The organism is Streptomyces sp. cmx-18-6 (assembly GCF_046548915.1).
GTDB lineage: Bacteria > Actinomycetota > Actinomycetes > Streptomycetales > Streptomycetaceae > Streptomyces.
On sequence record NZ_JAEBEP010000010.1, the window covers coordinates 1 to 57056 of the forward strand.

General features: G+C 72.3%; 48 protein-coding genes and 2 pseudogenes (1 of these 50 running past the window's edge). 30 read left to right on the forward strand and 20 right to left on the reverse strand.

Annotation, left to right across the window (positions count from 1 at the left end):
* Both ACLJPL_RS22890 and ACLJPL_RS22895 read left to right on the forward strand, forming a co-directional pair.
* Positions 1-196: integrase core domain-containing protein (locus ACLJPL_RS22890; RefSeq protein ID WP_411082769.1), on the forward strand; the 196-nt coding region annotated here is incomplete at its 5' end.
* Positions 197-310: 114 nt separating this feature from the next.
* Positions 311-745: a DUF2267 domain-containing protein gene (locus ACLJPL_RS22895; RefSeq protein WP_411082770.1), complete on the forward strand. Its 435-nt coding sequence runs from the start codon at positions 311-313 to the stop codon at positions 743-745.
* 82 nt (positions 746-827) lie between these two features.
* On the opposite strand, the gene ACLJPL_RS22900 is transcribed toward ACLJPL_RS22895, so the two are convergent.
* From ACLJPL_RS22900 to ACLJPL_RS22910, 3 genes are all read right to left on the reverse strand, one after another.
* Complete coding sequence (locus tag ACLJPL_RS22900) at positions 828-2297, reverse strand: SulP family inorganic anion transporter (RefSeq protein ID WP_411082771.1); 1470 nt, start codon at positions 2295-2297, stop codon at positions 828-830.
* A gap of 631 nt (positions 2298-2928) precedes the next feature.
* The gene (locus ACLJPL_RS22905) at positions 2929-3576 is read right to left on the reverse strand and encodes a class I SAM-dependent methyltransferase (protein WP_411082772.1); all 648 of its coding nucleotides are present in this window, start codon (positions 3574-3576) and stop codon (positions 2929-2931) included.
* A 129-nt stretch (positions 3577-3705) separates the two neighbouring features.
* A complete protein-coding gene (locus ACLJPL_RS22910; RefSeq protein ID WP_411082773.1) occupies positions 3706-5595 on the reverse strand; it encodes an ABC transporter ATP-binding protein in 1890 nt (629 codons plus the stop codon).
* A gap of 247 nt (positions 5596-5842) precedes the next feature.
* Here ACLJPL_RS22910 and ACLJPL_RS22915 point away from each other — a divergent pair, with 247 nt between their 5' ends.
* From ACLJPL_RS22915 to ACLJPL_RS22925, 3 genes are all read left to right on the forward strand, one after another.
* The gene (locus ACLJPL_RS22915; RefSeq protein WP_411082774.1) at positions 5843-6472 is read left to right on the forward strand and encodes a DUF6629 family protein; all 630 of its coding nucleotides are present in this window, start codon (positions 5843-5845) and stop codon (positions 6470-6472) included.
* A gap of 209 nt (positions 6473-6681) precedes the next feature.
* Positions 6682-7476 carry an SDR family NAD(P)-dependent oxidoreductase gene (locus ACLJPL_RS22920; RefSeq protein WP_411082775.1) on the forward strand — a complete coding sequence of 265 codons (795 nt, stop codon included), beginning with the start codon at positions 6682-6684 and terminating at the stop codon, positions 7474-7476.
* Positions 7477-7606: 130 nt separating this feature from the next.
* Positions 7607-8320, forward strand: coding sequence for a ribonuclease H (locus tag ACLJPL_RS22925; protein WP_411082776.1), 714 nt, complete (start codon positions 7607-7609; stop codon positions 8318-8320).
* Positions 8321-8405: 85 nt separating this feature from the next.
* Here the strand turns inward: ACLJPL_RS22925 and ACLJPL_RS22930 are convergent, their stop codons facing one another.
* Complete coding sequence (locus tag ACLJPL_RS22930; protein ID WP_411082777.1) at positions 8406-8816, reverse strand: ATP-binding protein; 411 nt, start codon at positions 8814-8816, stop codon at positions 8406-8408.
* 168 nt (positions 8817-8984) lie between these two features.
* Here ACLJPL_RS22930 and ACLJPL_RS22935 point away from each other — a divergent pair, with 168 nt between their 5' ends.
* From ACLJPL_RS22935 to ACLJPL_RS22950, 4 genes are all read left to right on the forward strand, one after another.
* A complete protein-coding gene (locus ACLJPL_RS22935) occupies positions 8985-9818 on the forward strand; it encodes a Scr1 family TA system antitoxin-like transcriptional regulator (protein WP_411082778.1) in 834 nt (277 codons plus the stop codon).
* Between the two features lie 85 nt (positions 9819-9903).
* Positions 9904-11028 (forward strand): PP2C family protein-serine/threonine phosphatase, encoded by a 1125-nt coding sequence (locus ACLJPL_RS22940; protein WP_411082779.1) that lies wholly within the window; start codon positions 9904-9906, stop codon positions 11026-11028.
* 81 nt (positions 11029-11109) lie between these two features.
* Complete coding sequence (locus tag ACLJPL_RS22945; protein ID WP_411082780.1) at positions 11110-11367, forward strand: WhiB family transcriptional regulator; 258 nt, start codon at positions 11110-11112, stop codon at positions 11365-11367.
* A 100-nt stretch (positions 11368-11467) separates the two neighbouring features.
* On the forward strand, positions 11468-11821 hold the full coding sequence (locus tag ACLJPL_RS22950; protein WP_411082781.1) for a YkvA family protein: 354 nt from the start codon (positions 11468-11470) through the stop codon (positions 11819-11821).
* A gap of 87 nt (positions 11822-11908) precedes the next feature.
* Here ACLJPL_RS22950 and ACLJPL_RS22955 read toward each other — a convergent pair whose 3' ends face one another.
* Complete coding sequence (locus ACLJPL_RS22955; protein ID WP_411082782.1) at positions 11909-13288, reverse strand: DUF6777 domain-containing protein; 1380 nt, start codon at positions 13286-13288, stop codon at positions 11909-11911.
* Between the two features lie 179 nt (positions 13289-13467).
* Here ACLJPL_RS22955 and ACLJPL_RS22960 point away from each other — a divergent pair, with 179 nt between their 5' ends.
* Positions 13468-14793, forward strand: a complete 1326-nt coding sequence (locus ACLJPL_RS22960) for a streptophobe family protein (RefSeq protein WP_411082783.1) — start codon at positions 13468-13470, stop codon at positions 14791-14793.
* Here ACLJPL_RS22960 and ACLJPL_RS22965 read toward each other — a convergent pair.
* The 5 genes from ACLJPL_RS22965 to ACLJPL_RS22985 form a co-directional block, all read right to left on the reverse strand.
* Entirely contained in the window at positions 14790-15809 is a 1020-nt protein-coding gene (locus tag ACLJPL_RS22965; RefSeq protein WP_411082784.1) for a serine/threonine-protein kinase, read from the reverse strand. The two genes, ACLJPL_RS22960 and ACLJPL_RS22965, sit on opposite strands and share 4 nt — an antisense overlap.
* Positions 15810-15815: 6 nt before the next feature.
* Positions 15816-16742, reverse strand: coding sequence for a hypothetical protein (locus tag ACLJPL_RS22970; protein WP_411082785.1), 927 nt, complete (start codon positions 16740-16742; stop codon positions 15816-15818).
* 9 nt (positions 16743-16751) lie between these two features.
* Positions 16752-19115: an FHA domain-containing protein gene (locus ACLJPL_RS22975; protein ID WP_411082786.1), complete on the reverse strand. Its 2364-nt coding sequence runs from the start codon at positions 19113-19115 to the stop codon at positions 16752-16754.
* A gap of 142 nt (positions 19116-19257) precedes the next feature.
* Positions 19258-19674, reverse strand: coding sequence for an ATP-binding protein (locus ACLJPL_RS22980; protein WP_411082787.1), 417 nt, complete (start codon positions 19672-19674; stop codon positions 19258-19260).
* Positions 19675-19985: 311 nt separating this feature from the next.
* On the reverse strand, positions 19986-20663 hold the full coding sequence (locus ACLJPL_RS22985) for a hypothetical protein (RefSeq protein ID WP_411082788.1): 678 nt from the start codon (positions 20661-20663) through the stop codon (positions 19986-19988).
* A 174-nt stretch (positions 20664-20837) separates the two neighbouring features.
* On the opposite strand from ACLJPL_RS22985, the gene ACLJPL_RS22990 reads away from it, so the two are divergent.
* A complete protein-coding gene (locus tag ACLJPL_RS22990; RefSeq protein ID WP_411082789.1) occupies positions 20838-21122 on the forward strand; it encodes a hypothetical protein in 285 nt (94 codons plus the stop codon).
* Between the two features lie 148 nt (positions 21123-21270).
* On the opposite strand, the gene ACLJPL_RS22995 is transcribed toward ACLJPL_RS22990, so the two are convergent.
* On the reverse strand, positions 21271-21852 hold the full coding sequence (locus tag ACLJPL_RS22995; RefSeq protein ID WP_411082790.1) for a hypothetical protein: 582 nt from the start codon (positions 21850-21852) through the stop codon (positions 21271-21273).
* Between the two features lie 205 nt (positions 21853-22057).
* Positions 22058-24409, reverse strand: a complete 2352-nt coding sequence (locus ACLJPL_RS23000; protein ID WP_411082791.1) for an AbfB domain-containing protein — start codon at positions 24407-24409, stop codon at positions 22058-22060.
* A gap of 622 nt (positions 24410-25031) precedes the next feature.
* On the opposite strand from ACLJPL_RS23000, the gene ACLJPL_RS23005 reads away from it, so the two are divergent.
* From ACLJPL_RS23005 to ACLJPL_RS23035, 7 genes and pseudogenes are all read left to right on the forward strand, one after another.
* Positions 25032-26117: an ABC transporter substrate-binding protein gene (locus ACLJPL_RS23005; protein WP_411082792.1), complete on the forward strand. Its 1086-nt coding sequence runs from the start codon at positions 25032-25034 to the stop codon at positions 26115-26117.
* Between the two features lie 119 nt (positions 26118-26236).
* The gene (locus ACLJPL_RS23010; RefSeq protein WP_411082793.1) at positions 26237-27883 is read left to right on the forward strand and encodes a sugar ABC transporter ATP-binding protein; all 1647 of its coding nucleotides are present in this window, start codon (positions 26237-26239) and stop codon (positions 27881-27883) included.
* Positions 27880-28854, forward strand: coding sequence for an ABC transporter permease (locus ACLJPL_RS23015; protein ID WP_411082794.1), 975 nt, complete (start codon positions 27880-27882; stop codon positions 28852-28854). Before ACLJPL_RS23010 ends, ACLJPL_RS23015 begins: the two co-directional genes overlap by 4 nt.
* Positions 28851-29897, forward strand: a complete 1047-nt coding sequence (locus tag ACLJPL_RS23020; protein ID WP_411082795.1) for an ABC transporter permease — start codon at positions 28851-28853, stop codon at positions 29895-29897. Before ACLJPL_RS23015 ends, ACLJPL_RS23020 begins: the two co-directional genes overlap by 4 nt.
* Before the next feature lie 124 nt (positions 29898-30021).
* Complete coding sequence (locus ACLJPL_RS23025) at positions 30022-31050, forward strand: LacI family DNA-binding transcriptional regulator (protein WP_411082796.1); 1029 nt, start codon at positions 30022-30024, stop codon at positions 31048-31050.
* A 154-nt stretch (positions 31051-31204) separates the two neighbouring features.
* Positions 31205-32323: an aldose epimerase family protein gene (locus ACLJPL_RS23030; RefSeq protein WP_411082797.1), complete on the forward strand. Its 1119-nt coding sequence runs from the start codon at positions 31205-31207 to the stop codon at positions 32321-32323.
* 12 nt (positions 32324-32335) lie between these two features.
* Positions 32336-32666: pseudogene (locus tag ACLJPL_RS23035) on the forward strand (GTP-binding protein); the annotation flags it as partial.
* Positions 32667-32730: 64 nt separating this feature from the next.
* Here ACLJPL_RS23035 and ACLJPL_RS23040 read toward each other — a convergent pair.
* Entirely contained in the window at positions 32731-35649 is a 2919-nt protein-coding gene (locus ACLJPL_RS23040; protein ID WP_411082798.1) for a BTAD domain-containing putative transcriptional regulator, read from the reverse strand.
* 97 nt (positions 35650-35746) lie between these two features.
* On the opposite strand from ACLJPL_RS23040, the gene ACLJPL_RS23045 reads away from it, so the two are divergent.
* Positions 35747-37345, forward strand: coding sequence for an MFS transporter (locus tag ACLJPL_RS23045; protein ID WP_411082799.1), 1599 nt, complete (start codon positions 35747-35749; stop codon positions 37343-37345).
* 72 nt (positions 37346-37417) lie between these two features.
* Positions 37418-37835 (forward strand): annotated as a pseudogene (locus tag ACLJPL_RS23050) (acyl-CoA thioesterase).
* Here ACLJPL_RS23050 and ACLJPL_RS23055 read toward each other — a convergent pair.
* From ACLJPL_RS23055 to ACLJPL_RS23070, 4 genes are read right to left on the reverse strand one after another with little or no spacing between them, the layout of a single operon-like run.
* A complete protein-coding gene (locus ACLJPL_RS23055) occupies positions 37825-38757 on the reverse strand; it encodes a class I SAM-dependent methyltransferase (protein ID WP_411082800.1) in 933 nt (310 codons plus the stop codon). The pseudogene ACLJPL_RS23050 and the gene ACLJPL_RS23055 overlap by 11 nt on opposite strands.
* Complete coding sequence (locus tag ACLJPL_RS23060) at positions 38706-39371, reverse strand: cysteine hydrolase family protein (RefSeq protein ID WP_411082801.1); 666 nt, start codon at positions 39369-39371, stop codon at positions 38706-38708. Before ACLJPL_RS23060 ends, ACLJPL_RS23055 begins: the two co-directional genes overlap by 52 nt.
* The gene (locus ACLJPL_RS23065) at positions 39368-40468 is read right to left on the reverse strand and encodes an isocitrate/isopropylmalate family dehydrogenase (RefSeq protein ID WP_411082802.1); all 1101 of its coding nucleotides are present in this window, start codon (positions 40466-40468) and stop codon (positions 39368-39370) included. The genes ACLJPL_RS23060 and ACLJPL_RS23065 overlap by 4 nt, the downstream gene beginning before the upstream one ends.
* 56 nt (positions 40469-40524) lie before the next feature.
* Positions 40525-41058 carry an EF-hand domain-containing protein gene (locus tag ACLJPL_RS23070; RefSeq protein WP_411082803.1) on the reverse strand — a complete coding sequence of 178 codons (534 nt, stop codon included), beginning with the start codon at positions 41056-41058 and terminating at the stop codon, positions 40525-40527.
* A gap of 547 nt (positions 41059-41605) precedes the next feature.
* Here ACLJPL_RS23070 and ACLJPL_RS23075 point away from each other — a divergent pair.
* The 7 genes from ACLJPL_RS23075 (at position 41606) to ACLJPL_RS23105 (ending at position 52622) form a co-directional block, all read left to right on the forward strand.
* Positions 41606-42841 carry a cytochrome P450 gene (locus ACLJPL_RS23075; RefSeq protein WP_411082804.1) on the forward strand — a complete coding sequence of 412 codons (1236 nt, stop codon included), beginning with the start codon at positions 41606-41608 and terminating at the stop codon, positions 42839-42841.
* Positions 42842-42860: 19 nt separating this feature from the next.
* A complete protein-coding gene (locus ACLJPL_RS23080; protein ID WP_411083014.1) occupies positions 42861-43994 on the forward strand; it encodes a type III polyketide synthase in 1134 nt (377 codons plus the stop codon).
* 100 nt (positions 43995-44094) lie between these two features.
* Positions 44095-45288 carry a S8 family peptidase gene (locus tag ACLJPL_RS23085; RefSeq protein ID WP_411082805.1) on the forward strand — a complete coding sequence of 398 codons (1194 nt, stop codon included), beginning with the start codon at positions 44095-44097 and terminating at the stop codon, positions 45286-45288.
* A gap of 230 nt (positions 45289-45518) precedes the next feature.
* Positions 45519-49808 carry a discoidin domain-containing protein gene (locus tag ACLJPL_RS23090; RefSeq protein WP_411082806.1) on the forward strand — a complete coding sequence of 1430 codons (4290 nt, stop codon included), beginning with the start codon at positions 45519-45521 and terminating at the stop codon, positions 49806-49808.
* Positions 49809-49928: 120 nt separating this feature from the next.
* Entirely contained in the window at positions 49929-50936 is a 1008-nt protein-coding gene (locus ACLJPL_RS23095; protein WP_411082807.1) for a LacI family DNA-binding transcriptional regulator, read from the forward strand.
* Positions 50937-51124: 188 nt separating this feature from the next.
* Positions 51125-51442 (forward strand): cupin, encoded by a 318-nt coding sequence (locus ACLJPL_RS23100; protein ID WP_411082808.1) that lies wholly within the window; start codon positions 51125-51127, stop codon positions 51440-51442.
* Between the two features lie 175 nt (positions 51443-51617).
* On the forward strand, positions 51618-52622 hold the full coding sequence (locus ACLJPL_RS23105) for a YihY/virulence factor BrkB family protein (protein ID WP_411082809.1): 1005 nt from the start codon (positions 51618-51620) through the stop codon (positions 52620-52622).
* Here the strand turns inward: ACLJPL_RS23105 and ACLJPL_RS23110 are convergent.
* A complete protein-coding gene (locus ACLJPL_RS23110) occupies positions 52606-53616 on the reverse strand; it encodes a zinc-binding dehydrogenase (RefSeq protein WP_411082810.1) in 1011 nt (336 codons plus the stop codon). The genes ACLJPL_RS23105 and ACLJPL_RS23110 overlap by 17 nt on opposite strands.
* Positions 53617-53671: 55 nt before the next feature.
* Positions 53672-54541 (reverse strand): M12 family metallo-peptidase, encoded by an 870-nt coding sequence (locus ACLJPL_RS23115; protein WP_411082811.1) that lies wholly within the window; start codon positions 54539-54541, stop codon positions 53672-53674.
* A gap of 225 nt (positions 54542-54766) precedes the next feature.
* Here ACLJPL_RS23115 and ACLJPL_RS23120 point away from each other — a divergent pair, with 225 nt between their 5' ends.
* On the forward strand, positions 54767-55627 hold the full coding sequence (locus ACLJPL_RS23120) for an ABC transporter substrate-binding protein (RefSeq protein ID WP_411082812.1): 861 nt from the start codon (positions 54767-54769) through the stop codon (positions 55625-55627).
* Between the two features lie 4 nt (positions 55628-55631).
* On the opposite strand, the gene ACLJPL_RS23125 is transcribed toward ACLJPL_RS23120, so the two are convergent.
* Positions 55632-56057, reverse strand: a complete 426-nt coding sequence (locus ACLJPL_RS23125) for a nuclear transport factor 2 family protein (RefSeq protein WP_411082813.1) — start codon at positions 56055-56057, stop codon at positions 55632-55634.
* A gap of 126 nt (positions 56058-56183) precedes the next feature.
* On the opposite strand from ACLJPL_RS23125, the gene ACLJPL_RS23130 reads away from it, so the two are divergent.
* The gene (locus tag ACLJPL_RS23130) at positions 56184-56741 is read left to right on the forward strand and encodes a PadR family transcriptional regulator (RefSeq protein ID WP_411082814.1); all 558 of its coding nucleotides are present in this window, start codon (positions 56184-56186) and stop codon (positions 56739-56741) included.
* A gap of 79 nt (positions 56742-56820) precedes the next feature.
* Positions 56821-57056 carry the 5' portion of an ArsR/SmtB family transcription factor gene (locus ACLJPL_RS23135; protein ID WP_411082815.1) on the forward strand. It continues 421 nt past the right edge of the window, so only the first 236 of its 657 coding nucleotides appear in the window; its start codon is at positions 56821-56823; the stop codon falls past the right edge of the window.

Sequence of the window (57056 nt, forward strand, 5' to 3'; positions counted from 1 at the left end):
CAACGGCAAAGTCGAACGCTTCAACCGCACCCTCGCCGACGAATGGGCCTACCAGCGGCCCTACACCTCCAACACCGAGCGCACGGCAGCCCTGGCAGACTTCCTCCACACCTACAACCACCACCGCAGCCACACCGCACTCGGAGGCCAGCCCCCGATCAGCCGAGTCAACAACCCTGCGGGTCAATACACCTAGGGCGTGTCCGGCGGATCAGGGCCGAATACCCCCCAGGGGGTGTAAGGCGGCGGTTTCGGAGAAGAAGCCAGAGACGACTGACACCGCAGGATGACGAGAAGGGCTGCCGCCGCCATGATTCCTGAGCCTCGGACCATCGCCGTCCCGAAGGCCATGACGTTCGACCGGCTGCTGGAGAAGATCAGGTACGAGGGCGCCTACCCCACCCGGGAACGTGCCGAAGAGGCCCTGCGCGCCGTACTGGGCGGCCTCGGACGGCAGATCGCCGGCGAGGAGCGGGTCGCGTTCGCCGCCGCGCTCCCCGAAGAAGCCGCCCTGATCTTCACCGCCGAGGCCCCCGGCATCGCCCCGTCCCCGGCCGCCGCCTTCGTCGACGACCTGGCCGCCCGCACCGGCGGCACCGCGGCCACCGCGCGCTGGGACGCGGGCACGGTGCTCGGTGCGACCGGATCCCAGATGGACCCGGCCCTCGTCACCCGCGTCATCGACGGCCTGCCGACCGGCTACGCCCTGCTCTTCGGCCGCGCGCAGCTCACCACGGCGGCCTAGGGCGTGTCCGGCGGATCTTGACCGGATAGGCCGGACACACCCTAGAAGGCGTGGTCGGGCGCACCAGCCCCTGAGAGCCTCCCTACCGGCGGATCGTCACCGGTTCGATCTCGCCGTTGTTGTGCCGGCGCGCCCAGTTCTCCAGGGCCACCCGGCAGGCGTGGTCGAGGTGGCGCAGGCCGGTCAGGTCCAGCTCCATGGGCTGGTCCTGCGGCAGCTTCTCCAACTGCTCCAGGATGCGCGGCAGTCGCAGGAAGGTCGCGTTCCCGGTGAGCGTCACCACGACCCGGCCGCCGGTGAGCCGGCGGGTGGAGAGCTGCACGTGGGAGGTCTCCCAGGCCGACTTGACGACGGCCAGCAACAGCCCCAGCACCACGCCCTCGAAGAGGTTGGTCACCACGATGGCCAGCGCGGTGACCGCCAACAGCACCGCCTCACCGCGGTGTTCGCGCCACAGCGGGCCGAACTCCTTGACGGGCACCAGCTTGCAGCCGGCGTGCACCAGGATCCCCGCGAGCGAGGCGAGCGGGATGATGCCGATGGCGGAGGGCAGCAGCGCGGCGAAGAGCAGCAGCCACACCCCGTGGGCGACCCGGGAGAGCGCGGTGGTGGCCCCGGCCTGGACATTGGCCGCGCTGCGGACGATGACCGCCGTCATCGGCAGTGCGCCGAGCGCCCCGCAGATCGTGTTGCCGACGCCCTGCGCGACCAGTTCCTTGTCGTAGTCCGTACGGGGCCCGTCGTGCATCCGGTCGATGGCCGCCGCGCTGAACAGGCTCTCGGCCGAAGCGATCAGGGCGAAGGCGAGGACGGTGCCGATGACGGCCACGTTCGCCAGGTTGCCGAATTCGGCGGCCCCCGGCAGATCGATGGCGTGCAGCAGCCCGTTCACGTCGGCGACCAGGGGCCGCAGCCCGGTCAGGGCGGCGACGGCGGTGGCCAGGCCGACCGCGGCGAGGGGCGCGGGGACGATGCGGACGCGGGCGGGCAGCTTCGGCCAGAGCAGCAGGACGGCGACCGTTCCGGCGCCGAGGCCGAAGGCGGTCAGGGCCTCGTTGTTCGTGGCGATCTCGACGGCCAGGCCGGGAAGCCCGGCGAGCTTGGCCAGCGCGGTGCCCGGCTGTTCGGTGTCGGCCATCGCGTACACCTGGCCCAGCACGATGACCAGGCCGATGCCGGCGAGCATGCCCTGCACCACGGAGACGGAGATGGCGCGGAACCAGCGGCCGAAGCGCGCGAGGCCCATCACCACCTGGAGCAGACCGGCGGCCAGGACGATCGGCCCGAGCGTGGCGAGGCCGAACTCCGTGACCGCCTCGTAGACCAGGACGGTGAGACCCGCGGCGGGGCCGCTGACCTGGAGTTTGCTGCCCGGCAGCATGCCGACGACGATGCCGCCGACGATGCCGGTGACCAGGCCGAGTTCGGCCGGTACACCGGAGGCGACGGCGACGCCGACGCAGAGGGGGAGGGCGACCAGGAAGACGACGAGTGACGCCAGCAGGTCACGGCGTACGACGTGGGGGTTCTTGAGTTCCTTCACGGTGATCACGGGTGACGATTCCCTTGTGTGTACGGTTCGCGCCCGGCCTCGGCCGGGTGCGAAAGGGTGGGGGGCGGGAAGCCGTCAGAGGCGGCCGGACGACGGGCCGCTCTCCGGCCGGTGAACGTTGATGGTGCCGGGGCGCGCCCCGTGGCAGCTCACGGGAGGGGTTTTCGTGGTCCGGCCGCGCGCGATGCGTTCGGTTTTCTTTGCGTTCGCGGCGACGCGTTCGGTGAAAGTCCGAACGTGTTCGACAAGGGGCTGCATGGTGGCCTGCCTCCTGCATCCGGCGGGTGCCGGGGAGCGGTGTGGTCGGGTCATATTGACGAATGCTTTGTTTAAATCCGTATGAATGTTCGGAAGGGGATCCTGCGTCTCACCTCGCACTTTGCCGAATAGTGAGCCCGTCCGGCCTTGCTGGAGCCGCTCCGGGGAGTACGACTACAGCTGAGCATATAGACCAGAACTTTGCTGTCGCATTACCTTCTCGTGAAGGAACGCGAATGCGCCATTCTTGTCATTCATTCGGCTTGTTCTTTGTGATTGCCAATGGGGTGTTCGAGCCCTGCGGGGCAGCAGGGCCAGGACGTGCCGAAGTGCCCCGCCGGCAGGCTGCCGGGGGGGCGGAGAGGGAGGGCCGTCAGACGCGGCGGCAGCGCAGGAACAGATGCGGCTCCGGCTCGCCCGCCGGATGGTCCGGGGTGAACAGCGTGCTCTGCCGCTCCTCCACGACGGTCCCCGCCCCGGCCGCCAGCGCGGTGAACTCGGCCGCCCCGAAGCTCGACACCCGTACCGGCTGCCCCATGAACACGGCGTCGACGTCCGCGACGTCCACCGGCACGGTCGCCACCACCAGACGGCCGCCGGGCCTGACCGCCCGCACGAGCCGGCCCAGCAGCTCCTTCTGGTCGTCACGGGAGAGTTGCAGCAGCGAGAAGTACGCGCACACGGCGTCGAACTCCCCGTCCGCCAGAGGCAGATCCCGGATGTCGGCGCAGAGGAACTCGGCATCCGGCACCTGCCGGGCGGCGAGCGCGGTCATCACCGGGGAGACGTCGACGCCCACCACCCGGTGCCCCGCCCCGGCCAGCGCCTGCGCGGTCGGGCGACCCGTCCCGCTGCCCACGTCCAGCACCCGGCTGCCCGGCGACAGGCGCTCCAGCAGCCCGTCCAGCGAGGCGCGATGGGCCGCCGAACCGGCGAAGGCCCGCTCATAATCGGCCCCCAGGGCGTCGAACACTGTTGCGGCGGGGAGTCCCGCGGGCTGTCCGAAGTCGGCGTGGCTCATCGGCGGGTCCTCCCGTGGTCGGCGGCCGTACGGGGCGGGGGGAAGCGCCCCGGCCGCTGTGAGCGTCCCCGGGCGGGCGGCCGAGTATGCGGAGCCGCCGCCGAGTGCCTCCCCCGATGTCGCGTCCCGTCAGCCGACCGGCTGGGCCTCGCTCGCGGACGGCCGCTCGAACTGGGTGCGGTACAGCTCCTCGTACCGCCCGCCCGCCGCGAGCAGTTCGGTGTGCGTGCCGCGCTCGACGATCCGGCCCGCCTCGACGACCAGGATCTGATCGGCCGCCCGTACGGTGGAGAGCCGGTGGGCGATCACCACGGCGGTCCGCCCCTCCAGCGCTTCGGCCAGGGCCTCCTGCACCGCGGCCTCGGAGGTCGAGTCGAGGTGCGCGGTCGCCTCGTCGAGGATGACGACGCGCTGACGGGCCAGCAGCAGCCGGGCGATGGTGAGGCGCTGGCGCTCGCCGCCGGAGAGCCGGTAGCCGCGCTCGCCGACCACCGTGTCCAGCCCTTCCGGCAGCGAGGCGACCAGGCCCTCCAGCCGGGAGCGGCGCAGGGCGTCCCAGATGTCGTCCTCGGTCGCGTCCGGCCGGGCCAGCAGCAGATTGGCGCGTACGGACTCGTGGAACAGGTGCCCGTCCTGGGTGACCATCCCCAGCGTGTCGCGGATCGAGTCGGCGCTCAGATCCCGTACGTCGACGCCGTTCAGCCGTACGGAACCGGCGTCCGCGTCGTACAGCCGGGGCAGGAGCTGCGCGATCGTCGACTTGCCCGCACCCGAGGACCCCACCAGGGCGATCATCTGACCGGGCTCGGCGCGGAACGACACCTCGTGCAGGACCGGGGAGCCGCCCCGGTCGTCCAGCGTCGCGACCTCTTCCAGCGAGGCCAGGGAGACCTTCTCGGCGGACGGGTAGCCGAAGGAGACCTGGTCGAACTCCACCGACACCTGGCCCTCCGGCACCTCACGGGCGTCCGGCTTCTGCTCGATCAGCGGCTTCAGGTCCAGGATCTCGAAGACCCGCTCGAAGCTGACGAGCGCGCTCATCACCTCGACCCGGGCCCCGGCCAGCGCGGTCAGCGGGGCGTACAGCCGGGTCAGCAGCAGGGCCAGCGCCACCACCGCTCCCGGCTCCAGCGTGCCGCGCAGCGCGTAGTAGCCGCCGAGCCCGTAGACCAGCGCGAGCGCCAGGGCGGAGACCAGGGTGAGGGCGGTGATGAACGCTGACTGGGCCATGGCGGAACGGACCCCGATGTCGCGCACCCGGCGGGCCCGCTCGGCGAACTCGGCCGACTCCCGCGACGGACGCCCGAACAGCTTGACCAGGGTCGCGCCGGGGGCGGAGAACCGCTCGGTCATCTGGGTGCCCATCGAGGCGTTGTGGTTGGCCGCCTCCCGCTGGAGCCCCGCCATCCTGGCCCCCATCCGGCGGGCCGGAACGACGAACACCGGGAGCAGGACCAGCGAGAGCAGCGTGATCTGCCACGAGATCGTGAGCATCACGGCGAGCGTCAGCAGCAGGGTGACCACGTTGGAGACGACCCCGGAGAGCGTGTTGCTGAACGCCCGCTGCGCGCCGATCACGTCGTTGTTGAGCCGGCTGACCAGAGCGCCGGTCCGGGTGCGGGTGAAGAAGGCGACCGGCATCCGCTGCACATGGTCGAAGACCGCGGTCCGCAGATCGAGGATCAGCCCCTCACCGAGATTGGCCGACAGCCACCGGGTGAGGAGGCCGAGCCCGGCCTCGGCGACCGCGATGAGGGCGATCAGCACGGCGAGCCGGGTGACCGTCCCGGAGTCCGCTCCGCGCACGATGGCGTCGACCACGCGCCCGGCCAGGACCGGGGTGGCCACCGCGAGCAGGGCGGTCACGACGCTCAGCAGGAGAAACCGGTTGATGCGCTGCCGATGGGGCCGAGCGAAGATCATGATCCGGCGTAGGGTCGCCTTCGAGAAGGGGCGGCGGTCCTGCTGGGCGTTCATCGCGCTGTGCAGCGACGTCCATGCCGTGACTTCCATGTCCATGGGGTGCTCCGAACTCTGCTGACCTGCTGATGGGGTTCTGGCCGTCCGGTGACGACGGCCTGTACGGGCCCCGCGGCCGGTGCGGCCCCGGGGATACCGAGAACGCTAGAACCTGGAGTTTGGTTGAGGTCAACAGGGCGCGCGGGACGGCTCCCCGCCGCTGCGCCGCCGCACCCCACGGCCCCCGGAGCCGTAGCGTGGCCCGGACGACGATCCGCCCGCCCGAACCGGACCCCGGGGTGACGCCATGTGCTGGAGCGCGACCGCCGACCTGGTGGCCGGTTCGGGGATCGCCGCGATCGGCGTGGTGACCCTCGCGCGCACCCGCCGGATCCGCGACCTCCCGCTGGCCGCGCTGCCGCTCCTGCTCGGCGCGCACCAGATCGTCGAGTCGGTGGTGTGGAACGCGGACGGCGGCACCGGACCCGCCACGCTCGCCTGGGCGGTGATCGCCCTGCCGCTGCTGGCGCTCTGGGTGCCGCTGGGCGTGTTCTGCGCCGCGCCGGAGGGGGCGCGCGCCCGGCTCGCGGGTCCGCTCGCAGCCGGAGCGGTCACGGCCGGGTTCCTCGCGTACGCCCTGGCCGCCCGGCCCGTGACGGCAGAGGTCCGGGGCCGCACCCTCGGGTACGCGGTCGACCTCCCGCACGCCCCACTGCTGGTCGGGGGCTATCTTCTGGCCACGATCGGGGCCCTGCTGCTCTCCGGCGACCGCGTCCTGCGGCTTCTCGGGGTCCTGGTGACGGTGGGCGCGGTGGTCTGCGTCGCGCTGTGGCGGATGGAGTTCATCTCCACCTGGTGCGCGTTCGCGGCGGTCTGCTCGGTGGTCCTGCTCGGCTGGGTCCACCGCCCCGCTCCCGCGGCCGCCCCGAGCGGGTGAGGCGGGCCGGCCGGGGTGTCCGGCAGTCCGCGCACCCCGATCGCGTGCTCCGGCGGGCGTCGGGGACCCGGCGGTGCGAGCCTGGGGGCCGGAGCGGGCCCGTGGGGCGAGCCCGACGACGTAACGGATCCCGCGAAGCGGGCCGAACGACGTGACCGTGACGGGCAGTGGGATCGGCAGAGGCAACGACGGACAAGGGGAGAAGCGGCGTGCGCATCGATCTGACGGGCAAGAACGCGGTGGTGACCGGCTCCTCGCAGGGCATCGGCCTCGCCATCGCCACCCGACTGGCCGCGGCCGGAGCGGAAGTCGTCCTGACCGGTCGCGGCCAGGAACGCCTGGACGCGGCGGCGCGGTCGCTGCGCGCGGAGGTGGACCGGGCGGCCGTCACGACGGTGGCCTGCGACCTGGCTACGGAGGAGGGGGCGCAACGGCTGTACGCGGCCGTCCCCGAGGCCGACGTCCTGATCAACAACCTCGGCGTCTTCGGGTCCCGCCCGCCGCTGGAGATCACCGACGAGGAGTGGCGGACGTACTTCGACACGAACGTCCTCAGCGCCGTGCGGCTGATCCGCCACTACCTGCCGGGGATGACCGGGCAGGGCTGGGGCCGGGTGCTGAACATCGCCAGCGACTCCGCGATCGTGATCCCCGCCGAGATGATCCACTACGGCATGTCCAAGACCGCGCTGCTCGCCGTCTCGCGCGGCTTCGCGAAGGAGGCGGCCGGAACGGGCGTGACGGTGAACTCCGTGATCGCCGGACCCACGCACACCGGCGGGGTGGAGGACTTCGTCTACGAACTGGTCGACAAGGACCTGCCCTGGGAGGAGGCGCAGCGCGAGTTCATGCGGCTGCACCGCCCGCAGTCCCTGCTCCAGCGGCTCATCGAGCCCGAGGAGATCGCCGACCTGGTGGTCTACCTCAGCTCCGCGCAGGCTTCGGCGACGACCGGGGCGGCGGTCCGGGTCGACGGCGGGTACATCGACTCGATCGTGCCCTGAGGGGCGACTGAGAGGCGATCGTGTCCTGAGGGGTGACCGTGCCCTGAGGGGTGCGCGCGGGGCGGACGGAGCGGCCGGAGGGGAGCCCGGGCCGGTCGGGGCGGTCATGCGGGGCTGGCATGATCGGGGAATGAACGAGAGCATCATCGCCGCGTGTGACGGGGCGTCCAAGGGAAATCCGGGACCGGCGGCCTGGGCCTGGGTCGTGGCCGACGCGCAGGGCAACCCCGTGCGCTGGGAGGCGGGCCCGCTCGGCGCCGCGACGAACAACATCGCCGAGCTGACCGCCCTGGCACAGCTGCTGGAGTCCACCGACCCGGCGGTGCCCGTCGAGGTGCGGATGGACTCGCAGTACGCCATGAACGCCGTGACCAAGTGGCTGCCCGGCTGGAAGCGCAACGGCTGGAAGACCTCGGCGGGCAAGCCGGTCGCCAACCGCGAGCTGGTCACCCGCATCGACGCCCTGCTCACGGCCCGCTCGGTGACCTTCCGCTATGTGCCCGCCCACCAGGTCGACGGCGACCCGCTGAACGCGCTCGCCGACCAGGCGGCGAGCGAGGCGGCGGTGGCCCAGCGCCCCGCCGGTACGGCGCACGGCGCGACGGTCCTGCCCGTGCCCGCCCCGGCCCGGTCGACGAAGGGCCGTACGGACGCGGGCGGCGGCGCGGGAGGCGCGCAGGGCAAGAGCGCTTCGGGCGCGTCCCGGACCGGGCGGTCCGGCGGCACCATCAAGGCGCGGTTCGCGGGGCGGTGCCACTGCGGAAAGCCGTACGCGGCCAAGGAGCCGATCGCGAAGAACCCGAACGGCTGGGGTCACCCGGAGTGCCGTACGGTCCCGGCCTGATCACACGGGAAGCCTCTGATCACGCGGGGGAGTCTTTTGCCCCGCTCGCCGAGGAAGTCCCGCACCCCGATCGCGCGGCGGAGCCTCAGACGTCGGCCCAGACGAGCATGCCCGCCAGCGCGGCGCGCGCTCCCCAGCGCTCGGCGAGCGCTTCCACGAGGAGAAGGCCCCGGCCGTCCTCCGCCAGACAGTCGAGCGAGTCGTCGCCGTCCGGGCCGTCCGCCGCCGGAGCGGCGGCGACGGTCGGGCCGGCCCAGTCGCGTGGGGTCGCCGGGGCCGGGATGCGCGCCCGGCCGCGGTTCCAGACGCAGATCCGCACCCCGTCAGCCGAACGGAGGAGCCGACAGCGGATCCGGCGGGTACTGGTGTGCTGTACGGCGTTGGTGACCAGTTCCGTCACTATCAGTGCCGCCGCCTCGATGCGTTCCGCCGGTTCTCCCCACGCCCGCATCGCCTCCTGCACGCGATGACGGGCTTCCGGGACGCCCCCGGGCAACCGGGGGACCCACCAGCTGTGTGCACCTCTGACGCCCCCACCGGCGGGAGCGCGTTCTGCGCAACTGACTATTTCCGACATGTATGTACTCTCGGCGCAAAGTGCATACTTTGCAAGCGACAGAATGTCCAAGGCTCCGCCCCGGGGCTCGACGAATGAGGTACGCGCATGCGACCCCGCTCCGGTCCCACCGTGGAGCACCGCGTCCTGGCGGCCCGCCTGCGGCTGCTGCGGGAACGCGCCGGAGTCAGCCTCAGGACCGCCGCCGACGCGCTGGACGCGCACCCCGCCACCGTACGGCGGATCGAGCGGGCCGAGACCGGGCTCGACGCCCTCCAGGTCGCCGGGCTGCTGCGCTGTTACGAGGCTCCGCCGACCGTGGCGGAGTCGATCCTGGCCGGACTCGGCGCCGCGAACCTGCCCGGCTGGTGGCACGGCTGGCGGGACGCGATGGAGAGCTGGCAGCAGGACGTCATCGGGGTGGAGTCGTCGGCCAGCCTCGTGCGCACCTGGCACCCCGCCCTCGTACCCGAGCTGCTGCGCACCCCCGCCTACGCCGCCGGCCTGTATCGGATGCGGTACCCCGAGGACAGCCCCGCCAGGCTGGAGCGCCGCGTCGAGCTGCTGGGGGAGCGGCGGCGTCGGCTGGGCGAGCGCGGCACGGCCCTGTGGGCCCTGCTCCCGGCCGCCGCGCTGCATACCCGGGTCGGGGACCCGGAGACCATGGCCGGGCAGCGCGAGGCCCTCGCGGAGGTGATGGAGCAGCAGCACGTCACCGTCCAGGTGGTGCCGCTGGACCACCCGCCGCACGCCCTCACCGCCGTGCCGCCCCTGCACCTGCTGCGCGTGCCCGCCCCGGAGATCGGCGACCAGGCGGTCCTGGAGACCCCCGGCGTACGCGTCGATCTCGTCGACGACCCGGAGGCCGTGATGGCCCACCGCATCCGGCTGGACGCCGCGTGCGCCGCCGCACCGCCCCCCGGCACCCCGCTGCCGCTCTGACCGCCCGGGGCCGGGGCCGTACGACCGGGGCCCTGGGGCGCGCCGCCGGGATGCGGCGCGTGTCCCCGCCGTACAGCGTGGGGGAGTGGTGCTACAGCGCAGGGCTCAGTGGATCCCGGCCGGGGTCATCGTGCTGGCCGTCGTCATCGACCTGGCCACCCCGACGGACGTCACCTCCGCGCCCCTGCTGATGGCCGCGCCCGTCGCCGCCGCACCGCTGCTGCCCCTGCCCGGGATCATCGCGATCGGCGCCCTCGCGATGGCCGTCCACGCGGTCCTCGCCTGGGTCGACGGCACCTTCGGCTGGCAGCGGGGCGTGGCCAACCAGCTCACCCTTCTGGCCGTAACCGTGCTCGCCGTCCTCATCAACCGCGCCCTGGAGGGCCAGAACGCCCGGACCCGGCGCGCCCGCCAGGTCGCCGCCGTGGCCCAGACCGCCGTCCTGCCCAGACCGCCGTCCCGGCTGGGGGAGCTGCGGATCGCCGCCCGATACGTCCCCGCCGAGGACGAGGCGATGATCGGCGGCGACCTCTACGTCGTGCAGGAGACCCCGCACGGCGTGCGGGTGATGGTCGGGGACGTCCGGGGCAAGGGGCTGGGCGCGGTCAGCGCGGTCTGCGCGGACATCGGGGCCTTCCGGTACGCCGCCGACGAGGCGGAGGACCTGACCGGCCTGGTGACCTCGCTGGAACGGGCCCTGCTGCGCGAGGGCGGCCGGCGCGGTGGCCAGGAGCAGGACGAGGGGTTCACCACGGCGCTGATCGTGGAGTTCGCCGCGGGCCTCGACACCGTACGGATCGTCAACCGGGGCCATCCGCCGCCGGTGCTCCTGGACGCCCGGGGCGCGGCCACCGTCCTCGAACCGTCGCAGGAGTCGCCCCCGCTCGGCATGGCCGCCCTGGGGGCCTGGCCGTTCCCGGTCGACGCGTTCCCCTTCCCGCCCGGCTCCACGCTGCTGTGCTACACGGACGGCGTCACCGAGGCCCGCGATGAAGCCGGCCTCTTCTACGACGCGGCCGTCCGGCTGCCCCGCCTCCTGCGCCACCGCACGGCCGTGGGCGACCCGCCCACCCCCGCGCAGATCCTCCACCTGCTCATCGAGGACGTCGGACGCCACACCGGCGGCCGCATCCAGGACGACCAGGCCCTCCTGGCCCTGCACCGCCCCGATCCGGGACGGAGCCCGTTTCCCGGCCGCCCACGTGTTTGAGGCGTCGATCGTCGGTCACCCGGACGAGTACACCCGTACGGCACGCGCCTACGGCACGCATCGACACCGGGAGTGAGCAGCATGGAGAACTGGCGCACGCACGCGGCCTGCCGCGAGGAGGACCCGGACCTGTTCTTCCCCATCGGAAGCTCGGGCCCCGCGATCGTCCAGGCCGAGCAGGCCAAGGCGGTCTGCCGGACCTGCCCGGTCCAGGCGGAGTGCCTGGAGTGGGCCCTGGAGAACGGCCAGGACTCCGGAGTCTGGGGAGGACTCGCCGAGGACGAACGACGCGCGCTGAAGCGCCGCAGCCGCAGGCGGGCCAAGAACACCGCGGGCTGACCCCCGGGACCGGCTCCCGGGGCGCGTTCCCCGCACGGTGAATCGGTGACACCGCCCCCGCGCCGTCGTCAGCGGCGACCGAGCGGGTACACGATGAGCCATGGACACCACCGCTTGGCTCGTCGTCGCCGCCATCGCCGCGCTGATCATGTTCGCCCTGGCCGCCGTACTGCTGGTACGCGTGGTCAAGGCCAGGAAGCTCCTGGTGGACGCCGGAATCCCGCTGCGCGACAAGGCGCTCGTCTGGGCGGCCGTCATCTACACCGTGTCTCCCGTGGACCTGTTGCCCGACCCCGTCTACCTCGACGACATCGGATTCCTGCTGCTGGCGCTGCGCTCGCTGCACACCGCCGCCGCGTCGGCCGGACTGGGGAAGGCGAAGAGGACCGCCGCGCCGGTGGAGATCCCGAAGCCCGAGAGGGCGGCGAAGCCCCGGCCGGACGTGGTGGGCTAGCCCTTCCGCGGCCCCGCCGCCGGTGCTCCGGTCAGCGGCTCAGGTTCCGGGCTCCTCACGCTCCGGCCTCCTCACGTGCCGGGCTCCTCATGTGCCGGGCTCCGAGGCGCCCGGATTCTGGGGCAGAGGCGCCGACTGGGTGTCCGGCTGCTGTTCCTCCGGCGGCGCCGGCTGGGTGTCGGGGTCGGGCTTGGGCGGGTCGTCCGGCTGCGCGGGCTCGCTGTCGGGCCGGGGCGTGGGCGGAGTGTCCTGCCCAGGAGGCGTGTCACGGTCGCCCGGAGGCGTGGTGCCGTCCCTCGGGGACGGGCTGTCGCGAGGGGGCGGCACCTCACCCGGCGTCGGGGGACAGGAGCGGTTCGGGTCGTCGCCGGAGCCCGGGCAGGAGTCGGGCGGAGCGGTCTTCTCGTCCTTGCCGCCGGTGTCTCCCGCCGGACGGGTGAACCAGTCACCGCTGTCCGGATCGACCATCTTGAACTCGTCCACCGGCTTCGACGACGGCTTCACCACGACGACGTCCGACGCCCGGTAGCCCGGCCATGCCTTGCCCGTCTGTTTCGGGGTGCCCTCCTGGGCCACGGGCGGCAGCAGCGGATTGCCGCAGGCGCAGCGCACCCGGGGCACCCCGCGGTCGTCGACGAGCACCGCCGTACCGGCCTGGAGCACCGCTTGATAGGGCGTCGCCTTACCGTCCCGGAAGCCGTGGTTGGTCACGCGGGTGTCCATCCGCAGCTGTACGGGGGTGAGCGCGCGGAGATAGTCGGGGACGGCGGACGGCTCGATGTCCTGGACCGAGGCGAACGCCCGGTTCTTGTCCGGAGCCGCCCGCAGGACCTTGATCTGCTTCTCCACATCGCAGCTGGCGACCTTGCGGGTGCCCCCGTAGAGACCCGGCGCCGCTCCGTCCACCCCGCGCGTCACCTGCGACCCCGTGGCCGAGGCGCTCGGGACCGCGGACGGGGAGGCGGATTCCGGATCGGCATCGCTCTCGCGCGCCGTGGACTCGGTGAACGGATCCGGGCCGGACTCGCCGGCCGGCTGGAGGAACACCTCGCCGCCCGCCTTCGAACCGCCGTCGTCGGGTCGGGTCAGGAACACCACCAGCCCCACGGCCACGACCACGGCCGTCACGATCGCGGCGATCCGGGGGACGGAACGCCACCACGGCCGCCCGGGACCGGGATCCGGGGCGGCGCCGGAGCCGCTGCCGGAACCGGGGCCGCTTCCCGAGCCGCCTTCCGAACCGCCCGAACCGGAACCGGAGCCACTTCCGGAGCCGCCGGAGTCGCCCGGTCCGCCCCGGCCGCCGCTGGAACCGCCCGAGCCGCCGTGGTCACCGCCGCTCGGCGGCCCGGGCGGTGCGCCGGGCACGGTGGGGGGCGGGGGTGTCGGGCCGGACTGGGAGGGGCCCGAGAGCGGACCGGATGGCGGTCCTGTGGGGCGGCCGGAGGACGGCGGTTGTTCACTCACGGGCTCTGCTCCCCGAAGTTGGGACCCGCCCCGGACTCCCGCTCCCACACAGGGGGCATCCAGGGCGATCCGGGCCTTATCGCCCTCATTGTGTGTCCCGCCCGGGGGCTCCCCGCAAGCGGAGGGAGAGGCCGTTTCCCCGGGAAGCGGAGTGCCGGGCCACTGCTTAGCGTGGCAGCGTGAACGTCCGGGCGAGCAACGACAAGACCGGCGCGACGCGCGCACCGCACGGCTGGCGCGACGCCCTCGTGGCGGTACTGGCCGCGGCCCTGGCCATGCTGGTGACGGCCGCCCTTGGCCTCTGGGCCGCCGGAGCGGCCGGGCTGCCCGGCGGGGCCTTCCCCCGTGTGGTCGCCGCGGTCGTCGTGATGGCGGCGGGCGGTTCCGTGGGGCTGTCGGGCGACGCCGGTTCCCTCGTGGGCGCGCGGGCGGGGCTCTCGGTGCTCCCGCTGTCGGTGACCCTGGCGGGCGCGCTCCTCCTCGCCCACGGCTTCCTCCGCCCGCTGCGCCACCGGGCCGTCGCGGGAGGCCGTGAACTGGCGGGCTGGGCGGGCCGCGTCGCCGTCCTCTGGCTCGTGGTCCTGGTCGTCCTCTCGCTTCTGGCCCGGCACACGTTCACCCTCCCGGCCGAAAGCCTCACGGGTGACGGAACGGGTGACGGAACGGGCGACGGAACCGGTGACGGTTCCGGGGACGCCCTCGGGGACGTGGTGGGCGACTCGGCGCGGATCGGATTCCGGGCCGAGATCCCGTCGACCCTGCTCCTCGGCCTGCTCTGGCTGGCCGGCGTCCTCTTCCTGGCGCTCCTCGTCTCGCGCCGCGCGCCGCTCCCGCCCCGGTTGGTGCGCTTCCAGGAGACCGTACGCCCGGCCGCCTCCGCCATGGTGGCGCTGCTCCTCGTCTCCGTCGCCCTGGGCGTCGTCGCCGGACTCGTCGTGATGGTGGTCCGCGGACACCCCGCCCAGACCCTCGCGGTGATCCTCCTCGGGCTGCCCAACCTGGTCTGGCTCGCGTTCACCGTGGGCCTCGGCGCCTCCTGGGAGGGCAAGGTGCAGGGCCCCTTCGGCCTGCCGATGCCCCAGGTCCTCGACTCGGTCCTCCGTACGCCCGACCTCTCCACCGTCAACCTGCGCACCCTCGCCGCCCAGGACGGGCGCGTCTGGTGGCTGCTCGTCGTCGCCGCCCTCCTGGTGCTCGGCGCGGCCTTCCTCATGGCGGTCCGCTCGCCCGCCCGGACGCGGCCCTGGCAGCACGCCCTGCATCTGGCGGTCGCGCTCACCCTGACGGTGCTGCTCATCGGCCTGACCGCCGCGCTCTCCGCCCGCTACGGCCTCTCCCTGCTGGGCATCGGCGACCTCGGCGGCGGCCTCGACGGGGAGGTGTCGCTGCGCCCCCGGCTGTGGACCGCCCTCGGCATCGCCTTCCTGTGGGGTCTGGTCGCCGGGTTCCTCGGCGGGATCGCCGCCTCCCGGGTGCGCCGGCGGGGTGAGGCGGCGCCGGACTAGGCGATGCCCGGGAACACCGGGCGGGCCCAGCGCGGCGGCCCGGGCGGCGGCTCGGGCGTCGCGGTCCAGGAACCGGCCCGCGCGTCCACCCGGGTCGGAGCGTGGTCCCCGGCCGCGATCCCGGACGCCGCCGCCCGCAGCGCCGCCACGAACCGCAGGCAGGTCTCATAACGGTCGTCCGGCGACTTGGCCAGCGCCTTCGCCAGTACGCCGTCGACCGCACCCGGCAGGCCGGGCCGCTGCCCGCTCGGCGGAGGCGGCGGGTCGTACTGATGGGCCCACAACAGGGCCATGTCGTCGTCCCGCTGGAAGGGCGGAGCGCCGGTCAGGGTCTCCTGCACGACGCACGCCAGGCTGTACACATCGCACCGCCCGTCCACCGGCTTCCCCGAGATCTGCTCGGGCGCCACATAGTCGAGCGTCCCGACGAACTGGCCGACCGTGGTGAACCCCGTCAGCGACAGCGACTTCTTCGTCAGCCCGAAGTCCGTCAGATACACGTGCTCCGGATGGTCGCTGTCGGTCCCCGCCGCCACCAGGATGTTGCCCGGCTTCACATCGCGGTGCACCAGGTCGTGGTCGTGGGCCGCGTCCAGCGCCGACGCCACCTGCCCGCCGATCCGGACGGCGGCGGTGAGGTCGAGCGGACCGCGCCGGTCGATCAGCACCCGGAGATCGGCGCCCGCGACGTAACGCATCGCGATGTAGAGGAGCCCGTCCGTCTCACCGGCCTCGAACACCGGCACGATATGGGGGTGGTCGATCGCGGCCGCCACCCGCGACTCATGGGTGAACCGCTGGCGGAAGGTATCGTTGCGGGCCAGCTCCGGGGCGAGCAGCTTCAGCGCGACGGTCCGGTCCAGCCGCAGATCCCTGGCCCGGTAGACGACCGCCATGCCGCCCCGGCCGATCTCGGCCTCCACCAGATAACCGGCGATCCGCTTCCCGACGAGCTCGTCGTCCCGGCCGGCAGGCAACCCGGCGTCGTGCGACGGGGGAGGCGGGGGAGGAGCCATGGCCCGTCACCGCCCCGCGTCCCCGGAGGCCCCGCCACCGGCGGAGTCGTCGGGTGTGACTACGCGGGTGGGTTCGGGGTCTTCGGGTGTGACTACGCGGGTGGGCTCGGGTCCTTCGGGTGCGACCACGCGGGTGGGTTCGGGTTGGTCGGGTGTGACCACGCGGGTGGGCTCGGGTCCTTCGGGTGTGACCACGCGGGTGGGCTCGGGTTGGTCGGCGGGTACGACGCGCGTGGGTTCGGGACCGCCGGACGTGGCCAACCGGGTCGGTTCCGGCTCATCCGGGGCGACCCTGCGCGTGGGCTCCGCTCCGGCTGCTCCCGGGCTCGAGGCTCCCGTTGATCCCGCCCCCGTAACTCCCGCCCCCCTGGCACCCACCCCCATAGCTCCCGCCCCCGTAACTCCCGCCCCCGACACCCCCGGCTTCGAAGCCCCCGCCCTCGACGCTCCCGGCCCCGCCTCCGCCGCGTACGTACTGAGCTGCGTCCCGTCGCAGAAGACCCACCGTTCGTGCTCGGCGTCGTACAGCCACACCGACTCCCCGTCCACGACCATGCCCACCCGCAGCCCCCGCGTCCGCTGCTGGAAGCTCTCCCCGTCGCTGCGCCCCTCCGCCAGGTCCTGGGCCGCGCGCCGGTACTGGTTGAGGGCCTCCTCCGCCCGCGCCAGCAGGGGCCGCGGGTCCGCCGTGCGGGCGAGCGGCTGACCGGCTGCCGGAGGGGTCCGCGGTACGGAGACGAGGAGCCGCCCGTCGACCCAGGCCGCCCAGCCGTTGGAGCAGGCGACATGGGCCCAGTCGCCCCGCCGGTCCAGCAGCTGCACCGGGAGCAGGGCGTCCAGGGCGTCGGTGGGCCGGGTGACCTCGGGGGCCTCCCACGCGGGCAGCCCGTCCGGCGGGACGACATGGGTGGGGAGGAAATCGGGCGTCGCCATGGCACCGCCTCACTTCCGCATGACGGCGGGCTCATGCCGCCGCAGCAGTTTCGCGACGACGAATCCGAAGAGGGCGGAGAGCACGACGAGCATGCCCATGTTGAGCAGCCAGATCCCGGCGGAGTGCCCGAACAGCGGGTCGGACGTCAGGTCGCCCGGGACGATGCGGGCCAGATCGATCGTGCCGGCCATCGCGCCCAGCGCCCACCGCGACGGGATCAGCCAGGACAACTGCTCCAGTCCGGGGACCCCGTTCAGCTTGAGCAGCGCGCCGCAGAACACCACTTGGACGATGGCGAGGAGGACGAGCAGGGGCATCGTCACCTCCTCCTTGCGCACCAGGGCGGAGACCAGCAGGCCGAGCATCATCGCGGTGAACGACAACAGCGCCACGGCCAGGGTGATCTCCACGAGTGGTGGCAGGAACACCCCTTCGCCGCCTGGCGCGTTGAGGTCGACGCCGACGAGTCCCACCAGCGTCAGCACGATGGCCTGGAGGACCGTGATGGTCCCGAGGACCACGATCTTCGACATCAGGTACGCGGATCGGGAAAGGCCGACCGCCCTCTCCCGCTGGTAGATCACCCGTTCCTTGACCAGCTCCCGTACGGCGTTGGCCGCTCCGGTCAGCACTCCGCCCACGCACAGGATGAGCAGCGCGTTCATCGCCGTCTCCTGGGTGAGCCTGCTGCCGGCCAGGGCGCGGGCCATCGCCCCCATGACGAAGGGCAGGGCGATCATGATGATCAGGAACGTACGGTCGGCGCCGAGCGCGGAGGCGTACCGGCGCACCAGGGTATGGAGTTGCGCCCCCCAGTTACGGGTCTTCGGCGGCGGGGCGACGGACGCGCCGGGCGCGGCCGGGGGCAGCTGGGGCTGCGCGGAGGCGCTCACGACGTACTGCCGGTGGAAGGGGGAGTCCGCGTAGGTGGCCGCCCAGTCCCGGTCCCGGTCGTTCTCGAACGCCTCGAACGCCTCCGGCCACTCCTCGAAGCCGAAGAACGCGAGGGCGTCCGCCGGCGGGCCGTAGTAGGCGATGCGCCCGCCGGGCGCGAGGACGAGCAGCCGGTCGCAGACCTCCAGGCTCAGCACGCTGTGCGTGACGACGATGACCGTACGGCCGTCGTCGGCGAGGCCGCGCAGCATGTGCATGACGGAGCGGTCCATCCCGGGGTCGAGCCCCGAGGTCGGTTCGTCCAGGAAGAGCAGGGAGGGTTTCGTCAGCAGCTCCAGGGCCACGCTCACCCGCTTGCGCTGTCCGCCGGAGAGGCTGTGGATCGGCTGGTCGACGCGTTGCTCCAGGCCCAGTTCGTGGATGACTTCCGAGACCCGGGCCTGCCGCTCCTCTTTCGCGGTGTCCTGCGGGAAGCGGAGCTCGGCGGCGTAACCGAGGGCTTTGCGGACCGTCAGCTGGGAGTGGAGGATGTCGTCCTGCGGTACGAGCCCGATGCGCTGGCGCAGCTCGGCGAAGTCCCGGTAGAGGTCACGGCCGTCGTAGAGGACGGTGCCGCTGTCCGCCGGGCGCAGTCCGGTGAGCGCGTTCAGCAGTGTCGACTTTCCGGCGCCGCTGGGCCCGACGACGCCGAGGAGGCACTTTTCGCCCACGGGGAAGGAGACCCCGTCCAGCAGCGTCTTGCCGCCCTTGCCCGCCTTGCCGACCGTGACCTCCAGATCCTGGACGTCGAGCGACACCTCACCGGTGTCCACGAACTCCTGGAGTACGTCCCCGACCAGGCTGAACGCCGAGTGGCCGATGCCGACGATGTCACCCGCGCCGACGAGCGCCCGGGTGACGGGCTGGCCGTTGAGGAAGGTGCCGTTGTGACTGCCGAGGTCGACGATCTCGTGCCGGCCGTCTGCGAGCGCCCGCAGTTCGGCGTGGTGCCGGGAGACCACGAGGTCGTCGATGACGAGGTCGTTGTCGCCGTCGCGGCCGATGCGCACGGTCTTCGCGGGCAGTGGCCGTACGGTGGTCGGCCGGCGGAAGGTGCCGGTCGCGGCGGGCATCGAGACGGCCGATGGGCGGTCGGCGGCGCTGGGGCGGGCCGGGGGCTCCCGTCCGAGCAGGACGGCGCGGGGGCCGTCGCTCGGGTTGCCGAAGTGGATGACGCTGCCCGCGCCGACGCCCGACTCATGGATCCGGTGGCCGCCGAAGTACGTGCCGTTGGTGCTGTCCTCGTCCTGGAGCGTCCAGTGACCGGCTTCGGGGTGGAGCACCGCGTGGTGCCAGGAGACCCGGGCGTCGTCGATGACGATGTCGCTCTCGGGGTCGCGCCCGACATGGTAGTCCCGGCTCGGGCTCATCACCGTGGAGCCGAGATCGGTCTCCAGGACGAGCTCGGGCGCAGTCGGCGCTGCGGGCCGCTCTCCCATGTCTGAATTCTATCGAGACGTCACGATCGCCGCCCGTTGCCGGTCCGTCCCGGTGCGACGACCCGGTGTCGCCGCCGTTCGCAGGGTGACCGTCCGGCGAGAGGCGGGCCTCGGAACGGCGTGGGGACCGGGCCCCGGGGCGTCAGCGCGGCACGGTGGCGAGGATGACCTTTCCGCCGTCCGCCGCATCGCGGACCGTGACCTCCTGGGCCAGCCGCTGGACCATCGGCCACCCGAAACCGCCGTTGCGGCCCGTCAGATCGGGCGTCCGGTCCTGGGGCCGGGCCGGGCTCGGGTCGGTGATCCGGACCTGGACGCTCGTGCGGTCGGCGGTCAGCCAGAGGGCGGTGACGGCCCCCGCGTGCCGGACGGCGTTGGTGACCAGCTCCGACACCAGGAGCAGCAGGTTCTGCACCACGTGCGCGGTCGGCTTCGGATTGAGCATCGCTACGAAGGTGCTCACCGCGTCCCGTGCGTCGGCGGCCTTCTCCGGGCGGCACACGAAGTCCGTGCGGGTCGCTCCGTCCGGCGAAAGTGTCATCAGCATGCGGTCATTCATGGCGGTCACCCCGTCGCGTTGAGCTTTCTGGCTGACCGGTCGCGTACCCCCGCTGCGGCGTTTCATGAGAGCACCGTGAGGGAGCGTGCGAAGTACCCACGGACGGCTCAGCCCTCGCACCTAGGGCGTGTCCGGCGGGGACCGGGGCGGGTCGCCGTCCGTGGGCCGACGGCCTGAGCCGGTTCGCGGCGACGATGCCGGCCCTCCCGGGGTGAGCGAGCTGGTCGGGGGCGGGGGCCTCCGGGCGCTCCGGAGCACGGTGGGCCGGCGCCTCCTGGCGGGGGTCCACATGAACACCGGCATGTGAGACGTCAGCTGGAGCGCTGAATCAGTTGCCGGAGGACCTGAATGAAGTCCGGATCGTCGAGACGGGAGTCGGTGACACGGTCGCGCACATCGGTGAGGAGCCATTCCGCCAGCTCCGCGGTGGCGTGATACTCGCTGTGGAACCCCAGGCTCAGGTCGGTGATCTCGTACGCGAACAGCACGTCGACCACCAGGTCCTCCAGGTGCGCGTCGGCAGCCGGGGTCCGGGTGGCGGTCCATACGTCCAGCCAGGGGCGCAGGCTGTCGGTGGCGACAGTGATGAGGCCGAGAGCGTCCCTGACGGACACCGGGCTCGGGTGGGTGTGCAAGGTGGCCTGCCACCACGCGGTCCAGACGTTGCGAAGGGCGTCGGCCAGAGGCGCGTCCCAGGTGCTCCAGCCCGCCTCTACCAGGCGGGTGGCGATCAGCTCCTCGGAGACGCCGAACTGGCCGGTGACAAGGGGGCGGATGATGCGCGGGACGAGACGGCGATAGAGACGCGGGAAGTCGTCCCAGTGGCTGGGCACCTCTCCGGCGACCGCGGACACCAAGTCGTCGGGTATGAGGTGCAGCGGCCTGGAGAGCTCGACGAGTTCCTCCTCGCCGTAGCAGTACGTGCAACCACCGATCGGGAACGGCTCTTCAGAGGCGAAGACGCGGTCCAGTGCGTCGAGGGCTGTCATGAGCTGCTGATGGTGTGACATGGCGACCCGCCGGGGGACTCCGTCCGGGTGACCGGCGAAGATTGCAGGCTATCAGGCTGGGCCGGAGCGGATGCCGCGGACTGAACCGTCACCACCCGGCCGCAGCTCGAGATTCTCATTGAGCTTCTTCTGGACGGCCATCGATCGGGCGACGTGGCTGTCGCGCCGGACGCGGCGGGCGCGGTCGACCTGGGGGCCATCAGCCGCCCCGTGCGCTCGGCGTCGTACCGGGTGGACGTGGCGCAGGCCCGCTGCCGGACCGGCGACGACGCGGGCGCGCCGGAGCTGCTTCTGGAAGTGGAGACCGATCAGCCGGAGTGGATCCGTGTCCAGCCCGGGGCGGCGGCTGCCGTACGGGAGATGCTTGAGGCCGAACGTCGGCGGAACAGCACGTTGCGCGGCCTCGCGTCCCGGCTCGGGATGGACCCGGCGCTGTGAGGCAGGACGTAGCGCCCTGCCCCGGTGGCGCGTGGCAGCCACCCTCCGTTCCCCGGCATGGGCCGGGTCGACCGGCTGATCGCCACGTGCGCCCTGGGGCACGTCCCGCACTCGCTGGTCCGGCAGGTGCGGCCCGGCGGGGTCACCTCTATTCCCAGTCGACCAGATATCCCCGGTGCCGTACGCAGCCGCCATCGGCGGTCAGCGTCGGCTCCCCGGTGTACCAGTCGGGCCGCAGCGACAGCTCCACATCGTGGTCGCCCTTCGTCCGGACTCCCGGCAGGCCCGCTCCCCGCTCGCCCTTCCCGGGTGCGGGGATGTCCTCGACCGTCAGGTCCTGTGCGGACCACGCCTCGCGGAGGGTGTCGACCGCCGCCCGGTAGGCGGCCCTGCTCTCGAAGTGGGGGGCCCAGGTGACGCGCGGCTGATCGCGGGTGACCCCGTCGCCGTCCGCGCCGAACTCGTCCTTGCAGGAGGAGTTGGCCATCTCGTGGGTGTCCACGATGGAGGAGGGGTCCATCCCCAGCCGCCGCACCGCGTCCTCGCCCGCCTCCTCGGTGAGCCGCAAGTGCTCCCGGAACTCCGACTCCGCCATCACCCGCCCACCCGCGCACCCCTGGGTGAGCGCCCCGGCGAGCAGCACCGCGCCACCGGCGATCAGCGCCCGGGTACGGCGTCGGCCGAACAGTGCGGGGGCGGGGGAGCAGCGGGTGCGAGGGCGCGTCGTCATGCGCCCATGTCAGCAGGTGGAGGCCACCGGGCAACACCGCTCATGTACTCAGGTAATCGGATACTCCGATGCTCGGATGCTCGGATCGGCGATCGCGAAGCCACCGGCGACGTGCTGCGGACGGACGGCACACGGCCTCCCGGTCCGGCAGCGACGGAGGGTTCCCTCGCCGCTGCCGGACCGGCCGGTCACCGCCCCTGCGCGATCAGGGGGCCCAAGGGGCGTCCACCGCCCACGTGGTGTCCTCGGCGAAGAGGGCCGGGCTGTCGAAGGCCCGCCCGCCGCCCGGGGTGGCCAGCCACACCTCCGAGTCGATGTGGCGCAGATAGCTGCCGGGCAGGTTGGCGCTGGTGAACCGCACCCCGCCGTTCCCGGCGACCGCGCACCAGGTGGCATCCGCCTTGAACAGCGCGGAGTTGTCGTTGGCGTCGCGCCGGACCCGGAAGTCCCGGTGGCGGAGGAACTCGCCGGGGTAGTTCCGGGACTCGAAGGAGTAGCAGTTGCCGTTGGCGAGGCCGGTGACGATCTTCCAGGTGGCGTCCGCCTTCAGCACGCCCGAACTGCCGCTGTTCACTGCCTCGGTGGCGGCCAGCGCGTTGTAGTGGCGCAGGTGTTTCGTCGTGTGCCCGGGGGTGGTGACCCGTAGCGACCTGTACTGCCCGGTGGGCAACGTCACCGGGGGAGCGGGGTTGCGGGACGCCTGGATGAGGGCCTGGTTGGCGGCCTTCACGCGGGCGGTGTCGACCTTGACGACCTGGCGGTCGTAGGTGAGCAGCCCGTTCGCCTCGTTCTCCACGTCCGTGATCTCCGTGTAGACCGACGCGGAGAGCCCGGCGGGGAGTTGGCCGATCCGGATGGCGTCGAGCAGGCCGACGAAGCGGTTGTCGAGGGCCGCGACGCTCGGCTGGTCCTCGTAGCTGAACCCGCCGCCCGGATACCACTCGTGGCCCGGCACCCTGTAGCCGAGACCGCCGAACTCCCCGAGCACGGCGGCCCGGGTCGCGGTCGGCGCGGTGTTGCCCGGGCCGACGTAGACGTGGTTGTCCACCACGTCGCCGTTGCCGCCGTCGACGGAGCCGCAGCAGTTGACCCCGCTCATGTTGTTCACGAGGCGCGAGGGGTCCTGGGCCTTGACCTCGTCGGCGATCCTGGCCTGGTCGTACTGGCCCCAGCCCTCGTTCTGGTTCACCCACATGACGACGGACGGCGAGCTGCGGTGCTGGTCGATGATCGCCCGGTACTCCGCCTCCCACTGGGTGCGGGAGGGCCCGTCCGGGACCTTGCCGGTGTCCATCGACGGCATGTCCTGCCACACCAGGAGCCCCAGCCTGTCCGCCCAGTAGAACCACCGCTGCGGCTCCACCTTGATGTGCTTGCGGACCATGTTGAACCCGAGGTCCTTGTGCGCCTGGAGGTCGTATCTCAGCGCCTCGTCACTGGGCGCGGTGTAGATGCCGTCCGGCCAGTAGCCCTGGTCCAACGTGCCGGTCTGGAACACGAACTTCCCGTTGAGCACCGGCCGCAGGATGTTGTCGACCTTCGCCAGACCCACCGACCGCATACCCGTGTAGCTGCCCACCGTGTCGGTGACCGCCGAGCCGTCGAGGAGGTCGGCCCGCACGTCGTACAGGAACGGGTCCTCGGGAGTCCACAGCCGCGGGTTCGGCACGGGTACGGAGATCTCCCCGCCCACCGAGCCGGTCGCCGAGCCCACCACCGTACCGCCGTTGGAGACGGTGATCCGGGCGTTCCGGCCCGCCGCGCCGGCCGTCTGGACCCGCACCCGCAGGGTGCTGTCGCCCAGGTTCGGCGTCATGTCGAGACGGGTGATGTGGGCGGGGGCGACGGGTTCCAGCCACACCGTCTGCCAGATGCCGGAGGCGGCGGTGTAGAAGATCCCGCCGCCCGGGTGGGGCTTCACATCGTTGATCCGCTGCTTGCCGACCGCCTGACCGCCGGTCTGGCTCGGGTCGTAGACGGAGACCACGATGGTGTTCGTACCGCCGTTGAGCTGCGGCGTGATGTCGTACGAGAACGCGTCGAAGCCGCCCTTGTGCGCCCCGACCTGGGCGCCGTTGACCCAGACCGTGGTCTGCCAGTCGGAGCCGCCGAAGTGCAGCTTGACGCGGCGGTTGTTCCAGTTGGCGGGGACGGTGAAGGTCCGCTTGTACCAGAGCTTGTCGTTCTGGGTGATCCGGCGCTGGATGCCGGAGAGCGCGGACTCGGCGACGAACGGGACGCGGATCTGCTCCGGGAACGTGGCCGGCTGCCCGGCGTCACGGCCGGTGACCGCGAAGTCCCAGATGCCGTTGAGGTTCGTCCAGTCGGGGCGGGTCAGCTGCGGGCGCGGATACTCCGGCAGCGGCTTGTCCACCGGGACCTGGTTCGTCCACGGCGTCGTCATGGGCGACGGCTTCGGCGTCCAGGCGGCGGGCGCGGCGGCGGCCGGGGAGGCGCCGGAGCCCACGAGGGCGGTGGCCACCAGGGCGAGGAGGCCGGTGGCGGCCGTTAATCTCCGCCACCAGGCGCGGTGGCGGGGTGCGGGTGCTGGTTGCATGTCTGACCATCCCTTTCTTGTTCCTGCCGGAGAACCCCCGCACCCAGGTGGCGCGGGGGTGGGGACTGCCGGCGGGGCGCGACGGGAGAGCGGGGGCGGGGGAGAGCGAGCGAGTGCGGGGGAGGAACGAGAGCCCGGGTGCAGGGGCGCTCGGAGGGGTCGGGCGCATGGCGAAGGTCGCCGTCGCGCGGTCGGACCGGGCGTACGGCAGCCGTTCTTGCAACGTTAGAAATCTGGCGTCCGGCGGTATGACAGCACGGCGTCGGGCGGCTGTCCAGGGGGTGCGCAGGGCCCGTTGCCGTACGGCGTGCCGATTCCCGTACGCGTCCCGGGCCCGTCCCGTACGTGAGCCCCGCCGGGTGGCCGACACATTTTCGAAACGCATCGGCCCCGCTCTTGCCGCCCGTGCCACACCGCCTATATAACGTTGTAAACCGAGCCGCCGACAGCCCGGTCAGGCCCTCGTGACCGCTGTTCCCGCACGTCGGAGCAGGGTCGTGGGGAGTGCGGTGGCATCAGCCGCCGAGCGGCCGATGTCTCGTCCCGCCGTGCCCGACCGTCCCGCCATGCCCGACCGCGCGCCGCCGCGCGTGCCGTCAACCCGCCAAGGAGCGTTCCGCGCATGATGATCCAGCGTCGACCCCGTACCCTCGCCGTGGCCTGCCTCCTCGCCGCCACCTCCCTGCTGGCCGCCGCCGGCTGCGCCAAGTCGGAGACCTCGAACAACGCGGGCGGCGACAGCAGTCAGGGCGCCCAGGAAGCCAAGTCCCCCGACTCCACCTCCGGTTCGGGCTGCTCGCTGGAGACCTACGGCGCGCCGAAGCTGGACCTGAAGAACGCGGTCGTCGGCTTCTCCCAGTCGGAGAAGGAGGCCAACCCGTTCCGGATCGCCGAGACCCAGTCCATCAAGGACGAGGCGAAGAAGATCGGCGTCAAGAAGCTGCTCACCACCAACGCCCAGTCCCAACTGTCCAAGCAGATCAGCGACATCCAGGACATGCTGTCGCAGGGGGCCCAGTTCCTCATCGTCGCGCCGCTCAACTCCGATGGCCTGGAGCCCGCGTTGAAGGCGGCGGCGGCGAAGAAGGTGCCCGTCCTCACCATCGACCGCAAGGTCAACTCCACGGCCTGCAAGGACTATGTGGCCTTCCTCGGCTCCGACTTCGTCGAGCAGGGCAAGCGCGCCGCCGACGCGATGATCAAGGTGACCGGCGGCAAGGGCAAGGTCGCGATCCTGCTCGGCGCGTCCGGCAACAACGTCACCACCGACCGCACCAAGGGCTTCGTCGACCAGGTCGAGGCCGAGGCCCCCGGCCTGGAGATCGTCGCCCAGCAGACCGGCGAGTTCGCCCGCGACAAGGGCCAGCAGGTCATGGAGCAGCTCATCCAGTCCAAGCCCGACATCACCGCCGTCTACGCGGAGAACGACGAGATGGGCCTCGGCGCGCTCACCGCGATCAAGGCGGCCGGGAAGAAGCCCGGCAAGGACGTCAAGATCGTGTCGGTCGACGGCACCCGCAACGCCGTACAGGCCCTGGTCGACGGCGAGTACAACGCGGTCATCGAGTCCAACCCGCGCTTCGGCCCGCTCGCCTTCGCCACCGCGCAGAAGTTCTACGCCGGTGAGGAGATCCCGGAGAACGTGATCATCACCGACCGGGAGTACGACGAGGCCAACGCCAAGGACTCGCTCGGCGGAGCCTACTGACCCCGACCGGACGGCCGGCCGCCGCGACGCCCCGCGCGCTCACGGCGGCCCGGCCCCGTTCCCGTAACACCGGAAGGCCAGCACCCATGGCCACCCGTAACACCGGAAGGCCGGCATCCATGGCACCAACCGAAGCGACACCCAGGCACGCGGAGACCGCCGTCGCGGACCCCGTGCTCGAAGCCCGCTCGGTCAGCAAGCGGTTCCCCGGCGTCGTCGCCCTGGACGACGTCTCCCTCTCGCTGCGCGCCGGGGAGACCCACGCGCTCGTCGGCGAGAACGGGGCCGGCAAGTCCACCCTCATCAAGGTGCTGACCGGCGTCTACCAGAGCGACGGCGGCGAGGTGCGGGTGGCGGGCGCGCCCGTCCGCTTCGCCCGGCCCTTCGAGGCGCAGCAGGCCGGGATCTCCACCATCTACCAGGAGGTGAACCTCGTCCCGCTGATGAGCGTGGCGCGCAACATCTTCCTGGGCCGCGAGCCGAAGAACCGTTTCGGGCTCATCGACTTCGCCCGGATGAACCGCGAGACGACCGGACTCCTCGACGGCTTCGGCGTCCGCGTCGACCCCAAACGCCCCCTGCACACCCTGGGCATCGGCACCCAGCAGATGGTCGCGCTCGCCCGCGCCGTCTCCGTACGGGCCCAGGTCGTCATCATGGACGAACCCACCTCATCGCTGGAGCCCCGCGAGGTCGAGACCCTCTTCCGGGTCATCGAGAACCTGCGCGGCCAGGGCATCGCCGTCCTCTACGTCAGCCACCGCATGGACGAGCTCTACCGCGTCTGCGACCGGGTCACCGTCCTGCGCGACGGCCGCCACATCCACACCGGCGACCTGGCCGGCCTCGACCGGATGCGGCTCGTGTCGATGATGCTCGGCCGCGACCTGGCCGAGGTGCGCCGCGAGGGACTCACCAGCTTCGACGCCGCCGGCCACGACGTGGCCCGCACCCCCGTCCTCACCGCCACCGGACTCGACCGCCGCCACCAACTGCACGACATCTCAATCCAGTTGTACGGGGGTGAGGTGCTGGGACTCGGCGGGCTGCTGGGCTCCGGGCGCAGCGAGACCGCCAAGGCGCTGACCGGCGCGCTGCCCCTGGACGGCGGCGAGATCACCGTCGACGGCAAGCGCCTCGGCCGCCCCACCCCGGCCGCCGCCATCCGCGCCGGCATCAGCATGCTCCCCGAGGACCGCAAGGCGGAGGGGATCATCCCGCAGCTCTCCGTGCGCGAGAACATCGTGCTCGCCGCCCTGCCCAGGCTCTCCCGCGCCGGGATCGTCTCCCGCGACCGCCAGGACCGGATCGTCGACGTCTTCATGGAGCGGCTGCGGATCAAGGCGTCCAGCCCCGAGCAGAAGGTCGGTGAACTCTCCGGCGGCAACCAGCAAAAGGTGCTGCTCGCCCGCTGGCTCTGCCTGGAACCCAAGGTGCTGCTGCTCGACGAGCCCACCCGGGGCATCGACGTCGGGGCCAAGGCCGAGGTGCAGAGCCTGATCGACGACCTGGCCCGCGAGGGGCTGGCCGTCCTGCTGATCTCCTCCGACATCGAGGAGCTGATCGAGGGGGCGGACCGCATCGTCGTCCTGCGCGGCGGCGCGATCGCCGGTGAACTCGCGGGCGACGAGGTGGAGGAGAGCCGCCTCCTCGAGGTGCTCGCCGACCACACGCCCGGTGCCGTACCGACCGAGGACAGCGCCGCCGACCACACCCCCGACCCCGGCGGGAAGGCCCCGGCGGCCGGCCAGGAGGACCCCCGATGACCACCCAGGCCACCCTGCCACGCCCCGCGAAGCCCCTGGCCCGGCTCCGCGACCCCGCCTGGTACCAGGAGTACGGCGTGTACGCGGCCGTCGCCGTCGTCCTGCTGTTCAACGCCCTGTTCACCGAGCACTTCATGACGGCCGACAACCTGCGCACCCAGCTCGTCCAGGTCGCCCCCATCGTGATCGTCGCGCTCGGCATGGCCCTGGTCATCGGCACCGAGGGCATCGACCTCTCCGTCGGCTCCACCATGGCGCTCGCCGCCGCCCTGCTGCCGCTCTACCTCGGTTACGGACTGGTGCCCGCGCTCCTGATCGCGCTGCTGGCCGGAGCGGTCGTCGGCGCGGTCAACGGGACGCTCGTCTCCCTCGTCGGCCTGCAGCCCATCGTGGCGACCCTCGCCCTGTTCGTCGGCGGCCGGGGACTTGCGCTGGTGATGGCGGACGGCCAACTCAAGCAGATCGTCAACCCGGACATCCTCGCGCTCGGCACCGGCTCCTTCCTCGGCATCCCGCTGGTCGTCCTCATCGCGGGCGTGCTCGCGGTGGCCGTCGCGTTCCTGGTGCAGCGCACCACCTTCGGCCGCCAGATCGTCGCCATCGGCGGCAACCGGGCAGCCGCCGGGCTCTCCGGACTGCCCGTCAAACGCGTCCTGATCGGCGTCTACATCCTGTGCGGCACGATGGCCGCGCTCGCCGGGATCCTCGCCACCGCCCGGCTCACCGCCAGCGACCCGTCCTCGCTCGGCACCCTCATGGAGCTCTCCGCCATCACGGCGGTCGTCGTCGGCGGCACCCCGCTGAACGGCGGCTCCATCCGGGTCCTCGGCACCGTCGCGGGCGCCCTGCTGATGCAGTTGCTGCGCGCCACCCTCGTCAAGCACGACCTGCCCGACTCCACCGCACAGATCGCCCAGGCGGCCATCATCATCGCCGCCGTCTACGTCGCCCGGGAGCGTCGGTCCCGATGAAGAACCTCACCCCCGCCGCCCCGGCCCCCCAGGCGCCGGCGCCGCTCAAGAACGCCCCCTCGCGCCCCGAACCCCGGCCCGAGCGGTCCACCGGCTCCCGTATCGGTGAACTCGTCCAGCGCCAGGGCGTCCTGGCGGTCCTGCTGACCGTCATCCTCATCGCCTCGTTCGTCTACCCGACCTTCGCCGGCCTCGACAACGCCCGGGGCGTCACCGTCCAGGCGTCGTTCCTCGCGATCGTCGCCCTCGGCATGACGCTGGTCATCATCACCGGCGGCATCGACCTCTCCGTGGGGTCGGTCTTCGCCCTCGGCGGGGTGCTCGCCGCCTGGGCCTCGCAATGGGGTTTCCTCGCCGCCCTGTTGGCGCCGCTGGTGGTCTGCGGCGGGATCGGGCTCCTCAACGGTCTGCTCATCGCCCGCGCGAACATGGCCCCCTTCATCGTCACGCTCGCCACCCTCCTCGCGGCGCGCGGGATGCTCCTCGCCTTCACCGACGAGGGCGCCACCACCTATCTGGTGCCCAAGGACTCCGCCTTCGCCGAACTGGGCCAGGGCACCGTCTGGGGCTTCGGGTACCCGATCCTCATCGCGCTGGTCCTGTTCGGGGCCGGCGGGCTGCTGCTCCAGCGGACCTCGTTCGGGCAGACCCTGTTCGCGGTCGGCGGCAGCAGCGACGCGGCCACGTTGATGGGCCTGCCCGTCGCCCGGACGAAGATCCTCGTCTACACCCTCAGCGGGCTGCTCGCCGGACTCGCCGGAGCCCTCAACGCCGCCCGTCTCTCCTCCGGCGTCACCATCATCGGCGTCGGCATGGAACTCGACGCGATCTCCGCCGTCGTCATCGGCGGCACCCTCCTCATCGGCGGCGCGGGCTCGATCAGCGGCACCCTCTGGGGCGTCCTGCTGCTCGCCGTGATCCAGAACCTCATCAACCAGATCGGCTCGCTCAACTCCTCGTACCAATCGGTGGTCAGCGGCGGCTTCCTTATCGTTGTCGTGGTGGCGCAGCGTTACCTGGCGCGCAGCCGGAGAACCACCTGAACCGGACGGGCCGGATGGACCGGGATGGATCGGGATGGATCGGGATGGATCGGGATGGATCGGGATGGACTGTACGGCCGGACGGGCCGGGCAGGGACGAGTCGAACCGAGTACAAGGAGTGCCGTGGGCGTCAGCCTCAAGGACGTAGCTCAACGGGCGGGCGTGTCCATCAAGACCGTGTCGAACGTGGTCAACAACTACCAGCACGTCACCCCCAAGATGCGGGCCAAGGTCCAGCAGGCCATCGACGAGCTCGGCTACCGGCCGAACCTCACCGCCCGCCATCTGCGCAAGGGCCGCACCGGCATCATCGCGCTGGCCGTGCCCGAGTTCGGCAACCCGTACTTCGCGGAGCTCGCCGGTGAGGTCGTCGACGCGGCCGCCCGGCACGACTACACGGTCCTGGTCGACCACACGGGCGGGCTGCGTGAGAAGGAGCTGCTGGTCAGCCAGGGGTTCCGGTCCCATGTCATCGACGGCCTCATCCTCAGCCCCATCCACCTGGAGACCGAGGACCTGATGGCCCGTACGGAGACGGCGCCGCTGGTGCTGCTGGGGGAGCGGGAGTACGAGGCGCCGTACGACCACATCGCCATCGACAACGTGGCCGCCGCCCGTGAGGCCGTCGCCCATCTCATCGCCCTCGGCCACCGCAGGATCGCCTTCCTCGGCTCCCGTACCGGCCGCGAACGCCAGCCCGCCCACCTGCGGCTGCGCGGCTGGCGCGAGGAGCTGGCCGCCTCCGGCATCGCACCCGACGAGTCCCTGGTCGTGGTCACCGACGGCTACGGGAGGGAGGACGGGGCCGCCGCCATGGCCTCGCTCCTGGACCGGGGGGAGCGGCCCGACGCCGTGTTCGCGTACAACGACCTGATCGCGATCGGGGCCATGCGCACGCTCACCGAGCGCGGGCTCACCATCCCGGGCGACATCGCCGTCGTCGGCTTCGACGACATCGAGGAGAGCCGGTACGGGACCACCACCCTCACCACCATCGCGCCGGACAAGGCGGCCATCGCCCGGCTCGCCGTCGACAGCCTGGTCGAACGCCTGGCCGGCACCCCGGTCGCCGAACCCCGTCGACCCCGCCCCGGCTACCGCCTGGTCGTCCGCGAGTCCACAGGGCCCCGCGAGTCCACCGGGCCCAGCTGACCCGCCGCGTCCCGCGAACTCGCCGGGCCCGCGAGGCTCCCGGCCCCCCGGAGGCTCCCGGCCCCTGCGAGGTTTCCGGACCCCCGAGGTTTCCGGCCCGGCCCGCCAGAGGTCCTTCGAGAGACCCCCGTCCCGCACCCCCAAGGAACTCCTCATGCCCACCGTGCACCGCAAACCGTTCGGCCGCGCCCACGGGCAGACGGAGGTCGACCTCTGGACCCTCGACTCCGGCGCCGGCGTACGCGCCGAGATCCTCACCTACGGAGGCGTCCTGCACAGCCTCACCGTGCCGGACACCTCCGGCGTCCCCGGGCCGGTCGTCCGCTCGCTGCCCGCCCTCGACGACTACACCGACAAGAACCCCTACTTCGGGGCGATCGTCGGGCGGTACGCCAACCGCATCGCCCACGGCCGCTTCACCCTCGACGGCACGACCCACCACATCCCCGCCAACGACCGGGGCCACGCCCTGCACGGCGGCCCGGACGGCTTCCACACCCGGATCTGGCAGGCCACCGGCCACTCCACCGACTCCGCCGCCGTCCTCCGCCTCACCCTCCACAGCCCGGACGGCGACATGGGCTTCCCCGGAGCGCTCGACGTCACGGCCGCCTACACCCTGGACACCGCCGGGACCCTCGCCCTGGAGTACACGGCCGTCACCGACCGGCCCACCGTCGTCAACCTCACCCACCACGCCTACCTCAACCTCGGCACGGACGACATCCTCGGCCACACCCTCCAGGTCGACGCCGACCACTACCTCCCCGTCGACCCCGACTCCATCCCCGAAGGCCCTCCGGCCCCCGTGGCCGGCACCCCCTTCGACCTCACCGCCCCGCACCCGATGGGCGCACGCCTCGGCCTGCCGCACCCCCAACTCGCCCTGGCCGGAGGCTTCGACCACTGCTGGGTCCTGCGCGACCACGCCCCCGCCGCCCTCCGCCGGGCCGCCCGGCTGACCGCCCCCGGCGCACGGCGGACCCTGGAGCTCTGGACCACGGAACCGGGACTCCAGGTCTACACCGCGAACCAACTCGACGGCGCGTTCACCGATGGCACGGGCCGCCGCCACGAACGCCATGGCTCGCTCTGCCTGGAGACCCAGCACCTGCCGGACTCGCCCAACCGCCCCGCCCATCCCAGTACGGTGCTGCGCCCCGGCGAAACACTGCGCAGCCGCACCGAATGGCGCTTTCCCCACCTCCGCGCGGAACCGGGTGCGGACTCGCGTGCGGAAGAAGACCAGTTGCGGCCCCCGAACACCCGCTGATCCACTGCCGATTCCGGATACTGGCCCCGGCACAGCCATTCCCACGGCACGTTCGACAAAGCATGTCGAGCACGGCGGGCGACTTCCGCGACCTCACGCCACTGGTCCTGATGGACGCGGAGCGCTGTGCACCCTGGAGGGGGAGATCCCGGCGGCCCGGGTCCACCGACTCCAGCAGCGGCTACCGGGGTCGACCCGGGGCGAAGGCGTGCCGGAGTCCGCCTCCGACGGCCACCGCCCGGTGACCGGCCCGGCCCCGGACCGCCCGCGAAGGGACCACGACCCGCCGCACCACAAGGAGTACCGGCTGCGCACGGTGCGGCGGGTCGCCGGGGGAGGATGAGGGCCACTCGTCACGCCTGGCCGCTGCCCGGAACGGCGGGGAGGGCCCCCGGAGGGGGCGGGGTTCAGTCCCGCCCGTGCCCGGCGACGAGGTTCAGTTCCGCCAGCGCGGCCGCCGCGTCGGCGGCGTGGACCGATGAGCGGCCTTTGGCCAGAGCCCGGTGCAGGTGGCGCCTGGCTGCTTCCTGGTCGCCGCGGAGACGGGCGGCGAGCCCGAGACCGGTCTCGGCGCGGATCTCGCCCCTGCCGTAGGCGCGTTCGGCCGAGACGGACAGCGCCCGCTCGTACAGTTCCGTCGCCCGCCGGGCCCGGCCGTCTGCCAGGGCGATCCTGCCGAGCCAGGTCAGCGCCTCGACGACCTCGGTCCACAGCCCGAGCTCCTCGGCCGCCAGCAGTCCTTCCCGGTGCAGCCGCTCCGCCCGCGCGTGGTCACCCTCGCGCTCGGCCGCGAGCGCCAGGCACCGGGTGGCCCGGAGCAGCCCCCAGCGGTCGCCCGCCTCCTGGAACAGCGCTGAGCCCAGCTCCGCGTGGGACGCGCCCCGCGCGGGGGCGTGGTCCGCGAGCTCGACCAGCGCGGCGGCCTCCCCCCAGCGGTCTCCGGCGGCGCGCGCACCGGCCAGACTCGCCTCCACCAGCCGCCGCCCCTCGCGGTGACGGCCATGGCCGGTCAGACCGGTGCCGACGAACCACTGCAACCGGGCCCGCAGCACCGGATCGTCGACACCGTCCGTCGGATCCTCACCCACCGGAACCGGAGGCGGAGGCAGAACGGGCGTCGGAGGCAGAACCGGAGTCGCAACCGCGATCGGCGCGGCGTCGGCCGACGCCGTGCGCAGCTCCATGCCGCTCAGCCAGGCCAGCGCCGTCAGGCGCGCCGCCGGAGCGGCCCCGAGGTCGGCGGCCAGCGCCGCTCGGAACGACCTCCGGGCCTCGGTGAGCCGACCGCGCAGGAACCAGTACCATGCCAGCGCGTTCACCAGCCGCACCGCGTACCCATCGGCGCTCCCGGTGACCGCGAGGTCGAGGGCGCGGCGCAGGTTGACGGTCTCCGCGTTCAGGCGCTCCAGGCAGCGCCGCTGCTCCGGGCCGCGCAGCCGCTCGCTCTCCCGCTCGGCCGACTCCGTGCAATGGCGTACGAACCGTGCCCGTACGGCAGCCTCCTCACCCGCCTCCGCCAGCCGTTCGGCGCAGTAGGCTGCCACCGAGTCGAGCAGCCGGAACCGGCCGCCCTCACGGACCACCAGCGAGCGGTCCACCAGCCGGGACAGCAGGTCGCCCACCCGCTCCGCGCTCAGCTCGCGGTCGGCGCAGACCGCCTCGGCGGACGGCAGCGTACAGCCGTCCGCGTGCACGGCGAGACGTCGCAGCACGGTCCTCTCGTCCGAGGTCAGCAGCTGCCAGCTCCAGTCGAGCATGCCGCGCAGCGTCTGCTGCCGGGCCGGGAGCCCGCGCACCCGGACCTCGGGCGGGGCGAACCCGTCGTTCAGGCAGACGGCGAGCTCGTCCGGGCTCAGCGTCCGCAGCCGGGACGCCAGGAGTTCCAGCGCGAGCGGAATGCCGTCGAGGCGACGGCAGATGGCGGAGACGGCCGCCGCGTTGTCCGCGTCGAGGACGAAGCCGGGCGCTGCCGCCGCCGCCCGGGCCACGAACAGCTCGACAGCGCTGGACCGGGCGACCGACTCCGGATCGGCCCCCTTGGGCAACGCCAGCGGCGGCACCGGACGCACCGCCTCGCCGGGGACGTTCAGGGCTTCCTGGCTGGTGACCAGCAGGCGTGCGGCGGGCACCGCGGACAGCACGGCTCCGGCGAGCACGGCGACCGGCTCGACGAGGTGCTCGCAGTTGTCCAGCAGGATCAGCAGGCGCTTGTCCGCCACCGCCCGGCACAGCCAGCCCACCAGGTCGTGCAGGTCCGGCTCCGTCACCGCGGTGTCGCACAGGCCCAGCGTCGTGATGACCCGCTCGGCGATGTCGTCCGGGGTCGACGCGGCGCCCAGACCCGCCAGTTCGACCAGCCACACGCCATCGGCGAACTGTTCGGCCATCGCGTGCGCCGCGGCGATCGCCAGTCGCGTCTTGCCCACCCCGCCGAGACCGGTGAGCGTGACGAGACGGGTGTGCGCGCCCGGGCTCAGCCGGGCCCGCACCTCCTCGACCGCCGCGCGCCGACCGATCAACGGGGTCAGCGGCGTGGGCAGGTTCGTACGACACGACGGCGACGGGGCGGCGGGCGCGGCCAGCCGCGGTTCCTGGCGCAGGATCGCCTGGTGCAGCGCGGAGACCGCCGGCTCGGGTGACGCCCCCAGCTCCTCCGCCAGTTGACGGCGCAGCTCCTGGAAGCTCCGCAGCGCGTCGCCCTGCCGCCCGGCCCGGTACAGCGCGCGCATATGGGCCGCGCGCAGCCGCTCGCGCAGCGGATGCCGCGCCACCAGCTCCCCGAGCTCCGCCGCCAGCGTCGTGTGGTCGCCCAGCGCCAGCCGCACTTCGGCCTGGTCCTCGACGACGGCGAGGCGCAGTTCCTCCAGCCGGGCGATCTCCCCGCGGGCGAACAGCGACTCGGCCACATCGGCGTAGGCCGGGCCCCGCCACAGCGCGAGCGCGTCGGCGAACAGATCCCCCTTGACCGCCGGTTCCTCGTGGGCGCGGGCGCGCTCGGCCAGCTCCTGGAACCGCAGCGCGTCGACCGCGTCGGCCGCGTCCGCCACGCCGTCCGCGAGCAGCAGCCGATATCCGGCGGGCTCGCGGACCACCTGCTCCCGGCCCAGCACCCGGCGCAGCTGGGAGACCTTGGTCTGCAACGTGTTGGCCGAACCGCCCGGAGGGCTGCTCGCCCACAGGTCCTCGATCAGACGGTCCGCCGGAACCGGCCCGCCCCCGTGGACCAGCAGGTTCGCCAGCAGGGCGCGCACCTTCGTCTCGGGGACCCTGACCGGCCGCCCCTCGACGTCCCAGACGGCCAGCGGGCCGAGCACCCCGTAACGCATGGTCACAGTGTACGACCGGGCGACCCTCAGGAAATCGTGCGTGACGGTCCGCACAGTGGCGGGGCACATCGTCGAACGTGAAACGCAGGGGAGCGCCATGAGCACAACGACCGTACGCAGGGCCGGGGCCGGGGCCCGGGAGTGGGGAGGTCTGGCCGTCCTCTCGCTGCCCACGGTGCTGCTGGGCCTCGACGTCACCGTGCTGTACCTGGCCCTCCCCTCCCTGGCCGAGGACCTCCGGCCCAGCGGATCCCAGGAACTGTGGATCATGGACTCCTACGGTTTCCTGATCGCCGGCTTCCTGATCACCATGGGCACCCTCGGCGACCGCATCGGCCGCCGCAAGCTGCTGCTGATCGGGGCCGTCGCCTTCGGGACCGTCTCCGTGGTGGCCGCCTACTCCGACAGCGCGGAAACGCTCATCGCCGCGCGCGCGGCCCTGGGGATCGCCGGCGCCACACTGATGCCGTCCACCCTGGCCCTGATCAGCAACATGTTCGCCGACCAGCGCCAACGCTCCCTGGCCATCGGCGTCTGGGCGACGAGCTTCGCCCTCGGCATGGCGCTGGGGCCGGTGGTCGGCGGCGTGATGCTGAACCACTTCTGGTGGGGTTCGGCATTCCTCCTCGCCGTCCCGGTCGCGATCATCCTGCTGGTGGCCGCCCCCGTCCTGATCCCCGAGTACCGGGCGCCCCACAACGGCCGGTTCGACCTGCTCAGCGTCGTCCTGTCACTGACCGCGATCCTGCCGGTCGTCTACGCCGTGAAACGCTTCGCCAAGGACGGCCTCGACACCCCCACGGTCGCCGCCGCGGCGATCGGCGTGACCTTCGCGGTGCTCTTCGTCCGACGCCAGGGCAACCTGGCCGACCCCCTGCTGGACGTGCGCCTCTTCACCGACCGCACCTTCAGCGCCGCGCTCAGCGTCCTGCTGGTCGGCCTCGTCGGCGTCGGCGGCTCCCTGCTGCTGATCACCCAGCAGCTCCAGTTCGTCGAGGGACTGCCTCCCGTCGAAGCGGGCCTGTGGATGGGGCCGCCGGCCCTGATGATGGTCCTGGCCGCCATCGGCGCGCCACTGGTCGCCCGCCGCGTGCCGCCGGGAATCGTGATGGCCGCGACTCTGGCCCTGTCCTTGGTCGGATACGTGCTGCTCACCCAGGTGAACGCCTCGGGCGGGGTCGCCCTGATGCTGACCGGCTTCGGCCTCGTCTACCTCGGACTCGGGGCGATCGCGGCCCTGGGCACCGATCTGGTCGTCGGAGCCGCGCCGCCGGAGAAGGCCGGCTCGGCCTCGGCGCTGTCGGAGACCGTGCAGGAACTGGGCCTCGCCCTGGGCGTGGCGATCCTGGGCAGCCTGGCCACCGCGGTCTACCGCAGCCGCATCGCCGGCGAGATCCCCGCCGGCACGCCGTCCGAGGTGGCCGACGCGGCGGGCGACAGCCTCGTCGGCGCGGTCTCCTCGGCGCAGCGGATGCCCGCCGGCTGGCTCGACCAGGCCAAGGAGGCGGCCACCGCCGGGCTGAACGTCGCGATGTCCGTCGCCGCCGTGTGCACCCTGGTCCTCGTGCTCCTGTCCGGCATCGTGCTGCGGCACGTCGGCGTCATCGGCGACGGCGACGGTGACACCGGGGAGCGCACCGCGTCGACGCCGCCCGTGACTGAGACACCCGGGGAGAGGCGAGCGACCGGCGTGTGACAGCCCGGACAGGGACGCCCGGAAGGACCGGCCCACCGGAATGGAGCGTCGGGCGCAGGCGTTCGTACGGTCATGACCTTCTCCACCGACGTGACCGTGCGCGGCTACGAGCTCGACACCCAGGGCCATCTGAACCAGGCCGTCTACCTCCAGTACGCGGAACACGCGCGCTGGGAGCTGCTGCGGGCCGCCGGGCTCCCCCAGGAGAAGCTGCTGGCGGACGGGATCGGCCCGGTGCAGCTGGAGGTCACCGTCAGATACCGCCGTGAGCTGCGCGGCGGGGAGCGCGTACGGGTGACCTGCCGCTTCGACTACGGCACGGGGAAGACGTTCACCCTGGAGCAGCAGGTCATCAAGGAGGACGGCACGGTGGCCGCCGAGATCACGGGAGTGGCCGGCGTTCTGGACCTGGCAGAACGCCGGCTCGTCCCCGACCCCGCGCGGCCGCCTCGCCGCACTGGCGGGCGACCCGGACCTCCTCACCGGCTGAGACCGGCCGCCGAGCCTCTTGAGCGCGGGGACTTGCGTGCGAAGACCCACCGGTTGGCCGCCAGCGCGTCAGGGCGCTCCGGCAGCGGGCCGCGCCCATGGAGCCGGGTGAAGTGGAAGGGCGTACGGATGGTCGTCGACCAGCCCCGCCCCGCCAGGTCCGCGACGGAGTCGGGCCGGGGCTCGCCGTCGAACAGGGCGAGCAGGTCCACGCCGATGCGCTCCTTCGCCGCCGCGTAGACCGGGCTGTCGCGGACGTCCGCCGACTCGACGCCGAGCTTCACCTCGTACGCCACGGTGCTCCCCGCCCGGCTCAGCGCGTCCACCGTGTCGACAAGTCGTTGTTCGGCCGCCGGAGGGAGGTAGAGCAGCAGCCCCTCGGCGAGCCAGGCGGCCGGCGCGGACGGATCGAATCCCGCGCCGGTGAGCCCCGCGCCCCAGTCGTGGCGCAGATCGGCGGCGATGGCCACGCGGGCGGCCCGCGGCCCGTCCCCGGCGGGCAGGGCGTCCAGCACCCCGTGCTTGAACGCGAGGACCTCCTCCTGATCGACCTCGAAGACCGTGCACCCGGGCGGCCAGTCCAGACGCAGCGCCCGGGTGTCCAGCCCGGCCCCGAGCAGCACGATCTGCCGGACCCCGCCGTACGCCTGCCGGAGCAGGAAGTCGTCGAGCACCCTGGTCCGCAGGCCGAAGTAGCGCCCCAGCCGCCCCCACAGCGGATCGCCCTCCCCGCCCGGCACCTCCTCCGGGCGCACCGGCCAGTGCGCGGACGCCCGCGCGGCGCGCACGAAGTGCTCCGCGTAGGGGTCCTCAGCCAGCGGGTCCGGGCGGTGGGTCTCCACGGCCCGCGCGGCGGCCACCATGAGCGCGGTCAGGCCGACGCCCCCGGCGACGCCGCGGTCCTGCTGGGCTGTCCCGGGCATCCCTCCTCCTCTCCGGGACGGCGCGACCACACCTCGGCCCGGTCGCCGGTCGTGATCCGGGCCCCGTACAGCCGGCCCATGAAAGCGAGGATCTGCTCGTCCGGGAGGTGCAGCCCCGTCGTGCAGTCGCGCAACACCGTGATGTGGAAGCCCTTCTGGAACGCCGTGCGCGCGGTCGAGTCCACGCAGACGTCGGCGAAGAGCCCGGCGAACGCCAGGTGGACCGCGCCCCGCTCGACCAGATGCCGTTCGAACCCCTCGTCCAGGAACGCGTCGAAGCAGGCCCGCTTGGTGAAGACCGCCTCGCCCCGCTCCGGTCCCACCCCGGCGGCGAACTCCGCGCCCCAGGAACCCTCCAGGCACTTCGGCGGCTTCCCGAGCTCCGCGTCCCGCCGCCGCCAACCGTCCCCCTGGTAGCGGGCGTCGCCCAGGAAGCGGACGAAGACGACCTCCGTGCCCCGGGCCCGTGCCGCCGCGACGGCCCGGGCGGTGTTCGCCGTGACCCTCTCCAGGCGCGCCGGGTCGCCCGGATACCGGGACGCGGCGAGCGGGCCCGCGCAGAAGTCGTTCTGGAGGTCGACGACGACCAGCGCGGTCCCGCCCGGCGCGCTCACGGGGCCTCGGCCCGCGCGGTCGCGGCCAACGGCGGCTCCCGCACGGCCCGTTCCGCCTCCAGGGCCTCCAGCAGGGCGTCCACCACCGCCGTGGTGGAGTGCCGTCCGCCGAGGTCGGGCGTATGGACGCCCTGCCCGGCGAGGGAGGTCAGGGCCCGCTCCACCGCCTCCGCCGCGCCCAGGCAGCCGCCGTACCGCTCCGCGATCGCCGCGGCGGCCCGCACGGTGGCCACCGGGTTGACCCGGTCCAGGCCCTCCAGGTCGTCGGCGGACCCGTGCACCGTCTGGTACTCGGTCAGCCCCCGTACCTCGGGGTGCAGGAGGACGTTCTCCGTGCAGCGGTTCTCCTGCCGGTCGGAGCCGAACCGGTCGAGCAGGACGACATGCATGATGTCGGCCCACTCGTTGCCCGCGACCACGACCGTACGGTCCCCGAACCCGTGCGTGATCAGGTTCCGGTTCACCGTGTCCGGCTGGAAGAGCCGGACCGGCACGTCGTACCGTCCGGCGACGTCCGTGACCCAGGAGTCCAGTGCGCCGTCGAGCAGATGGAACTTGTACGCCATGACGATCCGCTCGGGCCCGGCGTCGGGCCACTGCTGCCAGGCCCGGCCCACCGCGTAGGAGAGGACCTTCTCCGTGAGGTCGCGGCTGAACTCCATGGTCCGCCGGACCACCCCGTCGAGGTGCTGGTTCTCCCCGGTGTAGAAGCCCTGCGCCTGGTCGCGGACCAGCAGCAGCGAGGCCGCCCCGGCCCCGGCGGGCAGTGCGTCCACCTTGACGGCCTGGAGCCGTTGACGTACCAGATAGAGGGACTGGGCGTTGATCGCCGTACGGAAGATCACCGGCGTTCCCAGAGCGGCCTGCGTCCGGCAGAACTCCTCGTAGTGCGCGGCGTCCTCCTCCGTCAGCCGGCGGACCGCCTCCCCGTCCCCCTCCGCCTTGAGCGACACATACGAGTGGTAGGTCCGCGGCGAGCGCAGCACGCCGATCTCCGTTCCGTGCAGCCGGGCCAGAGCGCCCAGCACCCGTTCGAAGACGGCGGCGACCTCTGGTCCTGTTCCACGGCCCACAGCGAGCCCGATGACCGGTTTCAACCATGCTCCTTCGTCGTCGTTCGCCGGTACGGCCGGCGATTCCCGGGTGGGGCGGGTCAGACGGGGGTGCCGACGACCAGGTGATCGCCGGGGATGCCAGCCTTGTCGGGCGCGTAGTAGTCCTTGATCCCGGCGACCCATGTCTCCACCCGGATCCGGTCCCCGTCCGAGGGCTCGAAGGCGTCGAAGAGCGCGTCGGTGTTCGCGGCCTCGAAGCCGATGGCCGTCATCAGCGCCACGAAGAGGGGGCGCTCGATCAGACCGTCGCCGTCCGGGTCCCCGAGCGCGGCGAGCGCCTCGGCGAACACGCCGATCGTCGCGTCGAACCGCTCCGGCGAGAGCACGCAGGCGGTGTACTCCTCGAAGCTGATCTCGCCGTCCCCGTCTGCGTCGAGCTCGGTGCGCAGGGTGGTCCAGTACCGCCGGAACGCCGCGCGCATCGCGTCCTTCGCCGCCTGGTCCGACGCGTGCGCCTCCTGGACGACGCGGTCGGCCATGAGGTCGAAGTCGTCCGCCTCCAGGACCCCGTTCGCGTTGGCGTCGAGGAGGGAGAAGACGAGCGCGACCCGCCGGTTGGCCTCAGTGGTCATGGATACGTCACCTTTCGCCGTACGGTCCCTCCGGCCGGAGCCCGATGCCCGGCCGGCCCACCCACTGTCCGGCCGGGAGGCCCCCCGCACGACGAAAGCCGGAGCTCTTTCACCCGAAGGACGTAACTGCCCCTGCGTAAACGTCGAGTTGAGGCACTCGGCCCGGCGCAGTGCCCCCGCGCGCCGCACGACGACCGTCGACGTGGACATCGGGACGGCGCTGATCGGGGCCCCCTTCCTCATCCGCATCGTCCGCCGGCGGAAGGTACGTGCCCCGTGAGCGCCCTCACCCGGCCGGTCCAGTGAGAGGCGGCCCCCGCGTCCGGCAGGCCCCTGATGCTCCCGATCGGCCGCCACCACGTCCTGGACCGGGGCGGACGCCGCACCGGCAGGACAGCAGGGGGAGCGTGCGCCCCCTCTGATCGGCTGACTGCGAACCGTGAGTGACATGTTTCGCAGGACCACGGGGGACACAGGGGAGGTCTGTTCCCGGGCCATGAGCCGGGACGCCCTGAAACCCCCGAACCGGTCATTGGGAGAAACCTCGGTGCAGAACGCCTCGGTGCACGACGCCTCGGTCCACGACAAGGAATCCGTACGGAGCTGTCCGTTCGACTTCGCACAGCAACTGGAGTTCGACCCCCAGCTCAAGGAACTGCTCACCGAGGAGCCGGTCTCCCGTATCCGTATGGCATACGGAGAGGGCGAGGCGTGGCTCGCCACCCGCTACGAGGACGTCCGGACGGTCACCACCGACCGGCGCTTCAGCCGCGCCGCCGTACTCGGCCGCGACTTCCCCCGGATGACCCCGGAGCCGATCGTCCAGGCGGAGTCCATCAACCTCATGGACCCGCCCGCCAGCAGCCGGCTGCGCAGCCTGGTCGCCAAGAGCTTCACCCCGCGCCGCGTCGAGCAGATGCGGGCGGGGACCCAGCGCGTGGTGGACCGGCTGCTGGACGGGATGGAGGACGAGGGCTCACCCGCCGACTTCGTCGCCCGCCTCTCCTCGCCGCTGCCGCTGATCACCATCTGCGAGGCGCTCGACATCCCCGAGGCCGACCGCCCCTGGCTGCGCGCCCACGCCATGACCATGATGAACGTCGGGGCGGCGGGCAAGGAGGACGCGGTACGGGCCAAGGCCGAACTGCGCGGCTACTTCACCGAACTGACCGCCGAGCGCCGCCGCGCCCCGGGCGATGACCTCATCAGCACCCTGGCCGCCGCCCGCGACGGCGACGAACTGCTCGACGACAAAGAACTGGCCGTCATGGCGATGGTCCTGCTCATCACCGGCCAGGACACCACGACCTACCAGCTCGGCAACATCGCGTACACCCTGCTGACCCGGCCCGACCTGCTCAAGACGCTCCAGGCCGAACCCGAGCGGCTGCCCCGCACGATCGAGGAACTGCTGCGGTACATCCCCTTCCGCAAGGGCGTCGGCATCCCCCGCATCGCCATGGAGGACGTGGAGCTGGGCGGGGTCGCCATCAAGGCGGGCGATGTGGTTCATGTGTCGTACCTGACGGCCAACCGGGACGGCGCCAAGTTCGACCGCCCCGACGAGCTGGACCCCGACCGGCCTTCCATCCCGCACATGACGTTCGGCTGGGGCGCGCACCACTGCCTGGGCGCGCCGCTCGCCACCATGGAACTGGACGTCGCCTTCTCCACCCTCCTGGCCCGCTTCCCGGCCCTGCGCCTGGACGCGGAGCCCGAGGACATCCGGTGGAACACGACGTCCATCTGGCGTTACCCGCTCGCCCTGCCCGTCACATGGTGACGAGAGCCTTCGCTCCCAGATACGAGGAGAACCCATGGCGACCCTGTGCCGACCGGCCATCGCTGTGCCCGAACACGTCATCACGATGCAGCAGACCCTGGAGCTGGCCCGGGAGACCCACCACGGGCACCCCCAGCGCGACCTGGTCCTGAGGCTCATCCGGAACACCGGCGTCCAGACCCGGCACCTGGTGCAGCCGATCGAGGAGACCCTCAAGCACCCCGGCTTCGAGCTGCGCAACCAGGTGTACGAGGCCGAGGCCAAGACCCGGGTCCCCGAAGTCGTGCGGCAGGCCCTCGCCAACGCCGAGACCGACCCGGCCGACATCGACCTCATCGTCTACGTCTCGTGCACGGGCTTCATGATGCCGTCGCTGACCGCCTGGATCATCAACACCATGGGGTTCAGACCCGAGACCAGACAGCTGCCCATCGCCCAGCTCGGCTGCGCGGCGGGCGGCGCGGCGATCAACCGGGCGCACGACTTCTGCCGGGCCTACCCCGACTCCAACGTCCTCATCGTCTCCTGCGAGTTCTGCTCGCTCTGCTACCAGCCCGCCGACATCGGCGTCGGATCGCTGCTCTCCAACGGCCTGTTCGGGGACGCGATCTCCGCCGCCGTCGTCCGGGGGCAGGGCGGCACCGGCATGAGCCTGGAGCGCAACGGCTCCCACCTGGTGCCCGACACCGAGGACTGGATCTCCTACGCCGTCCGCGACACCGGATTCCACTTCCTGCTCGACAAGCGCGTGCCCGGCACCATGGAGATGCTCGCGCCGGTCCTCAAGGACCTCGTCGACCTGCACGGCTGGTCGGTGCCCGACATGGACTTCTTCATCATCCACGCCGGCGGACCGCGCATCCTGGACGACCTCTGCCACTTCCTCGACCTGCCGATGGAGATGTTCCGCTACAGCCGGGCCACCCTCACCGAACGCGGCAACATCGCCAGCTCCGTCGTCTTCGACGCCCTCGCCCGCCTCTTCGACGACGGGGGCGCGGCCGAATCCGCGCAGGGCCTGATCGCCGGATTCGGCCCCGGCATCACCGCGGAGGTCGCGGTCGGCAGCTGGGCGAACCACGGTCCCGCGGCCGATCCCGCACAGGAACTGGCCGGACTGGGGCTCGCGCCGAGCGTTGCGCTGTCCGGCTGAACCCGCTAAGGCGCCGCACGGGCCGGGACGAAGGAACGGGTGTTCGCGCTTCGCGGATGCGCACCTGCTCCGCGAACGACCCCCACCCGAGGAGACACGCATGCGCCTGCGCGCCCGCTGGGCCACGGCCGCCCTGCTGCTGATCGCACCACTGATCGGCGCCACCCCACCGGCCACGGCCGACACCGGACCGGAAGGGGTCCCGGTGGAGCGGTCCGCCCGGGCCGTCCCCGGGCAGTACATCGTCACCCTGGAGCCCGAACTCTCGCCGGACGCCATCCTGCGGGAGTTCGGGCTCAGCCCTTTGTTCACGTACGGGAATGTCCTCAACGGGTTCGCCGTCACGCTCACCGCGACCGAACTGGACGCCGTCCGGACCGTCCCCGGGGTGCTCGCCGTCGAGGAGAACGCCGAGGTGGCCGTGGACGCGCCCAGGTCGGGCGGCCTCTTCCGGGCCCCCGCCGCGGGCTGGGGCACCGACCGGATCGACCAGCGCGCCCTGCCCCTGGACGACACCTTCACCACCACCGCCACGGGCGACGGGGTGAAGGTGTACGTCGTCGACACCGGGATCGACGCCGCCCACAGCGAGTTCGGCGGCCGGGTCGTCAAGGGCTACGACGCGGTCGGCGACGGCCGTGGCGGGCAGGACTGCAACGGTCACGGCACCCATGTCGCCGGCACTGTCGGGGGCTCCGTCTCCGGGGTCGCCGAGGACGCCTCGCTGGTCAACGTGCGGGTCCTGGACTGTCAGGGCCGGGGCAGCTGGGCCGGCATCATCGCCGGGTTCGACTGGGTGGCCAAGGACGCGGCGGCCGCCGCCACCGCCCCCGCCGTCCTGAACGCCTCGCTGGGCGGGGGCCGTTCCCGTGCCGTCGACGCGGCGGTCGAAGCCGTCGCGGACGCGGGCGTCCTGCCGGTGGTGGCGGCGGGCAACGACGACATCGACGCGTGCCGGATCTCCCCGGCCGCGGCCGATGGCGTGGTCACGGTCGGGGCGAGCGACCGCCAGGACCGGGAGACCGCATTCAGCAACTGGGGCTCCTGCCTCTCGCTCTACGCCCCCGGCGCGGACATCGTCTCCGCACGCCTCGGCGGCGGCACCGTCTCGCTGAACGGCACCTCCATGGCCAGCCCGCACGTCGCCGGAGTCGCCGCCCTCTACAAGGAGACGAACCCCACGGCCACGCCCGCCGCCGTCGCGCGCTGGCTGACCGACACCGCGACGCCCGACGCGCTCTCCGGCCTCGGCCAGGGCTCGCCCGACCTGCTGCTGTACACCGGCGGCCTCTGACACACCGCCGGGCGGGGCCGGTGAGCGGTCACCGCGGCACGCGATCCGCCCACCGGCCCCTGCCGCCCGACTGTTGCCGCAACGGTGGACGGTCTCTCATTTCTCTGCAACTCTCTGACCGCACAACGCAAATCCAAGCCGTAGTGCGTGCAGAATCGCGTGTTTCCTGACTACGGATCCAGAGCCGCGCCCTCGACGCGTCGTGCGCCGAGGCCGAAGATCGGGGAGCTATGAGAGCCCAACGCTGGAGATGGCGGGCGATATCCGCCGTGGTCGCCACCAGTCTGCTGATGATCGGCCCGCCGTCGCTCGCCGCCTCGGCGGCCGACGGCCCCAACCTCGCCGCGGGCCGGGCCGCGGCCGCGAGCAGCGCCCATCCCGAGTACACCGCCCCCAACATCACCGACGGCAACGCCTCGACGTACTGGGAGAGCGCGGGAGGCAACCTGCCCCAGTGGGTCCAGACCGACCTGGGCACGGCCGCCCGGGTCGACGAGGTGACCCTCAAGCTCCCGCCGTCCTGGGAGAGCCGCCGGCAGACCCTGTCCCTCCAGGGCAGCGCGGACGGCGCCAGCTTCGCGACCCTGAAGAGTTCGGCGGCCTACACCTTCAGCCCGGGCTCCGCCAACGTGGTGAGGGTGACGTTCCCGGCCACCCTGACCCGTTTCGTCCGGGTGAACATCACCGACAACACCGGCTGGCAGGCCGCTCAGCTCTCCGAGCTGGAGGTCCGGGCGGCAGCCGCGTCGTCGGGCGACCTCGCCGCCGGGAAGACTCTCAAGGCCAGTAGCGGCAACGGCAGTTACGTCGCGTCCAACGCCAACGACGGCAACCGGGCCAGCTACTGGGCGAGCCGGGAGAACGCGTTCCCGCAGTGGATCGAGGCCGACCTCGGTGCGTCGGTCCGCGTGGACCGGGTCGTGCTGCGGCTGCCGGACGGCTGGGCGGCGCGCAGTCAGACGCTGAAGCTCCAAGCCAGTGCCAACGGCACGGAGTTCACCGACCTCACCGCGTCCAGGGACTACCGCTTCGACGCGGCGGGCGGGCAGTCGACGACGATCTCCTTCGACGCCACGACCACGCGGTACGTCCGCGTGCTGGTCACCGCCAACTCCGGCAGCCCTTCGGCCCAGTTGGCCGAGCTGGAGGTCTACGGCCCCGCGACCGGCGACACCCGGGCCCCGACCGCGCCGGCCGACCTGGCGTTCACCGAGCCCGCCACCGGCCAGATCAGGCTGACCTGGAAGGCGTCCACGGACGACACCGGCGTCACCGGCTACGACGTCTACGCCGACAACACCCTGCTGGCCTCCGTCGCGGGCGACGTCACCACGTACACCGACACCCGCCCGGCCGGGCAGACCGTCTCCTATCACGTACGCGCCAAGGACGCCGCCGGCAACGTCTCGGCCAACAGCGACACCGTCACCCGCACCGGTGACACGGGCGACACCCAGGCCCCCACCGCCCCCGGCGCGCTGGCGTTCACCGAACCGGCCGCCGGGCAGATCCGGCTCAGCTGGCAGGCGTCCACCGACGACAAGGGCGTCACCGGCTACGACGTCTACGCCGACAACGTGCGGCGCGGCAGCGTCGCGGGCAACGTGCTGACGTACACCGACACCCAGCCCGCCACCACCACGGTCAGCTACTTCGTCCGGGCCAAGGACGCGGCGGGCAACGTCTCCACGAACAGCAACACCGTGACCCGCAACGGTTCCACGGGCGCCGCCTCCAACCTCGCGGTCAACAAGCCGATCACGGCCTCCTCGGTGGTGCACACCTTCGTCGCCGCCAACGCCAACGACAACGACACCGCCACCTACTGGGAGGGCGCGGGCGGCAGTTACCCGAACACGCTCACCGTCCGGCTCGGCTCCAACGCCGACACCCAGAGCGTCGTCGTCAAGCTCAACCCGGACAGCAGCTGGGGCCCGCGCACCCAGCGCATCGAGGTCCTCGGCCGGGAGCAGAGCTCCTCGTCCTTCAACTCCCTGGCGGCAGCCAAGGACTACGCCTTCAGCCCGGCCGGCGGAAACACGGTGACCATCCCGGTCGCCGCCCGAGCCGCCGACGTCCAGCTGAGGTTCACCGCCAACAGCGGTTCGGGAGCCGGTCAGGTCGCGGAGTTCCAGGTGCTGGGCGTCCCGGCGGCCAACCCCGATCTCCAGGTCACCGGCCTCACCGCGTCGCCCGCCGCCCCGGTGGAGTCGGACGCCATCACCCTGACGGCCACCGTCCGCAACGCGGGCGCGCTCGCCGCCCCGGCGAGCAAGGTCGAGTTCCGGCTCGGCGGCTCCAAGGTCGCCACCGGCAACGTCGGCGCACTGGCCGCCGGCGCCTCCACCCAGGTCAGCGCGGCCATCGGGGCCCGGGGCGCGGGCAGTTACGTCCTGAGCGCGGTCGCCGACCCGGAGAACGAGATCATCGAGCAGAACGAGACCGACAACACCCACACGGCCGCCTCCCCGCTGGTGGTGCGGCCGGTATCCAGCTCCGACCTGGTCGCGGCGACCGTCACCACCTCGCCCTCCGCCCCGGCCGCCGGCGACACGGTCACCTTCTCCGTCGCCATCAGGAACCAGGGGACCGTCGCCTCCGCGGGCGGCAGCCACGGCATCACGCTCACGCTGCTCAACGCCCAGGGCGACACGGTGAAGACCTTCACCGGCGCGCACAACGGGACCATCGCGGCGGGCGCGACCACCGCACCCGTCTCCCTCGGCGCCTGGGCCGCCGCCAACGGCTCGTACACCCTGCGCACCGTCCTCGCGGCCGACGCCAACGAGCTCCCGGTGAAGCGCGAGAACAACACCTCCACCGAGTCCCTGTTCGTCGGGCGTGGGGCTGACATGCCGTACGACATGTACGAGGCGGAGGACGGCGCCACCGGCGGCGGAGCCCGGGTCGTCGGTCCCAACAGGACCGTCGGCGACATCGCGGGCGAGGCATCGGGACGCAAGGCCGTCACCCTCGACAACACCGGAAACTACGTGGAGTTCACCACCAGGGCAGCCACCAACACCCTGGTCACCCGGTTCTCCATCCCGGACTCCGCGGGTGGCGGGGGCATCGACTCGACGCTCAACGTCTACGTGGACGGCGTCTTCCTCAAGGCCATCGACCTCACCTCCAAGTACGCCTGGCTGTACGGGAACGAGGCAGCGCCCGGCAACTCCCCGGGCTCCGGAGCGCCCCGCCACATCTATGACGAGGCCAACGTCATGCTGGGCAGGACCGTCCCGGCCGGGGCCAAGATCCGACTCCAGAAGGACGCCGCCAACTCCACGACGTACGCGATCGACTTCATCAGCCTGGAGCAGGTCGCCCCGGTCGCCAACCCGAACCCCGCCACGTACACCGTGCCGGCCGGGTTCACCCACCAGGACGTCCAGAACGCCCTGGACAAGGTCCGCATGGACAGCACCGGCACGCTGGTCGGCGTCTACCTGCCGCCGGGGGAGTACAGCACGGCCAGTAAGTTCCAGGTGTACGGCAAGGCCGTCAAGGTGGCCGGCGCCGGGCCCTGGTACACCCGGTTCAACGCCCCGACCACGCAGGACAACACCGACATCGGCTTCCGGGCCGAGGCCAGTGCCAAGGGGTCGTCGTTCGCGAACTTCGCCTACTTCGGCAACTACACCTCCCGCATCGACGGGCCGGGCAAGGTGTTCGACTTCGCCAACGTGTCGGACATCGTGATCGACAACATCTGGAACGAGCACATGGTGTGCCTCTACTGGGGCGCCAACACGGACGGCGTCACCATCAAGAACTCCCGGATCCGCAACATGTTCGCCGATGGCGTCAACATGACCAACGGGTCCACCGACAACCGGGTGACCAACAACGAGGCCCGCGCCACCGGCGACGACAGCTTCGCGCTCTTCTCGGCGATCGACGCCGGGGGTGCGGACATGAAGAACAACGTCTACGAGAACCTGACCTCGATCCTGACCTGGCGCGCGGCGGGCGTGGCCGTCTACGGCGGTTACGACAACACCTTCCGCAACATCCATATCGCCGACACCCTGGTGTACTCCGGGATCACGGTCAGCTCGCTCGACTTCGGCTACCCGATGAACGGCTTCGGGACGCAGCCGACGAAGATCGAGAACGTCTCGATCGTCCGGTCCGGCGGCCACTTCTGGGGATCTCAGACCTTCCCCGGCATCTGGCTGTTCTCGGCCTCCAAGGTGTTCCAGGGGATCCGGATCTCGGACGTGGACATCGTCGATCCGACGTACAGCGGCATCATGTTCCAGACGAACTACGTCGGCGGACAGCCGCAGTTCCCGATCAAGGACACCGTGCTCACCGACATCTCCATCTCCGGTGCGCGCAAGAGCGGTGACGCCTTCGACGCCAAGTCCGGCTTCGGCCTCTGGGCCAACGAGATGCCGGAGGCGGGGCAGGGGCCCGCGGTCGGTGAGGTCACCTTCAACGGACTGAAGCTCAGCGGCAACGCTCAGGACATCAGGAACACCACCTCCACCTTCAAGATCACTGTCAATCCGTAGCGAGGGCGGAGCACGGATGTGCGGAGGGGCGTTTCCCGTCGACCGGGAGGCGTCCCTCCCGCGTATATTCCTTGCATTGTTCCGTCTAGTGTTTGCAGTGATTGCGTTAGTCTTGCGGTCATGACGCGACGACTTGCTCAGGTTGCCAAAAAGGTTGGGGTCAGCGAGGCCACGGTGAGCCGGGTGCTCAACGGCAAGCCCGGGGTGTCCCGCACCACCCGGCAATCGGTACTGACCGCCCTGGACGTCCTCGGCTATGAGCGGCCCACCCAACTGCGGGGGGAGCGGGCCCGGTTGGTCGGTCTCGTCCTGCCCGAGCTCCAGAACCCGATCTTCCCGGCCTTCGCCGAGGTGATCGGGGGAGCCCTCGCCCAGCAGGGACTCACCCCCGTGCTCTGCACCCAGACCAAGGGCGGCGTCTCGGAGGCGGACTACGTCGACCTGCTGCTCCAGCAGCAGGTCTCGGGCGTGGTCTTCGCCGGTGGCCTCTTCGCGCAGGCCGACGAGGCCCACGAGCACTACCACCGGCTCGCCGAGCGCCGCATCCCCGTCGTGCTGATCAACGCCCCCATAGAAGGGCTCGACTTCCCCTGTGTCTCCTGCGACGACGCGGTCGCCATCGAGCGCGCCTGGCGCCACTTGGCCTCGCTCGGCCACGAACGCATCGGCGTGGTGATCGGCCCGTCCGACCACGTGCCCTCCCGCCGCAAACTGGCGGCGGCCCGTTCCGTGGCGGCGGCCACCGGCCAGGAGCTGCCCGAGGAGAACATCGAGCGCTCCATGTTCTCCCTGGAGGGCGGCCAGGCCGCCGCGTCACGGCTGCTGGAGCGGGGCGTCACCGGCATCGTCTGCGCCAGCGACCCGCTGGCGCTGGGCGCGGTCCGGGCGGCCCGCAGGCGCGGCCTGGGGGTGCCGGCGGACGTCTCGGTCGTGGGCTTCGACGACTCGGCCTTCATGAGCTGCACCGAACCCCCGCTCACCACGATCCGCCAGCCCATCGAAGCCATGGGCCGGGCCGCCGTCGAACTGCTCTGCGCGGGCATCCAGGGCGGCGCGGTGCCGCCCGGGGAGCTGCTGTTCGAGCCGGAGCTCGTGGTGCGCGGCTCGACCGCGAAAGCGTCCAGCTGAGCTGCCCCGGCCGGATCGCCGTCCTGTGCGTGCAACGGTCCGTCAATTGCGAAACATGGCCGAAATCCTGCGAGAGGTTGCCGAGCCCGCCCCTACTCCGCGATCAGCCGCCCCACGCTCAGCCCCACCCTCCTCCCCGCAGTCCCGGCAGGATCGCGAGGCGGGAGGGTCTGCGGCAGAGTGGCTGCATGGACGACCTCAACGCACTCGCCCAGGAGCACCTGACCGCCGCCCGCGCCTCCGAGCACGGCCGCAGCGCGCACCTCCTCATCCAGGAACCGCCCCTGCGCCAGACGGTGATCGCCCTCACCGCCGGATCGGCGCTCGACGAACACAACGCGCCGCCCGCCGCCTCCCTCCTGGTGCTGCACGGCACGGTCCGCCTCACCGCCGGCTCCGGCGACGTGGAGCTCCCGGCGGGCGCCCTTCACCCGATCCCGCAGGAGCGGCACGGGCTGCTGGCGCTCCAGGACGCGGTGGTCCTGCTCACGGCCGTCAACGACTGACTCACGGCCGTCAGCGGGTGACCTGTCCGGGGCGCACAGCCGCGCCGCGCACCCGGGAGGCCCGGACAGGTGTGTCCGGGCGATGACGTGGCAGGAGAGGATCGAGGGAAGCCGGGGCGTCCTACGGACGAGCCACCCCGCCCGCCGCGTCCGTCCACGTCCCCGGAGTACCAGCTTGCCCACCCAGACCGCCGCGACCGCAGCCGCGGAACGCACCGCCCCCGCCGCCGGAGGCCCCGGCACGCCGCGCCACTGGCTCACCGCCCTGCGCCGCACCCCGGTCTCGCTGTGGAACGACGACATCACCGACTGGGCCGCGGCCCTCACCTACTACGCCATCCTCTCGCTGCTCCCGGCCCTCCTCGTCACCGTCTCCGTGATCGGACTGGCCAACCCCGACGCGACCACCGCGCTCATCGCCGACATCACCGCCTTCGCGCCCGCCGAGTCCGGGGAGGCGCTGCGCCGCCCGCTGGAGGCGGCGACCGAGCAGCGCACCGCCGTCTGGCTGCTGGTCGGGACCGGATCCGTGAGCGCCGTGTGGTCCGCGTGCAGCTATCTCGCGGTCTTCCGCCGGGCGATGCACGCCATGCACGACGTACAGGACAACCGCCCGCCCCTGCGGCAGGCGCACATCATCGTCGTCTCCGCGATCGGACTGCTCGTCCTGCTGATGACGAGCGCCTTCGCCCTCGTCCTGACCGGCCCGCTGGCCCGCTGGCTCGGCCGCCGCGTCGGCCTGCCGCACGAGGGCGAGACCCTGTGGGTGGTCCTGAAGTGGCCAGTGCTGCTCTGCCTCGTCGCCTGTCTGATCCTCGTCCTCTTCAGTACCGGCCCCCGCTCCGCGCGCGGCGTCCGCCGGGGCCTGCCCGGCGGGATCCTGGCCGCGTTCCTCTGGCTGACCGCATCGGCGCTCTTCGCGCTGTACGCGACCCAGATCGGCAGCTACAGCAGGCTCTACGGCTCCCTCGCGGGCCTGGTCGTCTTCCTGATCTGGGTCTGGTTCGCCAACCTCTCCCTGCTGGCCGGAGCCCAGTTCAACGTGGAACGGGGCCGCCCTGAGCCCACGGGCCGCCCGAAGCCGGCAGGCCGCGCGGAGTCCCCGGACGTCCCGGCCCCCACAGGCCCGCCGGATGCGGAGCCCGAGCCGGAGCCGAAACGCCCTACGGCCGCAGAATGAGGCGGACCGGATCGCCCTCCTTCGTCTCCATCCGCCGCACCGCCGTCGCCGCCTCCGCCAGCGGCAGTACGTCGCTGATCGAGCGCGAGAAGTCCAGCCGCCCGCCCTCCGCCAGCCGGACGAGCTGCGCCACATGGTGCTCCTCGGAGCCGTAGTGCCCGAGGACCCGGTGCTGGAGGTAGCTGAACCGGGTGGAGTGGGTGACCGTCAGCGGCTGGTCGTTCAGCCCTACCAGCACCAGGCGTCCCTTCGGCGCGAGCACGGTCAGCGCCTGCTCCCGGACCGGGGGAGCGCCCGCGAAGTCGAAGGCCGCCTCCAGGCCCGCGCCGCCCGTCGCCCCGAGCACCCGTTCGCGCAGCAGCGGGTCGCCGGGGTCCAGCGCCAGGTCGGCCCCGAGGTCCAGGGCCCGGCGGCGGGCCGCGGCCGAGGGGTCCACCGCGATCACCGGGTAAGCGCCCACGGCCCGCAGCAACTGCACGGCGTGCGCGCCGAGCCCGCCCGCGCCCCAGACCCCCACGGCCTGCGCCGGGCGTACGTCACCGGTGGCGGTCACCGCCGCCCACGGGGTGGAGACCGCGTCCGGGATGATCGCCGCCTGGTCGAGGGGGAGCGCGTCGGGCAGGGCGACGAGGGTGGTGGCGGTGGCGAGGGCGTACTCGGCCCAGCCGCCGTCGTAATCGACGCCCCGGGTGTACGTCCGGCCCCCGCGCCGCTCGCCCGCCTGGAGGACCACCCGCTGCCCGGCCGCCCAGCCGGCGACACCGGGGCCGAGCGCCTCGACGGTCCCGGCCACCTCGTGGCCCAGGGTGACGGAGTCACCCTCCAGGTAGGGCGGACTGAGCGTGCCGCTGATGAGATGCACGTCGGAGAGGCAGACCCCGGCCGCGCCCACCTTCACCAGCACCTCGCCCGGGCCCGGCGCCGGCTTCGCCACCTCCTGGACGGAGAGCGTGCGGGTGGGCAGATGCAGGCGCACGGCGCGCATGCGTTCCATGGCGGGGTCCTTGGTTCTCCGGTTCGGGCCGGTCGCGGGCGACGGGCCCGGCCGGTCAGGCCCTGGAACGGTATCCGGCGACGATCGGCATCGTCTCGCGCAGCACCCGCACACAGTCGTTCGACGCGTCGCCGAGCCGCCGCCCCTGCCAGTCACCCTCCGCGCTGGAGAAGCGGCTGATCCGTCGGCAGTGGGCCCCGCACGAGGCGCGGTAGGCCATCAGCGTGTAGTGCCGGCCGTCGTCCGTGATCCAGCCGGTGTTGTACGGGCGGGTCCGGCTCACGTTCATCGAACCCTCGGCGTTCGACGCCAGGGTCGTACGGTCGTGGGCCAGGCCCAGGTTGTGCCCGATCTCGTGGCTCGCCGAGTCCAGCTCGATGCCGTCGACCTCGACGACCGAGTAGGCGTACTCGTGGGACGAACTGTCGAGGGCCGTCGTGTAGTCCGCGGTCCCGCCGCCCCGCTCGGACCGCTCCACGACGAGCGTGACCAGATCGGCCCCGTACCGCTCGCGCTGCTCGTGCACCTGCCGCCCGAGCCCCGATGAGTGGTCCTTCAGCACGGCGTACGCGGCGCGGAACTCCTCCGAGCCGTCATACCCCCTCGCCGTGTAGGGGTGCACGATCCTGATGATGCCGCAGAGCCCGTCCGCCGCCAGCGACCGGTTCATCCGGGTGGCGATCCGCTGGGCCGAGGCGGGCACCCGGTGCTCCCCGCCGAGCCGCGCCGCCGCCTTCGGCGTGTAGACCGCGAGCACGTCGACCACCGGGCACTTCATCGCTGCGGCCGCCGGAGCCGCTGCCGCCGCCGAAACCGCCGCCGGAGCGGCCGGGGCGCTCGCGGATCCGCCGACGAAGGTCGGGGCGGCACAGACGGACGCCGCCAGGCCGAGGGTCACGGCCGCTTTGAGGAGGGTTGTGCGCATGGGGGGTCGTCTCCATCCGAAGAGGGCGGGCGGAGGGTGCTGCCCGGTGTCACCGAACGTGTTTATTTCTAACACTGAGTGAAGGCGGTCGCCCGTCGCGACGGATGCCGGCGGTACGAAGGTCGGCGTCGGCCCGAGGGGTGTGGCGGTGACGAGGTGGGCAGGTACACCTGTACGAACTCGCACAAGCGGTACGGCAGTCGGTGGCAGAGGGGCGTGTGTGACGTGACGGAACAGAGCGAATGGCGGTTCTCCGACGACCGGGGTCAGCTGGCGACGGCGGCCCGGCGGCCCGAGCGGGTGCTCGCGTATGTCCAGGCCGGGGCGACGCTGTGGGGCCTCGGCATCCGCCCGCAGGGGATCTTCGGCTCCGACCACGACGGCCCCGACCCCGACCGCGCCAAGACCGGGACGCTTCCGCTGGACGAGGTCGAGTACGTCGGCGCGGGCAGCGCCCTGGACGTCGAGCGGCTGCTCCGGGGTGCGCCGGACCTGGTGGTGGCTGTCAGTTACGGCGGCGGGCATGTGTACGGGCTGCCGCCGGAGACCGCCAAGCCGCTGGAGGAGCGGGTCCCGGTGGTGGTCCTCGACGTGAGCCAGGCCCGCACGTTCGGGGAGATAGGCGAGCGGTTCGCGGAGCTGGCCCGCTCGCTCGGCGCGGAGGACCGCGCCGACGCGGACGCCGATCTCGACGCCGCCCGGGAGCGGCTGCGGGCGATCGCCGCAGCGGGTCCGGCCGGCGCGCGCCGCGTGGTCGCCCTCTCCCCGGCCGGACCCGATCAGGCCCATGTCGCACGCCCCAGGATGTGGCCCGAGCTGCGCGTGCTCACCGAGCTGGGCGTCGCCGTCGTGGAGCCGCCCGAAGGCCCCGGGGCCAACTGGTCCACGCTCGGCCGGGCGGAGGCGTTCGCCCTGCGCCCCGAGGTGATCCTCACCGACATCCGCGCCCACGCCGCCCCGCTCGACGAGCTGCGCGGGAGCGACGCCCGCTCCACGCCGGTCGTGCCGTGGAACCCGGAGCCCCTGTACGGCCCCCGCGACCACGCCCGCTTCCTCGGCCTGGTCGCGGACGCGCTGGAAGGGTAGGCGTCTACTCCGTCGGGACCAGTCCGTCGGCCACGAGCCCGGCGAGTACCGCCTCGCCGAGCGCGTGGACGGCGGACTGGGGACGGACCATCACGGTGAACTCCTTGATCCGCCCGTCCTCGGCGAGGTGGACCAGGTCGATGCCGTGGATCTCCTTGCCGTTCACGGTCGCCCGGAAGAGCAGGACCGCGGCCGGGGCCTCGCCGCCGTCCGCGCTGGTCTGCGCGGTGCCCGCGAACTCTCCGACGTACCGGAAGTCCTCGAAGGTCCGCAGCAGCACCCCGAAGAGTCCGAGCACCACCGGCCGGCCCTCGAACGGGGTGAACTTCACCGGGCTGTAGAGCCGGATGTCCTCGGTGAACAGATCGTCCAGGGCACTGAGGTCGCGGGTGTCGACGGCGGTGCGGAAGCGGTCCACTGCGGTGGTCATGGCGTCTCCTCGAAGGCTGGTGCACATGAAATGACTAGTCATGAATATGAGTAGTCACTTTCATGACTATCATGGACGATGCGCTCCTGGACAGGGGGTGGGTGGACAGGAGAGGGAGGCGGTCCGATGGCCCTGCGCCACGCCGTACTGGCGGCGCTGCTCGACGAGGAGCTGAGCGGATACCAGCTGGCCAAGGCGTTCGACCTGGGCGTCGCGAACTTCTGGCACGCGCAGTCGCAGCAGGTGTACGCGGAGCTCGCCAAGCTGGAGAAGGAGGGCCTGGTCGCGGGGCGGGAGGTCGTCCAGGAGGCCCGGCCCAACAAGCGCGTCTTCCGGGTCACCGACGAGGGACTGGCCGAACTGGACCGGTTCGCCGCGACCGCCGCCAAGCCCTCGTTCATCCGCGACGACCTGCTCGTGAAGGTCCAGGCGGCCGACCACCTCGACACCGGTGAACTGGTCGACCGGCTCACCGAACGGGCGGACTTCGCCGAGGCCAAGGCCGCGCAGTTCGAGGCGCTGCTCGGGGGGATGCGCGGCGACCGGTCGGAGGGGGAGTTCCTCCGGTACGGCGAGCGGATCGGGCCCTATCTCACCTGCCGCCGGGGCCGGGACTTCGAGCGCGCCAACCGGGACTGGTGCCGGGAGGTCATCGCGGTCCTGCGGGCACGGTCCGCTGCCTGACGGGGTCCGGCACAACTCTCCCGAAAACATTCGGCAAAAATACTTTGGGAGAATGAGCGCTCCGCCCTACGCTGCCGCCATGGATGGCCAACCCACTCATCGCGTACTCGATCCCGACCGCGACCAAGCTGCGCTCAAGGCCCTCACCCACCCCCTGCGGGTCGAGCTGCTCGGGCTGCTGCGGCAGCACGGTCCGGCCACCGCCAGCGAGCTGACCGCCCGGACGGGGGAGTCTTCGGCCTCCACCAGCTACCACCTGCGGGTGCTCGCCAGGTACGCGTTCGTCGACGAGGCCGACCACCGCGACAGCCGCGA

Coding starts and splice junctions, on each gene's coding strand:
- ACLJPL_RS22895 (WP_411082770.1), top strand. CDS start 311: ATGATTCCTGAGCCTCGGACCATCGCCGTCCCGAAGGCCATGACGTTC.
- ACLJPL_RS22905 (WP_411082772.1), bottom strand. CDS start 3,576: ATGAGCCACGCCGACTTCGGACAGCCCGCGGGACTCCCCGCCGCAACA.
- ACLJPL_RS22910 (WP_411082773.1), bottom strand. CDS start 5,595: ATGGACATGGAAGTCACGGCATGGACGTCGCTGCACAGCGCGATGAAC.
- ACLJPL_RS22915 (WP_411082774.1), top strand. CDS start 5,843: ATGTGCTGGAGCGCGACCGCCGACCTGGTGGCCGGTTCGGGGATCGCC.
- ACLJPL_RS22925 (WP_411082776.1), top strand. CDS start 7,607: ATGAACGAGAGCATCATCGCCGCGTGTGACGGGGCGTCCAAGGGAAAT.
- ACLJPL_RS22935 (WP_411082778.1), top strand. CDS start 8,985: ATGCGACCCCGCTCCGGTCCCACCGTGGAGCACCGCGTCCTGGCGGCC.
- ACLJPL_RS22945 (WP_411082780.1), top strand. CDS start 11,110: ATGGAGAACTGGCGCACGCACGCGGCCTGCCGCGAGGAGGACCCGGAC.
- ACLJPL_RS22950 (WP_411082781.1), top strand. CDS start 11,468: ATGGACACCACCGCTTGGCTCGTCGTCGCCGCCATCGCCGCGCTGATC.
- ACLJPL_RS22965 (WP_411082784.1), bottom strand. CDS start 15,809: ATGGCTCCTCCCCCGCCTCCCCCGTCGCACGACGCCGGGTTGCCTGCC.
- ACLJPL_RS22970 (WP_411082785.1), bottom strand. CDS start 16,742: ATGGCGACGCCCGATTTCCTCCCCACCCATGTCGTCCCGCCGGACGGG.
- ACLJPL_RS22975 (WP_411082786.1), bottom strand. CDS start 19,115: ATGGGAGAGCGGCCCGCAGCGCCGACTGCGCCCGAGCTCGTCCTGGAG.
- ACLJPL_RS22980 (WP_411082787.1), bottom strand. CDS start 19,674: ATGAATGACCGCATGCTGATGACACTTTCGCCGGACGGAGCGACCCGC.
- ACLJPL_RS22985 (WP_411082788.1), bottom strand. CDS start 20,663: ATGACAGCCCTCGACGCACTGGACCGCGTCTTCGCCTCTGAAGAGCCG.
- ACLJPL_RS22995 (WP_411082790.1), bottom strand. CDS start 21,852: ATGACGACGCGCCCTCGCACCCGCTGCTCCCCCGCCCCCGCACTGTTC.
- ACLJPL_RS23000 (WP_411082791.1), bottom strand. CDS start 24,409: ATGCAACCAGCACCCGCACCCCGCCACCGCGCCTGGTGGCGGAGATTA.
- ACLJPL_RS23005 (WP_411082792.1), top strand. CDS start 25,032: ATGATGATCCAGCGTCGACCCCGTACCCTCGCCGTGGCCTGCCTCCTC.
- ACLJPL_RS23010 (WP_411082793.1), top strand. CDS start 26,237: ATGGCACCAACCGAAGCGACACCCAGGCACGCGGAGACCGCCGTCGCG.
- ACLJPL_RS23015 (WP_411082794.1), top strand. CDS start 27,880: ATGACCACCCAGGCCACCCTGCCACGCCCCGCGAAGCCCCTGGCCCGG.
- ACLJPL_RS23020 (WP_411082795.1), top strand. CDS start 28,851: ATGAAGAACCTCACCCCCGCCGCCCCGGCCCCCCAGGCGCCGGCGCCG.
- ACLJPL_RS23030 (WP_411082797.1), top strand. CDS start 31,205: ATGCCCACCGTGCACCGCAAACCGTTCGGCCGCGCCCACGGGCAGACG.
- ACLJPL_RS23040 (WP_411082798.1), bottom strand. CDS start 35,649: ATGCGTTACGGGGTGCTCGGCCCGCTGGCCGTCTGGGACGTCGAGGGG.
- ACLJPL_RS23045 (WP_411082799.1), top strand. CDS start 35,747: ATGAGCACAACGACCGTACGCAGGGCCGGGGCCGGGGCCCGGGAGTGG.
- ACLJPL_RS23055 (WP_411082800.1), bottom strand. CDS start 38,757: ATGCCCGGGACAGCCCAGCAGGACCGCGGCGTCGCCGGGGGCGTCGGC.
- ACLJPL_RS23070 (WP_411082803.1), bottom strand. CDS start 41,058: ATGACCACTGAGGCCAACCGGCGGGTCGCGCTCGTCTTCTCCCTCCTC.
- ACLJPL_RS23085 (WP_411082805.1), top strand. CDS start 44,095: ATGCGCCTGCGCGCCCGCTGGGCCACGGCCGCCCTGCTGCTGATCGCA.
- ACLJPL_RS23090 (WP_411082806.1), top strand. CDS start 45,519: ATGAGAGCCCAACGCTGGAGATGGCGGGCGATATCCGCCGTGGTCGCC.
- ACLJPL_RS23095 (WP_411082807.1), top strand. CDS start 49,929: ATGACGCGACGACTTGCTCAGGTTGCCAAAAAGGTTGGGGTCAGCGAG.
- ACLJPL_RS23100 (WP_411082808.1), top strand. CDS start 51,125: ATGGACGACCTCAACGCACTCGCCCAGGAGCACCTGACCGCCGCCCGC.
- ACLJPL_RS23110 (WP_411082810.1), bottom strand. CDS start 53,616: ATGGAACGCATGCGCGCCGTGCGCCTGCATCTGCCCACCCGCACGCTC.
- ACLJPL_RS23115 (WP_411082811.1), bottom strand. CDS start 54,541: ATGCGCACAACCCTCCTCAAAGCGGCCGTGACCCTCGGCCTGGCGGCG.
- ACLJPL_RS23125 (WP_411082813.1), bottom strand. CDS start 56,057: ATGACCACCGCAGTGGACCGCTTCCGCACCGCCGTCGACACCCGCGAC.
- ACLJPL_RS23130 (WP_411082814.1), top strand. CDS start 56,184: ATGGCCCTGCGCCACGCCGTACTGGCGGCGCTGCTCGACGAGGAGCTG.